Source organism: Streptomyces coelicoflavus, assembly GCF_003112555.1.
In the GTDB taxonomy this organism is placed as follows: domain Bacteria; phylum Actinomycetota; class Actinomycetes; order Streptomycetales; family Streptomycetaceae; genus Streptomyces; species Streptomyces coelicoflavus.
Genome location: NZ_BEWB01000020.1, coordinates 107,403 through 158,240, shown reverse-complemented (window position 1 = coordinate 158,240; position 50,838 = coordinate 107,403). Strand labels below are relative to the sequence as shown.

At 71.5% G+C, this 50,838-nt stretch carries 41 protein-coding genes, 5 pseudogenes and 2 riboswitches; of the genes and pseudogenes, 25 read left to right on the top strand and 21 right to left on the bottom strand.

What is annotated here, in order from left to right; translation table 11 throughout:
- Window positions 1-117 precede the first annotated feature (117 nt).
- From Sco07f_RS37040 to Sco07f_RS37015, 6 genes and pseudogenes are all read left to right on the top strand, one after another.
- A complete protein-coding gene (locus tag Sco07f_RS37040; RefSeq protein ID WP_108990496.1) occupies window positions 118-999 on the top strand; it encodes a universal stress protein in 882 nt (293 codons plus the stop codon).
- A 193-nt stretch (window positions 1,000-1,192) separates the two neighbouring features.
- Window positions 1,193-1,885 carry a response regulator gene (locus Sco07f_RS37035; RefSeq protein ID WP_108990495.1) on the top strand — a complete coding sequence of 231 codons (693 nt, stop codon included), beginning with the start codon at window positions 1,193-1,195 and terminating at the stop codon, window positions 1,883-1,885.
- Between the two features lie 142 nt (window positions 1,886-2,027).
- Window positions 2,028-3,782, top strand: a complete 1,755-nt coding sequence (locus Sco07f_RS37030; protein ID WP_108990494.1) for a sensor histidine kinase — start codon at window positions 2,028-2,030, stop codon at window positions 3,780-3,782.
- 476 nt (window positions 3,783-4,258) lie between these two features.
- Window positions 4,259-5,164 carry a universal stress protein gene (locus Sco07f_RS37025; protein ID WP_108990493.1) on the top strand — a complete coding sequence of 302 codons (906 nt, stop codon included), beginning with the start codon at window positions 4,259-4,261 and terminating at the stop codon, window positions 5,162-5,164.
- 27 nt (window positions 5,165-5,191) lie between these two features.
- Window positions 5,192-6,043: a universal stress protein gene (locus Sco07f_RS37020; protein WP_108990492.1), complete on the top strand. Its 852-nt coding sequence runs from the start codon at window positions 5,192-5,194 to the stop codon at window positions 6,041-6,043.
- Window positions 6,044-6,136: 93 nt separating this feature from the next.
- Window positions 6,137-8,827: pseudogene (locus tag Sco07f_RS37015) on the top strand (bifunctional acetate--CoA ligase family protein/GNAT family N-acetyltransferase).
- Between the two features lie 231 nt (window positions 8,828-9,058).
- Here Sco07f_RS37015 and Sco07f_RS37010 read toward each other — a convergent pair.
- Entirely contained in the window at window positions 9,059-9,661 is a 603-nt protein-coding gene (locus Sco07f_RS37010; protein ID WP_159107041.1) for a dienelactone hydrolase family protein, read from the bottom strand.
- Window positions 9,662-10,190: 529 nt separating this feature from the next.
- On the opposite strand from Sco07f_RS37010, the gene Sco07f_RS37005 reads away from it, so the two are divergent.
- Window positions 10,191-11,261: a zinc-dependent alcohol dehydrogenase family protein gene (locus Sco07f_RS37005; protein WP_108990490.1), complete on the top strand. Its 1,071-nt coding sequence runs from the start codon at window positions 10,191-10,193 to the stop codon at window positions 11,259-11,261.
- Between the two features lie 46 nt (window positions 11,262-11,307).
- Window positions 11,308-11,748, top strand: coding sequence for a pyridoxamine 5'-phosphate oxidase family protein (locus Sco07f_RS37000; protein WP_108990489.1), 441 nt, complete (start codon window positions 11,308-11,310; stop codon window positions 11,746-11,748).
- Window positions 11,749-11,854: 106 nt separating this feature from the next.
- Here Sco07f_RS37000 and Sco07f_RS36995 read toward each other — a convergent pair whose 3' ends face one another.
- From Sco07f_RS36995 to ppdK, 3 genes are all read right to left on the bottom strand, one after another.
- On the bottom strand, window positions 11,855-12,535 hold the full coding sequence (locus Sco07f_RS36995) for a CBS domain-containing protein (RefSeq protein WP_174855473.1): 681 nt from the start codon (window positions 12,533-12,535) through the stop codon (window positions 11,855-11,857).
- 35 nt (window positions 12,536-12,570) lie between these two features.
- The gene (locus Sco07f_RS36990; RefSeq protein WP_108990488.1) at window positions 12,571-13,029 is read right to left on the bottom strand and encodes a cyclic nucleotide-binding domain-containing protein; all 459 of its coding nucleotides are present in this window, start codon (window positions 13,027-13,029) and stop codon (window positions 12,571-12,573) included.
- Between the two features lie 284 nt (window positions 13,030-13,313).
- The gene (ppdK, locus tag Sco07f_RS36985; RefSeq protein ID WP_108990487.1) at window positions 13,314-16,019 is read right to left on the bottom strand and encodes a pyruvate, phosphate dikinase; all 2,706 of its coding nucleotides are present in this window, start codon (window positions 16,017-16,019) and stop codon (window positions 13,314-13,316) included.
- A gap of 347 nt (window positions 16,020-16,366) precedes the next feature.
- Between ppdK and Sco07f_RS36980 the strand changes: the two are divergent.
- From Sco07f_RS36980 to Sco07f_RS36970, 3 genes and pseudogenes are all read left to right on the top strand, one after another.
- A pseudogene (locus tag Sco07f_RS36980) lies at window positions 16,367-16,914 on the top strand (radical SAM protein); the annotation flags it as partial.
- A 204-nt stretch (window positions 16,915-17,118) separates the two neighbouring features.
- Window positions 17,119-17,817 carry a CBS domain-containing protein gene (locus tag Sco07f_RS36975; protein ID WP_108990486.1) on the top strand — a complete coding sequence of 233 codons (699 nt, stop codon included), beginning with the start codon at window positions 17,119-17,121 and terminating at the stop codon, window positions 17,815-17,817.
- Between the two features lie 128 nt (window positions 17,818-17,945).
- The gene (locus tag Sco07f_RS36970; RefSeq protein WP_439959709.1) at window positions 17,946-19,001 is read left to right on the top strand and encodes an Acg family FMN-binding oxidoreductase; all 1,056 of its coding nucleotides are present in this window, start codon (window positions 17,946-17,948) and stop codon (window positions 18,999-19,001) included.
- Window positions 19,002-19,285: 284 nt separating this feature from the next.
- Here Sco07f_RS36970 and Sco07f_RS39930 read toward each other — a convergent pair whose 3' ends face one another.
- Window positions 19,286-19,450 (bottom strand): hypothetical protein, encoded by a 165-nt coding sequence (locus tag Sco07f_RS39930; protein ID WP_159107040.1) that lies wholly within the window; start codon window positions 19,448-19,450, stop codon window positions 19,286-19,288.
- A gap of 70 nt (window positions 19,451-19,520) precedes the next feature.
- Here Sco07f_RS39930 and Sco07f_RS40955 point away from each other — a divergent pair, with 70 nt between their 5' ends.
- The 6 genes and pseudogenes from Sco07f_RS40955 to Sco07f_RS36945 form a co-directional block, all read left to right on the top strand.
- Window positions 19,521-19,694 carry an Arm DNA-binding domain-containing protein gene (locus Sco07f_RS40955; protein ID WP_501207505.1) on the top strand — a complete coding sequence of 58 codons (174 nt, stop codon included), beginning with the start codon at window positions 19,521-19,523 and terminating at the stop codon, window positions 19,692-19,694.
- A 33-nt stretch (window positions 19,695-19,727) separates the two neighbouring features.
- Window positions 19,728-20,747 (top strand): tyrosine-type recombinase/integrase, encoded by a 1,020-nt coding sequence (locus Sco07f_RS36965; RefSeq protein WP_244942235.1) that lies wholly within the window; start codon window positions 19,728-19,730, stop codon window positions 20,745-20,747.
- 584 nt (window positions 20,748-21,331) lie between these two features.
- Window positions 21,332-22,774, top strand: coding sequence for a carotenoid oxygenase family protein (locus Sco07f_RS36960; RefSeq protein WP_244942234.1), 1,443 nt, complete (start codon window positions 21,332-21,334; stop codon window positions 22,772-22,774).
- A 73-nt stretch (window positions 22,775-22,847) separates the two neighbouring features.
- Entirely contained in the window at window positions 22,848-23,306 is a 459-nt protein-coding gene (locus Sco07f_RS36955; protein ID WP_108990485.1) for a cupin domain-containing protein, read from the top strand.
- Window positions 23,307-23,637: 331 nt separating this feature from the next.
- Window positions 23,638-23,761, top strand: a riboswitch (cobalamin riboswitch).
- Between the two features lie 62 nt (window positions 23,762-23,823).
- Entirely contained in the window at window positions 23,824-24,231 is a 408-nt protein-coding gene (locus Sco07f_RS36950; RefSeq protein ID WP_203602367.1) for a (2Fe-2S) ferredoxin domain-containing protein, read from the top strand.
- Between the two features lie 11 nt (window positions 24,232-24,242).
- A pseudogene (locus tag Sco07f_RS36945) lies at window positions 24,243-24,470 on the top strand ((2Fe-2S)-binding protein); the annotation flags it as partial.
- A 119-nt stretch (window positions 24,471-24,589) separates the two neighbouring features.
- Here Sco07f_RS36945 and metE read toward each other — a convergent pair.
- The 3 genes and pseudogenes from metE to Sco07f_RS36925 all read right to left on the bottom strand — a co-directional run bounded on the left by metE (window position 24,590) and on the right by Sco07f_RS36925 (window position 28,842).
- Window positions 24,590-26,908, bottom strand: coding sequence for a 5-methyltetrahydropteroyltriglutamate--homocysteine S-methyltransferase (gene metE, locus Sco07f_RS36940; RefSeq protein WP_108990484.1), 2,319 nt, complete (start codon window positions 26,906-26,908; stop codon window positions 24,590-24,592).
- A 167-nt stretch (window positions 26,909-27,075) separates the two neighbouring features.
- Window positions 27,076-27,299: riboswitch (cobalamin riboswitch) on the bottom strand.
- 285 nt (window positions 27,300-27,584) lie between these two features.
- Window positions 27,585-27,791 (bottom strand): annotated as a pseudogene (locus Sco07f_RS40945) (bifunctional D-altronate/D-mannonate dehydratase); the annotation flags it as partial.
- A gap of 442 nt (window positions 27,792-28,233) precedes the next feature.
- On the bottom strand, window positions 28,234-28,842 hold the full coding sequence (locus Sco07f_RS36925) for a sigma-70 family RNA polymerase sigma factor (RefSeq protein ID WP_087788992.1): 609 nt from the start codon (window positions 28,840-28,842) through the stop codon (window positions 28,234-28,236).
- A gap of 162 nt (window positions 28,843-29,004) precedes the next feature.
- Between Sco07f_RS36925 and Sco07f_RS36920 the strand changes: the two genes are divergently transcribed.
- The 5 genes from Sco07f_RS36920 (at window position 29,005) to Sco07f_RS36900 (ending at window position 35,284) form a co-directional block, all read left to right on the top strand.
- Window positions 29,005-30,015 (top strand): MerR family transcriptional regulator, encoded by a 1,011-nt coding sequence (locus Sco07f_RS36920; RefSeq protein WP_087788991.1) that lies wholly within the window; start codon window positions 29,005-29,007, stop codon window positions 30,013-30,015.
- 219 nt (window positions 30,016-30,234) lie between these two features.
- Window positions 30,235-31,485, top strand: a complete 1,251-nt coding sequence (locus tag Sco07f_RS36915) for an NAD(P)/FAD-dependent oxidoreductase (RefSeq protein WP_087788990.1) — start codon at window positions 30,235-30,237, stop codon at window positions 31,483-31,485.
- Between the two features lie 243 nt (window positions 31,486-31,728).
- The gene (locus tag Sco07f_RS36910) at window positions 31,729-32,946 is read left to right on the top strand and encodes a lycopene cyclase family protein (protein ID WP_087788989.1); all 1,218 of its coding nucleotides are present in this window, start codon (window positions 31,729-31,731) and stop codon (window positions 32,944-32,946) included.
- Window positions 32,943-33,719, top strand: a complete 777-nt coding sequence (locus tag Sco07f_RS36905) for a class I SAM-dependent methyltransferase (protein ID WP_087788988.1) — start codon at window positions 32,943-32,945, stop codon at window positions 33,717-33,719. The genes Sco07f_RS36910 and Sco07f_RS36905 overlap by 4 nt, the downstream gene beginning before the upstream one ends.
- Entirely contained in the window at window positions 33,716-35,284 is a 1,569-nt protein-coding gene (locus Sco07f_RS36900; RefSeq protein WP_087788987.1) for an FAD-dependent oxidoreductase, read from the top strand. The genes Sco07f_RS36905 and Sco07f_RS36900 overlap by 4 nt, the downstream gene beginning before the upstream one ends.
- A 22-nt stretch (window positions 35,285-35,306) precedes the next feature.
- Here the strand turns inward: Sco07f_RS36900 and Sco07f_RS36895 are convergent, their stop codons facing one another.
- From Sco07f_RS36895 to Sco07f_RS36860, 8 genes and pseudogenes are all read right to left on the bottom strand, one after another.
- Window positions 35,307-36,317, bottom strand: coding sequence for a Rieske (2Fe-2S) protein (locus tag Sco07f_RS36895; protein WP_108990483.1), 1,011 nt, complete (start codon window positions 36,315-36,317; stop codon window positions 35,307-35,309).
- On the bottom strand, window positions 36,314-37,309 hold the full coding sequence (locus Sco07f_RS36890) for a phytoene/squalene synthase family protein (protein WP_087788985.1): 996 nt from the start codon (window positions 37,307-37,309) through the stop codon (window positions 36,314-36,316). Before Sco07f_RS36890 ends, Sco07f_RS36895 begins: the two co-directional genes overlap by 4 nt.
- Complete coding sequence (crtI, locus tag Sco07f_RS36885) at window positions 37,296-38,867, bottom strand: phytoene desaturase family protein (protein WP_167468328.1); 1,572 nt, start codon at window positions 38,865-38,867, stop codon at window positions 37,296-37,298. The genes Sco07f_RS36890 and crtI overlap by 14 nt, the downstream gene beginning before the upstream one ends.
- On the bottom strand, window positions 38,864-40,006 hold the full coding sequence (locus Sco07f_RS36880) for a polyprenyl synthetase family protein (protein WP_167468327.1): 1,143 nt from the start codon (window positions 40,004-40,006) through the stop codon (window positions 38,864-38,866). Before Sco07f_RS36880 ends, crtI begins: the two co-directional genes overlap by 4 nt.
- Window positions 40,007-40,142: 136 nt before the next feature.
- Window positions 40,143-41,639: a cryptochrome/photolyase family protein gene (locus Sco07f_RS36875; protein WP_108990482.1), complete on the bottom strand. Its 1,497-nt coding sequence runs from the start codon at window positions 41,637-41,639 to the stop codon at window positions 40,143-40,145.
- A 13-nt stretch (window positions 41,640-41,652) separates the two neighbouring features.
- Entirely contained in the window at window positions 41,653-43,026 is a 1,374-nt protein-coding gene (locus Sco07f_RS36870) for a cryptochrome/photolyase family protein (protein WP_108990481.1), read from the bottom strand.
- Window positions 43,027-43,249: 223 nt separating this feature from the next.
- Window positions 43,250-43,919, bottom strand: a pseudogene (locus tag Sco07f_RS36865) (NAD(P)H-binding protein); the annotation flags it as partial.
- A 244-nt stretch (window positions 43,920-44,163) separates the two neighbouring features.
- Complete coding sequence (locus Sco07f_RS36860) at window positions 44,164-44,886, bottom strand: GPR1/FUN34/YaaH family transporter (RefSeq protein WP_244942233.1); 723 nt, start codon at window positions 44,884-44,886, stop codon at window positions 44,164-44,166.
- Window positions 44,887-45,037: 151 nt separating this feature from the next.
- Here Sco07f_RS36860 and Sco07f_RS36855 point away from each other — a divergent pair, with 151 nt between their 5' ends.
- Window positions 45,038-45,364, top strand: coding sequence for a hypothetical protein (locus tag Sco07f_RS36855; protein ID WP_143666008.1), 327 nt, complete (start codon window positions 45,038-45,040; stop codon window positions 45,362-45,364).
- On the top strand, window positions 45,361-45,888 hold the full coding sequence (locus Sco07f_RS41285) for a DUF4126 family protein (RefSeq protein ID WP_108990480.1): 528 nt from the start codon (window positions 45,361-45,363) through the stop codon (window positions 45,886-45,888). Before Sco07f_RS36855 ends, Sco07f_RS41285 begins: the two co-directional genes overlap by 4 nt.
- 33 nt (window positions 45,889-45,921) lie before the next feature.
- Here Sco07f_RS41285 and Sco07f_RS36845 read toward each other — a convergent pair whose 3' ends face one another.
- Complete coding sequence (locus Sco07f_RS36845; protein WP_087788980.1) at window positions 45,922-46,185, bottom strand: HU family DNA-binding protein; 264 nt, start codon at window positions 46,183-46,185, stop codon at window positions 45,922-45,924.
- A gap of 227 nt (window positions 46,186-46,412) precedes the next feature.
- Between Sco07f_RS36845 and Sco07f_RS36840 the strand changes: the two genes are divergently transcribed.
- The gene (locus Sco07f_RS36840) at window positions 46,413-46,628 is read left to right on the top strand and encodes a hypothetical protein (RefSeq protein ID WP_087788979.1); all 216 of its coding nucleotides are present in this window, start codon (window positions 46,413-46,415) and stop codon (window positions 46,626-46,628) included.
- A gap of 143 nt (window positions 46,629-46,771) precedes the next feature.
- Here the strand turns inward: Sco07f_RS36840 and Sco07f_RS36835 are convergent, their stop codons facing one another.
- The 4 genes from Sco07f_RS36835 to Sco07f_RS36820 all read right to left on the bottom strand — a co-directional run bounded on the left by Sco07f_RS36835 (window position 46,772) and on the right by Sco07f_RS36820 (window position 50,688).
- Window positions 46,772-47,197: a thiol-disulfide oxidoreductase DCC family protein gene (locus Sco07f_RS36835; RefSeq protein WP_244942232.1), complete on the bottom strand. Its 426-nt coding sequence runs from the start codon at window positions 47,195-47,197 to the stop codon at window positions 46,772-46,774.
- 216 nt (window positions 47,198-47,413) lie between these two features.
- Complete coding sequence (locus Sco07f_RS36830; RefSeq protein WP_239108840.1) at window positions 47,414-48,652, bottom strand: PP2C family protein-serine/threonine phosphatase; 1,239 nt, start codon at window positions 48,650-48,652, stop codon at window positions 47,414-47,416.
- 302 nt (window positions 48,653-48,954) lie between these two features.
- A complete protein-coding gene (locus Sco07f_RS36825; protein WP_108990478.1) occupies window positions 48,955-50,085 on the bottom strand; it encodes an acetate/propionate family kinase in 1,131 nt (376 codons plus the stop codon).
- 177 nt (window positions 50,086-50,262) lie between these two features.
- Window positions 50,263-50,688, bottom strand: coding sequence for a DUF2267 domain-containing protein (locus Sco07f_RS36820; protein WP_108990477.1), 426 nt, complete (start codon window positions 50,686-50,688; stop codon window positions 50,263-50,265).
- Between the last annotated feature and the right edge of the window lie 150 nt (window positions 50,689-50,838).

Genomic DNA, 50,838 nt, shown 5'->3' with positions numbered 1-50,838 from the left:
GTCCGGGCCGAAGGTCCCTCCTTGCGGGCCCAGACAGTCCCTGCCACGTCGGCCGTGGCGGTGCGACCGTAGTAGTGGCAACCCACGCTGCACGAGGTGGCTGGAAGAGAGAAGGCGGTGGGGATGATGGCACTTCCCCTGGTTGTGGGCGTCGACGGGTCGGACGGCAGTGTCCTGGCCATCGACTGGGCGGTGGACGAGGCGCTGCGTCGACGGCTTCCGCTGCGCCTGGTCTACGCATCTTTGTGGGAGCGGTACGAGGGCGTCCTGCCGGCCATGACCCGGGAGCGCTCCTCGGGGCAGGTGATGGCGGACAACATCGTCGGAACTGCCGCCGAACGTGTCCGGCGATACGACCCCGGCCTGGAGGTCTCCACGGACACCGTGCCTGCGGAAGCGGTGTCCGCGCTCCTGGCCGAAGGGATGCACGCCACCGCCTTGGTCACCGGCTCACGAGGACGTGGGGAACTCAAGGGAGCACTGCTCGGCTCGGTCAGCCTGGCCGTCGCCGCCCGGTCCGACTGCCCCGTGATCGTCGTCCGAGGTGACAAGTCCGCGTTGTCGGGCGCCCACGAGCGCGTCCTCCTGGGCGCAGGCGACCCCGGCACAAGCCGGGAGGCGGTTCGCTTCGCATTCGAGGCGGCCGAGACAAGGGACTGCGAGCTGGACGTGGTGCGGGCCTGGCGGTGCCCGGAGTACGAGAGCACCGATGTCGGGGCACCAGCCGGTTCCGAGCATCCGCACGAGGAGCGGGCTTCTGCCCTGATCGACACCTTGATCGCCGAAGCGGTGACGGCACATCCGAGCGTGCGACTGCGCAGGGCGACGATCGAGGGGCCGGCCCGAAAGGTGCTGGTGACGCGGTCGGCCGCCGCCGATCTGGTCGTCGTGGGTGCTCGGCACAGGTCGGGCCATTTCGGCCTCCAGCTCGGACGCGTCACTCACACCCTGCTGCAACACGCGGCCTGCCCGGTGGCAGTGGTCCCGCAGGCGGCGTGACACCTGCCGGACCATCCGGTGCGCGGTGCCGCAGACCGGCGCCGCGCATCCTGTGTGACGCATCGGGGTCGACCTCACTCGGGGCATGGCGTCCACCCGTCGCGGGCAATGGAGGGCCGACCGGCCCTGGCCCCAGATCCCGGCTGAGGGAAGACTGGCCCTGTAGGCGGGATGCCTCCCTGAGGAGCGATCGATGATGGACAGCGAGCCGGCCGGCCGGACGACCGCGATCAAGGTTTTCCTCCTTGACGATCACGAGGTCGTCCGGCGGGGTGTTCACGACCTGCTGGACGACGAACCGGACATCACCGTGGTCGGTGAGGGGGCCACCGTCGAGCAGGCGCTGGTGCGCGTTCCCGCGCTGCGTCCGGACGTGGCGGTGCTGGACGTACGCCTGCCGGACGGCGACGGGGTGAGCGTCTGCCGGGAGCTGAGGTCCAGCATGCCGGACCTGGCCTGTCTGATGCTGACCTCGTTCGACGACGAGGAAGCACTCCTCGACTCCATCATGGCGGGCGCGGCCGGGTACGTCCTGAAACAGATCGAGGGCTCCGACCTGGTCTCCGCCGTGCGCACCGTGGCCCGCGGCCAGTCACTGCTGGATCCGAGCGCCACCGCGAGACTGATGGTGCGGCTGCGGGGTGGTGAGGAACAAAGGGAGGAGCCGGAAGCGCTGCCCGGTCTGACCGAGCGAGAACGGGACATCCTGGCCCTCATCGGAGAGGGCCTGACCAACCGGCAGATCGGCCAGCGTCTGTACCTGGCCGAGAAGACCGTCAAGAACCACATCTCCCGCCTGCTCGCCAAGCTCGGTGTGGAGCGGCGCATCCAGGCCGCCGTCATCGCCACCCAGGCGCAGGACCGCATGCGAGACGAAGGCCGCTGAGCGCCGTCGCGCCCCCCGCTCCGGTGATCTCCGGCCGGCCACGAAGCAGCAGCGAGCTCCCGTGTCACGGTCGCTCCGCAGCCGCTACCGTGGCACGTAGGCGGCCGGAAAGCCGCACTGTCCCTGGGCGTGGAGGCCGGCGGTGGAAGAGTCCGAGGAGCCGCGGGAGGCCAGTGTCCGCTTGCCGCAGCTGCGGCTGGACGAGCTGCTGGGCGAGTTGCAAGCCAGGCTGGACGCGGCCCGCGGCACTCGTGACAGGGTGCACAGCCTGCTGGAAGCGGTGCTGTCGGTCGGCAGGGAACTGGACCTGAGGCAGGCCCTGCGTGGCATCGTCGAGGCCGCGGCGACGCTGGTCGACGCCGAGTACGCCGCGCTGGGCGTGATCGGCCCGGACGGCAGACGGCTGTCCGCCTTCCACACGGTCGGAGTCAGCGAGAAGGAGATCGCCCGCATCGGGCACTACCCCGAGGGACACGGCATCCTGGGTGAGCTGATCAGGAACCCGGAGCCGTTGCGTCTGGCCAAGCTGTCCGAGCACCCCGCTTCCTACGGGTTCCCGGCGCACCACCCGCCGATGAACAGCTTCCTGGGTGTCCCCATCCGGGTTCGCGACCACGTCTTCGGCAATCTGTACCTGACGGAGAAGCGCGGTGGGCAGGAGTTCGACGAGGACGACGAGTCGGTGCTGTCCACCCTGGCCGTGGCGGCCGGCGTGGCGATCGACAACGCCCGGTTGTACGAGGAGACCCGGCTGCGTGAGCGCTGGCTTCAGGTCAACGCCGAGATCATGCACACGCTGATGTCCGGCGCCGAACAGGGCGGCGCGCTACGGCTGATCGCCGAACGGGCCCGGGAGATCACGGCCTGCGCCCTCGGCGTGGTGGCCCTGCCCGTGCCAGGTACCGACGAGCTGGCGGTGGAGCTGGCGATCGGACGCGAGGCCGGGGCCTGGCGCGGACGGGTGCTGCCCGTGCGCGGCAGCCTCATGGGAGAGGCGTTCACGCGGAGCGTGCCCGTGAGCAGTCAGGACGTGTCGCACGACGAACGGATCACAGCCGGTCCGCCGCGGTTCGCGGGCCTCGGGCCGGCGGTGGCCGTCCCCATCGGCGCAGACGAGCACGTACGCGGCGTGGTGCTGCTGGTTCGCGAGGCAGGCGGGCCCCTGTTCACCGAGAAGGAAACGCAACCGCTGCAGGTGTTCGCCGCTCAGGCGGCGGTGGCGATGGAACTGGCCGAACGCCGCCAGGACGCGGAGCAGATCGCCTTGCTGGAGGACCGCGACCGCATCGCCCGCGACCTGCACGACCTGGCCATCCAGCGGTTGTTCGCCACGGCCATGACCCTGCAGAGCGCAGGGCGGTTCATCCAGCACGACAAGGCCGCGGAACGCGTGCAGCGTGCGGTGGGCGACCTGGACGAAACGATCAAGATCATCCGTTCGACGATCTTCGGCTTGCGTACCAGGCAGGACGACCCGGCGTCGTCCACACTGCGGGCCCGCGCGGTGCGGGCGGTCGCCGAGATGGCACCGGTGCTGGGCTTCGCGCCCGGAGTCCGTATGGAGGGCCTGCTCGACACACACGTACCGAAGGACATCGCCGACCAACTCGTCGCCGTCATGACGGAGTCCTTGACCAACATCGCCCGCCACGCCCGCGCGAGCCACGCCGACGTCGCGCTGGAGACCGACGGCAAGTGGGTCCGGCTCACAGTCTCCGACAACGGCGTCGGCATCCCGCCCGGCGGCCGCCGCAGCGGACTGCGCAATATGGAAGAACGCGCGCAAAAGCTCGGCGGAGAACTGCGACTGGAGCGCCCACAGGACGGAGGCACCCGCCTCGTGTGGCGGGTGCCCGTGGATCAGGCGGAGGGGGAGGACGCCGGAGCGACGCCGTGACCGTCGAGGCCGGTCTGGGCCCCGTCGGCCTGTTCCGTGCGTCATGATGGTCGACGCCGCGTCGCGGTAAAGCGGACCCCCGGGGCCGTATCCGAAGCGCACCACTATCGGTGCCCGGCCACGGCGTGTCGTCGTCGGCCCGGTCTGCTCGGCATCGGCATCGGCGCCGCGCTGACGCCGACGAACCCGTCGTCGACTACCACCTCGTCTACGCGACGGTACTCGTCGCCCCCTGGCCGCTGCATCCGCCGGCGACGTACTCGGCCTCGGTCGCCTGTGGGCCCGCCTTCCCGTCGTCCGCGACCGGAAGTGGCTGCGCCGTACACGATCGGTGGGAGAGGGGCCCGGCGACGGGTTCGCCCCCCCCGGGCGGCCGAGGGGGACTCTTGGCCGCGACCGGGGACCTGCGGTCCCTGTTCCTGAGACCGGGCGCGGGACACGCTGAAAGCAGAAGACCGATACAGGAGGTGGGCAGCATGACCCGCACGATCACGGTGGGGATCGACGGTTCACCCGAGAGCCACGCCGCCGCGGAGTGGGCGGCCCGCGAGGCCGGGCTGCGCGACCTGCCGGTAAGGCTGCTTCACGTGTGGGAGCCGGTTCCGGCACCCGTGGCCGAGGACCCGGTTCTCGGCACCGAAACCCACCAGTACTGGACCGAGCAAGTCCCACGGAAGATAGGTGAAGGGCTCCGGCTGCGCCACCCCGGTGTCGAGGTGAGCTGCGACCAGCGGTCCGGCCCACCGGCGAACACACTGGTCGAAGCCGTCGAAGAGGCGGAACTGCTCGTCCTCGGTTCCCGCGCCCTGAGCGGCCTCGGCGGATACCTCGTCGGTTCCGTCGGACAGGCCGTGATCGCCCACACCGAGATTCCCGTGGTCCTCGTACGGGCCGGTGAGATGGCCGCCGACGAACACGTCATGGATCCCGCCGGGATCCCGTCCGCGGCCACCGCTTTCCGGCCGGTCGTGGTCGGCATCGACATCGGCGGCTACGACGGCGACGTGCTCGCCTTCGCCTTCGAGGAGGCACAGCGCCGCAGGACGGCGTTGCACGTGGTCAACGGCTGGCAACTGCCGCCCTACTACCCCTACGCGCTGGCCGCCGGCTCCGCGCCCGACGAGGGACTGGCCCGCAGGAAGGCGGCCGACCTCACCCGGGTGATCCTGCCCTGGCGGCAGAAGTACCCGGACGTCGAGGTCGCCGAGGTGTCTCGCTCCGGCAGTCCCGCCCGCCACCTGGTCGACGTCGCACACGATGCGTCCCTGGTGGTCGTCGGCAGGCGCATCCGCCGCAACCCGTTCGGCGCGCACATCGGCGCCGTCACCCACGCGGTGCTGCACCACGCCACCGCGCCCGTCGCCGTCGTCGCGCATCCCTGACGGTCCCCGTCGCGAGGAGGAGGCGTCATGTATCTGCCACTGGTGGTCGGCGTGGACGGCTCCGAACCCAGCCTGCGGGCCGTCGACTGGGCGGCCGACGAGGCTGCCCTGCACGGAGTGCCCCTCCTTGTGCTCTACGGAGCGCTGTGGGAGCGGTACGAAGGGGCGGCGCTCGCACGTGAGTTGGGCAAGCCGTCCGTTCAGGTGCAGGCCGAGGACATCCTCCGGGCCGCCGCCCGGCGCGTCCGGCGTCGGCATCCCGACCTACCCGTCACCACCGAAATGGTGCCCGACGAGGCTGAGCACGCCCTGGTCTGCGCCGGACGCAACGCGTCCATGATCGTCGTGGGCAGCCGCGGCCGCAGCGGCGTCGCGGACAGGCTGCTGGGGTCCGTCAGCCGGACCGTGGCCGCCGCGAGCGACTGCCCGATCGTCGTGCTGCGCGGCAACCACGACAACCGGGCTGTCGCCGGACGGCACGGAGGGATCATTGTCGGTCTCGGCGACGTACCGGCGACCGTCCTGAGGTTCGCCTTCACCGAGGCACGCCTGCGTCGCGTGCCGCTGACTGTCGTGCGGGCTTGGCGCTGCCCCGCCCACGAGACGGTTGATCACCCCCTGCTGACGGGGGAGCCCGCCCGGCTGTACGAGGAACGGGCAGCCAAGGAGCTGGAAGCAGCCCTGGAAGACGCACCGTCCGACATCGCTGTGCGTCGGCACACCGCCGAGGGCCCGGCGCGCAGCGTGCTGCCCGCTGCTTTCGCCGAGGCCGACCTGATGGTGATCGGCCGTCGCGCCCATGGACGGCTCGGCCGGGTCGCCCACTCCGTACTGCACCGCTCGGTCTGCCCGGTTGTCGTCGTGCCCGAGCAGAGGTGAGCCCGACGCCCGGCTACCAGGCCGTCGGCACCAGAGCGATGGAGCGACGGGGGACCGGTCGACGCAACCCGGCCCAGGAGAGAGGAGAGACCGATGACGGATGACCTGGGGCGTCCCGCGATCCACGCCCTGTTGTCGGACGGCATCACCGTCCGTATCCGCGCCGTGGAACCTGAGGACCACGATCAACTCCATCGGCTCTACGAGGAGATGTCACCCGAGAACCTGCGGATGCGCTTCTTCGCCGTGAGTCCGCACTCCGCCGCCGTCGCCGCAGACCATGCCTGTGCGCCGCCACGCCCAGGCCACCGGGCACTGGTGGCCGAGCTGCGCGGTCGGATCATCGGCCTCGCCGAGTACTACGAAGGGGAGGAGCGGGGATCGGCCGAGCTGGCCGTCGCCGTCGCGGACCGCTTGCATCACCACGGCGTGGGCACCCTGCTCGTCGAGCACCTGGCGTCCGCCGCCCGGGCCGACGGCCTCACGTGTTTCGTGGCCGACGCCCTCAGCGAGAACCGGGAAGTGCTCCGTCTGTTCACCGACCTCGGGCTGCGCGTCACCCGCCGCATGGACGGGCCCGAGACACGCTGCACCATCGCGCTCGACCAGGGCGACACCTATCTGAGGGCGGTGGAGAATCGCGGGCGCACCGCGGACGTGGCCAGCATGGAGCCCCTGTTCAGACCGCAGACGGTCGCCGTCGTCGGGGCCGGTCGACGGCCCGGCTCCGTGGGACGCGCCGTGCTTCGCCATCTGCGTACCGGCAACTTCACCGGCCGGTTGTTCGCCGTGAACCCGCATGCCCACGCACTTCTCGGCGTTCCGTCGTATCCCGCGGTCACGGCGCTGCCCGTCCCGCCCGACCTCGTCGTGATCGCCACCCCGGCCGCCGCCGTGCCGAGCGTGGCGGAGGACTCCGGGAAGGCGGGCGCACGTGCCCTGGTGGTCGTATCGGCGGGTCTTGACCCCGCTCAGGCACGGGCGCTGCTCACCGTGTGCCGCACCCACGGTATGCGCCTCGTCGGCCCGAACTGCCTCGGTGCCGCCAACACCGACCCGGCGCTGCGGATGGACGCGACCTTCGCCGCCGCACATCCGAGCCGCGGGACCGCGGGTATCGCCGTTCAGTCCGGTGGTGTCGGCATCGCCTTGCTCGACGGGCTGTCCCGCCTGGGTATCGGGGTGTCGACGTTCGCCTCGCTCGGCGACAAGTACGACGTCAGCGGCAACGATCTGCTCCAGTGGTGGGAGAACGACGGCGTCACCGATCTCGCCCTGCTGCACCTGGAGTCCTTCGGCAATCCGCGGGCCTTCTCCCGCACCGCCCGGCGGGTCACCCGCCGGATGCCGTTGCTGACCGTCGACGCCGGCCGCACCGACGTGGGCCGTCGTGCCGCCGCGTCCCACAGTGCCGCCGCGGCCACCGGCACCCTGACCAGACAGGCGCTGTTCACCCAGGCCGGCATCACCGCGACCCGCTCCATCGGCGAACTGCTGGAGACGGCAGCCCTGTTCCACGCCCAGCCTCTGCCAGCCGGGACCAGGGTCGCCGTCGTCACCAACGCGGGCGGAGCCGGCGTACTGGCCGCGGACGCGTGTGCCGAGGCGGGGCTCATCCTGCCCACCCCCACCCCCGAACTGGTCCAGGACCTGCTTGCCGTGCTGCCCGACGGGGCCGCCGTCGGCAACCCGGTGGACGTCACCGCCGCTGTCGCCGAGGACGAGCTGCGCGATTGCCTCGACCGGCTCATCGCCCACCGCGTTGTCGACGCCGTCGTGGTCGCTCTCGTCCCCACGGCCGTGGCCGCCGCGACCGGTGACGACCTGGTACGAGCCGTCACCCAGGGCCCCGGCAGACGGCGCATCCCCGTCGTCCTGGTCCGCCTGGAGCAGGACGTGCCCGTGCGCCTGCTGCCGGCCTCAGAAGGCGGAGCGATCCCCTCCTACGCCGAACCGCACGCGGTGGCACGCGCGCTGGCCCACGCTGCCCGCCGGACCGCCTGGCTGGCCCGCCCGCCCGGCACCAGGCGGGTCCCGGACGGCATCGACGCCCAACGTGCGCACGCCCTGGCCGACGACTGGCTCACCGCACACCCGGACGGCGGCTGGCTCGGACCGCGGACGTGCGCCGAACTCCTGAGCAGCTAGGGCATCTCCCAGTCCCCATGGGCCTGGGCGGAGACCGAGGATGACGCCGTATGTGCCGCAGAGCGTCTGGGCGGCCCGGACGGCCGGGTCGTCCTGAAGGCGTACTGGGCGGGACTGGTGCACAAGAGCGCGCAGCGTGCCGTTCGTCTCGATCTGCGGGGTGAATCCCAGGTAAGGGGCGCTTACCGGGACCTCCGGACACGCTTCGACGGACTGATGACCGGGGCCGTCGTGCAACCGCTGGCGGAACGCGGCACCGAACTGCTTGCCGGTGTCGTCCAGGACCAGGTCTTCGGACCGCTGGTCGTGTTCGGACTGGGCGGCACCGCCACGGAGATGTTCTCCGATCGGGCGGCCCGGCTCGCCCCGCTCACCGACCTGGACGTGCACGACCTGATCACCTCACCGCGCTGCGCTCCGCTGCTCTTCGGCTCGGTCGGCTCGGACCCCGTCGACCTCGACGGCCTGGAGCAACTTCTCCACCGCCTCTCCCGGATGGCCGAGGACCTGCCGCAGCTGGCCGAGGCCGACTTCAACCCGGTCCTCGCGACATCCGGTGGCCTCACGGTTCTGGACGCCCGTGCACGCCTGCTGCCGTGCCGCCCGCAGGACCCCTATCTGCGCCGCCTCCGCTGAGGAGACAGCACGTGAGCAGCAGACCGACCCTCGAAAGAAGGCGTGGGCCGCCGGTTTGGTGGAGGAGCTTGCCACAGGTCGGGAGGCGTGGCGGTAGCACGAACAACGGCGCGTGTGCGACGTTCCAGGTGCCAGAGCTCCTTCGGGACACCTGGAACGCCACGCCGGTGCTGACCGCCACACCGAGTGAGGTCCACCGTCAGGGAAGTGCCGGATGCTGTGCTGCGGCCTTCACTCCCGGCCGGTCGTGAACCAGTCGCGGATCAGATCCGCGAGGGTCTCTGCGGCACCGGGACCCGCCAGGACGCCCGTGGCGCCGGGCACCACCGTGACGTGGTGCCGACAGTTCATCCAGTCGGCAGCGAGCCGGCAGAGGCCCGCGCCCTGAGGGTCGAGGCCGCCGACCACGAACAGGGTCGGCGCCTGTACCCGGGCCAGTGCCGCAGGGCCGGCCAGCTCCGGTCGGCCGCCCAGGGAGACGACGGCTCGGATCTCGTCATCGGCCGCCGCCGCCCGCAACGCGGCAGGCGCACCCGCTTCGCTCCCGACGTAGCCCACGGGCAGTCCGGTCTCCCGGCGCAGCCACTGGGTCGTTGTTTCCAGGCGCCGGGCCAGCAGCACCACGTCGAAGAGCTTGTGCCGGTCACTGCGCTCCTCCTCGGTCAGCAGGCCGAGCAACAGAGTGCCGATTCCGGCGCGGTGGAGGCGTGGGGCGGTGTACTCGTACCACGAACCGGGGCGACCGCCTCCGGCACTGTGGGCGATGGACAGCACGACGCGGGTCGTGGCGGGCAGAGAGAGCCCTGCGGTCAGGTGCGTCCGACCGGCGGGCACCACCACTTGCTCCTCGCGCGGTCCGTCGGCGGGCCACGTCGGTATTGGCCCGTTCGGTGCATCCGGCCACGGGGTGCGGGGCCGGAGGAGGTCCAGCCGCTCGATGCCGCGAGGCGGGTGCCGATCGGCTTCCGTACGGCTCACGGAGCGCATGACGCACCTCCTGGCTTGCGGTGGGTCGGTGGTGGCGATTGCCACCGCCTGCACTGTCATTGCATCGCGCGCTCACCGGGCGGGGCAGAGGCAATCGGTCCCGACCAGCCGGGCCGACCGGCCCTGCGCGGAGGCCGACGGGGCCGGTGCACGTCCGGTTGCGGCCGGCCACTGGGAAGTGGTACGCGCGCCGGTCCCAGGCCGGGGCCGACAGGCGGGGCACGAGGGCCGACCGGCCCAAGCGCGTACGCGAACCCCAGGGAGAGTCTGGAGTTGTGGAGCAATCCCCGTCCTACCGACGGTCGAGGGCTCGCCCGGCGGAGGCTGGTCAGCGAGGCTCCGGATGCTCCCGAGCGCAGAGAGGGTGAGCATCGCGATGAAGGGTTACGTGTTCCACGGGCCGGGCCGGTCCGCGTGGGAGGACATACCCGACCCGGACCTCAAGGAGCCCACCGACGCCGTGGTCCGGGTCGACGCCGTCACCATCTGCGGGACGGACCTGCACATCCTGAAAGGGGACGTTCCTGAGGTGCGCCCCGGCACCGTCCTCGGCCACGAGGCGGTCGGCGAGATCGTCGAGGTCGGCACGGACGTGCGCACCGTACGTCCGGGAGACCGCGTCCTGGTGTCCTGCATCACCGCCTGCGGAAGGTGCCGCTACTGCCGTGAGGGCGTGTACGGTCAGTGCCTCGGCGGAGGGGGCTGGATCCTCGGCCACCTGATCGACGGCACACAGGCGGAGTACGTACGTGTTCCCTATGCGGACCTCTCCGTGCACCCCCTGCCTGGTGCGGTCACCGACCAGGACGCCGTACTGCTGGCCGACATCTTCCCGACGGCCTACGAGGTGGGAGTGCTCAACGGGAGCGTCCGCCCCGGGGACACGGTCGTCGTGGTGGGCGCCGGGCCCATCGGACTGGCCGCCGTGGCCACGGCACGGCTGTTCGCGCCCGAGCGCATCGTCGCCGTGGACCTGGCCGGCGCTCGGCTGGAGGCCGCCAGGAAACTCGGTGCCGACGCGGTGGCCGACGCCCGGGAGACCCCGGAGCAACTGGTCGCCGACCTGACCGGGGGACTCGGCGCCGACGTCGTCATCGAGGCCGTGGGCATACCGGAGACGTTCGAGATGTGCACCCGCATGGTGCGCCCGGGCGGGCACGTCGCCAACGTCGGCGTGCACGGCAGGCCGTCGACCCTGCACCTGGAAGACCTGTGGATCAAGAACGTCACGATCACCACCGGCCTGGTCGACACCCGCTCCACGCCAACTCTGCTGCGCATGGCGGCATCCGGACGGCTTCCCGCCGCCCAGTTGGTGACCCACACCTTCTCGCTGGAGCGCATGGAGGAGGCGTACGAGGTTTTCGCCGGTGCCGCGGACACCGGAGCACTGAAGGTGGTCCTCGGCGGTCCGCGTCGGGAAGTCGTCGCACCCAAAACGGTGTGACACGGCCCGTCCAGCACGAGACCCACAAGCGAGAGACGGCGGGCGGATGTACCGCAACGACGGGTTCCGGGAACTGAGCCGACAGGAGTGCCTGAGGCGGCTGTCGCAGGCCGACGTGGGCCGTGTCGTCTTCACACGCGACGCTCTGCCGGCCGTGCTACCGGTCAATTTCCTGCTGGAGCCGGACGGCGCCGTGCTGTTGCGTACCTCGGCGTCGTCCGAGATGGTCCGCGCCGTCGACGGGGCCGTCGTCGCTTTCGAGGGGGACGAGGTCGATGCGGCGGCGCACACGGGCTGGAGCGTCGTCGTCACCGGGCTCGCTTCCGTGGTGACCGACTCCACCGATCACGACCGGATGAAGAGGGTCGGCCCTCGTTCGTGGGTGGCCTGGCCGGACGAGGTCTTCGTCCGCATCGAGCCCGAACTGGTTACCGGACGCGAACTCCTGGGCGGACGATCCATGTGCGGAGTGCCCGTTTCACCTTGAGCGGCGTTGGCGAAGGCCGGCCGGTCGGCGTGCACCGCCTATCGAGTACGGGTGTGCGCGGCCGGACGCTGCATGCGTCCGGCCGCGCACACCGCAACTGGTCTTGTCAAGGCTGAGTAGCTGCGACGGTCTCACGGGGTCCGTCGCGCTCGACCCGGCACTCGACGTCGACGACACCCTCCACGGCGCGGACCAGTCGGATGGCGACGGGGACAAGGGAGGCGTCACAGAACGGACCGGCGAGCGTGACCACGCCGTCGGAGACGGCCACCCGGACAGGCTGGGAGGGAGCCGGGAAGAGGAACGGCACGATCTCCCGGTCTACCTCCTCGGCGATCTCCTCGTCCGAGCGCAGGAAGACGCGCAGCAGGTCGCCTCGGCTCACGACGCCCTCCAGCAGCCCCTCGGAATTGACCACCGGCAGGCGCTTGACCCTTCGCTGAGCCATGATGCGGGCCGCCTCCGCCAGCGTGGCGTCGGGGTGGACGGTGACGGCTGGCGCGGACATCACGTCGGCTGCCGTCAGTCCGCCCGCCTTGGCCAGGTCGGCCAGGCGGCGCATCTGGGTGAACCGGTCCGGGTCGCTGTCGCGGAACTCCTCCTTGGGCAGCAGGTCGGCCTCCGAGACGACGCCGATGACACGGCCCTCACCCGCCAGCACGGGCAGGGCACTGACCTTCCACTGCTGCATGAGCGTGACGATGTCCTTGAACGGTGCGTCGCGGCCCACGGCCACGACGGTGTGCGTCATGACATCACTCACGACGCGCGGGCTGCCGTACAGCATGGTGTTCCTCCTCTCGGGGGTGCGCGACGGCTGGGTCACAGGAGGCTTCCGCTCCCGTGGGGGCCGTACAGGTCGAGCAGCCGGATCCGGGCGGCGTGCAGCCGGTGGGCGACGACGTTGCCGACCCAGGTGGCGGCCGCGCGGCCGAACACCGGATCCTGGGCGCACAGGGCACGGACGGGCTCGGCGTCGAACTCCCAGGCCCGTACCGGGGTCATCGCCTCGGCACCCAGATGCCACAGGTAGGGCGGGAAGTGCCAGGACCAGCCGACCAGTTCCCCGTGGCCCAGCGACTCGATGACGGCGGCCCGGCGGCCTGGGACACGGAGGTCGAGGGTGACGGTGCCGGTGCGGACGATCCAGAACCTGTCGGCACGACCGCCCTCTTCGAACAGTCGCGCGCCTGCCACGTAGGACACCTCGCGCGCGACTCGCATCAGTCGTTCACGATGTTCGACCGGGAGGCCCCCGGTCAGTGTGGTGGTGGAGGTCATCGTTGCGCTCCCTACTTCTCGGGGCACGCGGCCAGGCAGCGTTCAGCGGTGCCTGCGTCCCGGACGTGAACCGGGTGGCGCGTCCTTCCCTGATTCCAGGCTCGTCCTGTCCGGAGCCGTAAGCCATGGGCTGTCCGGGCCCGATCACCGGCCGTTCGGCCCTCACGTGCACCGGGGAAGTCTCTTTCGACTGGGTCCGGAAGACGCTGGCGACGCACAGCCGCACAGGGCTGTCCATCGCCGGCGGGATGCCGTCCCGATAGGGCCGCGACGGCGTGGCCGGTTCATCTGCTGTCTCTCGCCCCGGCCCCGCCCAGCGCGGCCCGCCCGGCCTCCAGCCGTGCCACCGGGACCCGGAACGGTGAACAGGAGACGTAGTCGAGACCGGCGCTGTGGAAGAAGTGCACCGACTCCGGGTCTCCGCCGTGTTCTCCGCATACGCCTGTCTCCAGGGCGGGGCGAGCGGCCCGGCCCTCGGCGACGGCGATCTCCACCAGCCGTCCGACACCCTCGCGGTCGATCGTCTCGAAGGGGGAGGCGGCGAAGACGCCCTTGTCGAGGTAGGCGGAGAAGAAGGCCACCTCGACATCGTCGCGGGAGAAACCCCAAGTGGTCTGGGTGAGGTCGTTGGTGCCGAAGGAGAAGAACTCCGCGACCTCGGCGATCGGGCCGGCGGTGAGCGCCGCCCGCGGAAGTTCGATCATGGTGCCGACGGGGCAGGCCACCGGGACGCCTGACGTTGCGGACACCTCGGCCAGGATACGCTCCACCTCCTCGCGTACCAGCCGGAACTCGGTGACGTCGCCGACGAGCGGTACCATGATTTCCGCCCGGGGGTTGCCACCCGCCCGGACACGCTCCACGGCTGCCTCTGCGATCGCCCGGACCTGCATGGCAACCAGTCCGGGAACCACCAGGCCGAGACGGACGCCTCGTAGCCCGAGCATCGGATTCTCCTCGTGCATGCGGTTGACGGCGTCCAGCAACTCAGCGTCGTGCCTATTCACGCCCTCGCCACGGGCCTCGGCGGCGGCGAGGCGGGTGGCGAGGGCGAGGCGGTCGGGCAGGAACTCGTGCAGCGGCGGATCGAGGAGGCGGATGGTGACCGGCAGCCCGTCCATCGCCGTGAGGATGCCCGTGAAGTCCGATCGTTGCAGCGGCAGCAGGGCGTCGAGCGCCCGGTCGCGTTCCGCGTCGGTTTGCGCCAGGATCATCCGCTCGACCAGTCGGCGCCGCTCGCCCAGGAACATGTGCTCGGTGCGGCACAAGCCGATGCCCTGGGCGCCGAACCGACGGGCGCGCGCGGCGTCCTCGAGAGTGTCGGCGTTGGCCCTGACCTCCAGCCGCCGCACCGTGTCCGCGCGGTCCAGAGCGCGGGTGACGGCGTCGACCACCGCGCCCGAATCCTCGTCGGCGCCGTCGGCCGTACCGTTCTCCAGGCGGCGCATCACGGCGGAGTCGACGAGGGGCACCGCGCCGGCGTACACCGTGCCCGCGGAGCCGTCCACGGACAGGACGGTGCCCTCCCCGACGACGGTGCCGTCGCCGGTGGTGAGCCGTCGGCCCCGGGTGTCCACGACGAGGTCGTCGGCGCCGCAGACGCAGACCTTGCCCATGCCGCGTGCGACCACGGCCGCGTGCGAGGTCTTGCCGCCACGGCTGGTCAGCACCGCCCGGGCGGCGACCATGCCCGGCAGATCGTCCGGGTTGGTCTCCTGGCGCACCAGAACCACCGGCTCACCGGCGGCGTGGCGTCGTACCGCCTCCGCGGAGTCGAAGACGGCCGTACCGACCGCGGCACCCGGCGAGGCCGGCAGGCCGCGCGTGAGCGGGTCACCCGTCGCGGAGGCGTCGAAGCGGGGGAACATCAACCGGGCCAGTCCCTCCCCGCTCACTCGCGCGAGGGCATCGTCCGCGCTGATGAGGCCCTCGTCCGCCAGCGCGGCGGCGATGGTGAACGCCGCCTCGGCGGTGCGCTTGCCCACCCGGGTCTGCAGCATCCACAGCTTCCCGCGCTCGATGGTGAACTCGATGTCGCACAGGTCGCGGTAGTGCTGCTCAAGGGCTCGCATGTGCGCCCGGAGCTGCCCGTAGGAGTGCGGGTCCAGGTGCTCCAGCTCGGCCAGGGGGACGGTGTTGCGGATACCGGCGACGACGTCCTCGCCCTGCGCGTCGGGCAGGTAGTCGCCGTACAGTCCGCGCCGTCCGGTGGCCGGGTCGCGGGTGAAGGCGACGCCGCTGCCGGAGTCGGCCCCGAGATTGCCGAAGGCCATGCGCTGTACGTTGACAGCGGTACCGAGATCGTCCGGGATGTGCTCGCGGTGCCGGTACAGTCGCGCCCGTTCGCTGTTCCAGGAGTCGAAGACGGCCAGGACCGCCCGCCGCAGCTGGTAAGCCGGGGACTGCGGGAAGTCCTCGCCGGTCTCGCGGCGGATCAGCTCCTTGTACGCCTCCACGAGCCCGGACAGGTCAGCGGCGTCGAGGTGCATGTCGTCCGGGACGCCCCGCAGCTCCTTCAACCGCTCCAGCGACGCCTCGAAGAGCGAGGCATCGACACCCATCACCGTACTGCCGAACATCTGTACGAGTCGACGGTAGGAGTCCCAGGCGAACCGCTCGCTGCCGGACGCCTTCGCCAGGCCCGCCACGGAGTCGTCGTTCAGCCCGACGTCGAGGATCGTCTCCATCATGCCGGGCATGGAGAACCGGGCACCTGACCGCACGGACACGAGCAGCGGGTCGTCCCGCTGTCCCAGCCGCCGCCCGGCAGCCTTCTCCATCTCGGCCAGGTGCGCGGAGACCTCGCGGGCGAGACCGGCGGGCTCCGCGCCGGTCTCCAGATACGCCCGGCACGCCTCGGTGGTGAGAGTGAAGCCCGGAGGGACCGGCAGACCGAGCCGGACCATCTCGGCCAGGTTGGCGCCCTTGCCGCCGAGCAGACCGGCCAGCTCACGCCCGCCGTCGGTGAAGTCGTACACGTATCGGACCATGACGCCCGCTCCTCGGCTCGGAGGACTGTGTGCCGGTTCGAGCACGGTGTGCCGTTTCCAGCGTCCTCCACCGACCGCTCCGGTGCGAGGCCGGCCGGTCCCGGAGAGGGGGCCGGTCGGCCCTTCCGTCGACCGACCGATCCCGGCGGTGACGGCTCCCCAGCAGGGTGCACCGGGGCGGTGAGGGAGCCGTACGTCCCGACGCCTCGGGCCGGCCGGAACGTGGAGGTGCGCCGGCCGGCACTCCGAGGACGCGGCCGAGGACGCGGCCGGGACGGTGAGGGGCCCAGCGAGTGAGGGACACGTGATGAACGCGCGACGGCGGCAGCAGCAAGCCCGGGCACGGCGAGTACCGCGCTTTCGTCATGACGGCCGGGGGAGGCGTGACTGTCAGTGCGAGAGTCCCTGCTCCAGCCGGCCTTCACGGCGGCCGTCCCGGCGCCGCTGCAAGGAATGCGGGCTGCACACGGCCCTCGACACGTCCGGATTCCTCGGCGCCCGAGCCGACGACGCCCTCATCGGGGACACCGACCTCGTGCTGCTGGACATCAAGTCCTTCGACGCCGACGTCTACCACGCACTGACCGGCGGCGACCTCGCCCCCACCCTGGAGTTCGCCAGGCGCCTGGACCGGCTCAGCACGCGCATGTGGATCCGGTACGTGCTGGTGCCGGGGTGGACCGACGACCTGAAGGCAGTGGACGGCCTGGCCCGGTTCGTCGCAGGGCTGCACGGCGTCGAACCCGCCGACGTTCTGCCGTTTCACAAGCTCGGAGCACCGAAGTACCGGCAACTCGGCATCCCGTTCCCCCTGCGGGACACGCCGGTACCCGACCCCGCGCTGAAGTCAGGCGAACGTAAGGTGTTCCGGCAACGGGGCGCTTCCGCGTACTGACCACCCTCCGGTCCGTCGAGCGACGGAACAGACGCGACTTGTCGGCGGTGGCAGGCGCGGGTCACAACAGCCCGACCGATCGTGCCGCCCTCGGCGGAGCGGGAAGGACGGCCCCGTGGAACGGACCGTTCGGCCCATGCCGGCCCAGGCGACAGGGCTGACTCTGGACATGTGAGAACGCCGCCATATGCGCGGGAGGAAGCGATGTACGGCTCCGTATACACCGTGAGTGACGTCATGACCCGTTCCGTCGTGGCGCTGGCCGCCGGGGCGGGGTTCAAGGACATCGTGCGGACCCTGCGGACGCAGCGGATCAGTGCGCTCCCCGTCATCGACGAGGGGAACCGGGTGGTCGGCGTCGTCTCCGAAGCCGACCTGCTGCGCAAGGAGGAGTTCCGCGACAGCGACCAGGACGTGCACCCGAGGACCGGGCCCGTCCCGGCCCACGACAAGGCACGAGGGGGTACCGCGACGGACCTGATGACGTCCCCCGCCATCACGGTGGGTCCCCACGAACCCCTGGCCGGGGCTGCCCGCGTCATGGCGCGGCGTGAAGTCAAACGCCTCCCCGTCGTCGACACCGACGGCGTGTTGCGGGGGATCGTGAGTCGTGGCGATCTGCTCAGGGTCTTCCTCCGGCCCGACCTGGAGATTGCTGAGGAGGTCCGGCACGAGGTCGTCGGCGGCCGCCTTCCGGACGGTATCGGTCCGGTCCGGGTCGAGGTCCATGAGGGCGTGGTCACACTGGCCGGACGGGTCCGCGACACGTCGGTCGTCCCGCTGGTCGAACGGCTGGTGCGCTCGGTCGAGGGCGTGGTCGAGGTCCGCTGCGAGCTGGCCGGGCCCCGCCACCGGCCGGCGCTCGAGCCCGACCTGGCGGCCGAACAGCCGAGCGGGCCGTGACAGCGCTTCCGCGACGCGGCCCACAGGCAGCGACGGTGGCGGCGCCAGTCGCACCCGCGGAGGCAACGGCGGCCGGGTGCTTAGCCAGGTCTCGCCCGGTGACTAACGGACTGAGGAGATGGATACCGGTGAACGTTCGACCACCATCCGACGAACACGTGATCAGTCTGGTCGGTGACGCTGTCGCCGCGCCCTCGATGCACAACGCGCAACCGTGGCGTTTCCGCTACGTGCGTCAGACGCGGACGTTCGAGCTGTACGCCGACTTCGACCGCGCCATGCCGTACTCCGACCCACGCGCCCGTGGCCTGCACATCGGCTGCGGCGCCGCCCTGCTGAACCTGCGGGTAGCAGTGGCCCACGACGGCCGGCACGCGCAAACGCGGCTGGTGCCCCGCCCCGAAGATCCGGCGCTCCTCGCGACCGTGCGGCTGACCGGCCCGGGAGACGACGACAGCGACCTCGCCGCGCTGCACCCGGCCATCATCGAGCGGCACAGCAGCCGTTTCCCGTTCGAGGAGAAGCGCATCCCCGACGACCTGCGCCGCGAGCTGGTCGAGGCCGCCCGTCGCGAAGGCGCCATCCTGACCTTCCCCGCCCCCTGGCATCTACAGCATGTGCTGGATCTCGTGCGGGAGGCCGAGGCACGCGGTCTCACGGACCGCGCGTCCGAACGGGAACTGGCGGAGTGGACCCGCACCGACGCTCCGTCTGTGAACTGTACGGACGACGGCGTCCCGGACTACGCTTTCGGCCCCGTCAGAAGCGGGGGCCGGGCGCCCCTGCGGGACTTCGCGGGCACACGCCGCGTGGCGGGACGGGGCACCGCGGTCTTCGAAGCGGCACCCCAGCTGGCCTTCGTCAGCACGACGCACGACCGCCCGGAGGACTGGCTGCGGGCCGGCCAGGCCATGGAAGGTGTCCTGCTGCTGGCCACAGCCGAAGGTCTGGTCGCTTCCCTCGCCACACAACCCCTCGAACGCCCCGACCTACGATGGCTCCTGCGCGATCCGATATCCGGTGCCGGCCACCCGCAGATGCTGCTGCGACTGGGATACGGCCCCAAAGGGCCTCGGACTCCCCGGCGGCCGGTGTCCGATGTGTTCGACGTGCAACCCCGGGGCCAAGGGGAGGCGGGATCGGAGACCGACGACGACTTTGTCTGGCGAGGGCCGATGCGGTGAATCCGAGGGCCGTCCGCTTTTTGCGGTCCCTCGTTGCACGGTGCGTGGTCTCGATAACTCCTCCGCAGGCCGCTCTTGCATCCGGCGCAGCTTCACAGTCGGTGGTGCTCTTCGGGACGCTGTAGCCGTCGTCCGACTCGTCATGCGGACTTCGTGGCGGAGCTGCCGCACGCGGACGAGGCCAACGCCGTTCGTCTCGCGCCGTCAGCCGCCATCCCGCCTCCCCTCCCCTTGAACGGGCCGGGGAGACGAAAGGCATGTTCAGCTGAGCGAAGACACGTTGCCTACGGCGGCGTGGTCGAAATGGTCGACTGACAGGAGGGTGTGGTGACCGGACACTCTCCGGCGGCCAGGCCGCCGACCATCGTCTGGGCGGTATCGGGCGCAACATAGACGTTGATCGCCGGTTGGCCAAACCGGCGATGATGGCGACCCTTGAGGGAGTTCATGTTCCCTGGGCTCGGCGTTGGATCCGTGTGGGTCAAGAGGAGTCGAGACCCTCTAGGAGAGTGAGTAGTCCTGTCCGACCCCATCAAGAAGCTCGTTCCGGATAGCAAGGGGAGGGTCCGGTACCGGTTTGTGGTCGATGCAGGCCCTGATCCGGTTACCGGGAAGCGTAAGCAGCTGACGCGTACCTTCGGGACGTTGAGGGAGGCGAAGGCGGAGTACGCGAGCATCGTGCATCGTCGTTAGGGGGCAGCGCGGGCACCGCTCAGTCAGGTCACGGTGGACGAGTGGCTCGATCAGTGGCTGTCCATGAAGGCAGAAGACCTGGAAGAGAGTACTGCCTACAGCTACACCATGACCCTGGCCCGGGTCCGCGGAAGGCTCGGGCACATCAGGCTCCAGGACCTCACCGAGGACCATGTGACGGCATGGATGCGATGGGCGCTCCAGGAGGGGCGTGGGCGGGGAGGGAGGCCGGGCACCGGCCTGGGGGCGACCTCGGTCGAGATGACGCTGGCTCGGCTGAAGGAGGCGCTTGACCGGGCAGTGACACGGGGCCTGGTCCGGGTGAACGTTGCTCGTGAGGTGACCGTTCCCCGTAAGGCGCGCATGGCAGAGCGCAGGGCCAGCGCCGCAGTGCCGCCGTGGAGCGTCACGGAAGTACGCGCCTTCGTTCGTGCGATCGCAGGTGACCGCCTGCAGGCGCCCTTCCTCCTGGCTCTGATGGGTCTTCGGCCGGCGGAGATCTGTGGCATGCGCAGGGCGGACGTCGACCTGGACGAAGCCACGGTCTCCATCACCAACACCCGGACGGTCATGGGGAACGACATCGTGGTGGAGAAGGACGCCAAGTCGCTCGCTGGTGAGCGGCAGCTTCCTCTGCCGGCTCCGGTTGTGGCTGCTTTGACCGCGTTCCGGGATGTTCAGGCAGACGAGAAGACAGCGGCCGGGCACGGGTACGAAATCAGCGGCTACGTTCTTGTGGACGCTGGGGGCAGGGCGCTCAACGGACGTCAGCTGCGTGAGCGGGCCTACAAGGTCATGGACCGCAGCGGGCTGCGCCGGGTCCGTCTCTACGACGCCCGTGCGAGCTGCCTGACGTACCTGGCGAACCATGGGGTCCCGGACCATCTCCTCGCCCGGTGGGCCGGTCACGCCGACGCGCGGACCACGAAGCGCTGGTACGTGAAGCCGGATGTGGAGGATCTGCGGCCGGCGGCGGACACGTGGGGAGGTCTGGCGAGTGGGTCCGCCCCCGTTCACGAAGAGAATGTGAGATGTGGGAGCGTGAACGGGTGAGTGAGAAGAACGTCGACAGCATGCAATACCGCTTTGACGGGCCGGAACAGGCCCCGGTTCTCGTCATGGGGCCGTCCCTCGGTACCACATGGCACAGGTTGTAGAGACCGTCCAGGGGCGTCTACGGCAGTCCGGCGCGGGCAGGGAATTGCAGGTTGGAGCGTCTTGGTCCGGGACAGTCCGACCAGTTGGTGATTGCGGTGTGACACGAGGGCGATATGGCGAGGCCCCACCGGGTCCGTCCTGACGGGATCTCTGCACGGACCGTGAGAGCGAAGCCGCCACCGGAGCACTCCGGTGCGGCTTCTGTGTGAGAGAGCACGCGATGGTGCGCACGATGCGGTCGGCGGCCCGTGCACTCCGTAGGGACGTGACTTTCCCGGGTGCCTGATTTGCAATCGCACGCGCTCGTCCCCCCCCCCGTGTGAGAGTGCGTGCCAGCCGACGCGAGCTGCACGTCAACGGCGACAGCAGGACAAAAGAAGATGAGGTCGGACTCGCCGTTCCGTCGGTGGCGCGTTTCACTGGAGGGAGTGCAGTCCTGCGCCGACTCGGGACACCGGCGCGATCCTCTGGGAGGCACTGTGAATGCACATGCAACGACCCGCTTCGACGCCACTCGCGTCCCGCACTTGCTGGGCTCGTTCGCGCCGGTCAGCGAAGAGGTCGACGTGGCCGATCTTGAGGTCACAGGCGAACTGCCTACCGAGCTGGACGGCATGTACGTCCGCAACGGGCCCAATCCCCGCTTCACACCGATCGGCTCCTACCTCTACCCGCTCGACGGGGACGGAATGCTGCACGCTGTGCGAATTTCCGATGGTCGCGCCGATTACCTCAACCGCTTCGTCCGTACGCCGGCACTCGTAGTCGAAGAGAAGGCCGGGCACGCACTGTGGGGTGGCCTGGAGTCAATGATCATGCCGAGTGCCGACGAGGTGGGGCCGGGGCTCGCCGAGACCTTCAAGGACCTGCCGGACATCAATGTGGTCCGTCATGCCGGCCGGATGCTGGCGCTGGCCGAGGCGGCGTGCCCCTATCGCGTCGACTGCTCACTTGAAACACTCGGCCGGGAGGATTTCGACGGTGCTCTGCCGGCAGGGATCACCGCACACCCCAAGATCGACCCGCTCACGGGTGAGATGGTCGTCTTCTGCTATGCCCTGGAGCCGCCTTACCTGACCTGGTCCGTCATCGGTCCCGACGGAAAGGTGACTCGTGGGCCGACGCCCGTGACCGGGGTGGACGAGCCGCTGATGATTCACGACATGGCCCTCACCGCGCGCTACGTGGTTCTTGTCCTGGCCCCGGCATACTTCGATGTCGACGCCGCGATGGCCGGCGGGTCGTTTCTCGCCTGGAGGCCGGAACGTGGCACCCGGGTGGCGCTCGTCCCGCGAGACGGCGGAGCACCGGTGTGGGCCCACGAAGACGCCTTCTGGATGTGGCATTCGGTCAATGCCTACGACGACGGCTCCGGACCGCAGGCCCCCGTCGTACTCGACTACGTCGAGTGGAACCGGCTCACCGTCGGCCCGAGTACCCGAAACGAGTCGGACCCGGTGACCGCACGCCTGGTACGCGCCCGGATAGACCCCGCGGGCGGCCGAATGGCCCGCACGGTCCTGGACGATGCCCGGGTCGAATTCCCGCGCATCGACGACCGTCGCATCGGCCGTCGCCACCGTCACACCGCTCTCGCCACCGGAACCGGGCGCACTGATCTGCTGTCCGGCGAGTACGACGCCATCCGCTGGTACGACGTCGACACAGGCGCGGCCCAGCTCTGGGACGCGGAAAGCCTTGCCGTCGGGGAGCCCGTCTTCGCTCCGGAACCAGGCCGGAACGCGACCGCGGACGATCACGGCTACTGGATGACCTTCGCCACTGACCGCACCGACGGCACGAGCTGGTTCCTCGCCTTCCCCGCCGAGGACCCCGCCACAGGCCCGGTCGCCCGCGTCCGCATCCCGGTCCGTGTCCCACTCGGCCTGCACGGCGCCTGGCTCCCCTCGGAGGAGCCCTGACTGGCGGTGGGCACACCGGTCAGCGCGCTGTGAGGACGGTAGCAGCCCTCTGAGAGACGAGGACGGTGATGAGATGAGTGATCCCACGGTCATAGCGGCGCGGCAAGGGCAGCAGTTTCGGGGCCCGACCGGTCCGCCCATGACGGTGAAGATCGCTGGAGGTGTGACCGGAGGCGCCTATTCGGTGATCGAGTACTCTCATCGGGCTGGTGCGCCCGGGCCGTCGCCGCATGTGCACCGAGAGCATGAAGAAGCGTTCCGTGTGCTCGAAGGCGAACTGAGCCTGGACGTGGAGGGGCGGACCATCACGCTGGGTCCGGGGGAGTACGCCGTCGTCCCGCGGGGAGCAGTGCACCGGCCGTACAACGAAGGGTCGGTCGAGGTGCGCTTCTTGTTCATCACCTCACCTGCGCTGGACGGCTTCTTCGCCGAAATGGCAGACCTGAACGACAGGACGGGCGGGAACCCGCCGGCCTACGCACTCAGGGAACTCGGCGAACGCTGGGACTGCCTGTTCACGAACCTGCCCTGAGGGACGTCGGCAGCCACGAACAAAGCAGAAACCAGGTGTGTCCCCGTCCAGTTGCCGTGACGGCTCTGGCCAGAAAACGCCTCAGGGGAACACTGCCCCATCAGCCGGACTCGTTGCCTCACGACACGTGCACACCGTTGCCGCGGTGGCCCGTGCCCGGGAGGCCCCTGATGACGTCAGACATGGTGGTGTCCGGCCGGGACGGCGGGCGGGACCGTCCGACCCATCCGCCCGCCACGGCCCCGCACTCCCAGGAAACGGACTGACGGCGGCACTGGGGGCACGGCACTCCGGGATGGGAGGATGGCGGGCGACAGGGCGACGGCGGAACGAGGAAGCCGGTGTGAATCCGGCGCGGTCCCGCCACTGTGATCGGCGAGCGCGTCCCGACAGGCCACTGCCCGGCAGCGGGTGGGAAGGCCGGTACGAGCATCGACCCGAGAGCCAGGAGACTCACGCGGTCGCCTCCTCGACGGACCACCGGGGCGGATCTCCCCGGAGAGAGGGACGGCACCGCATGCCCGCAACGCCGACCGGACGAACGACAGACGACACGAGGGCCGCAACGGCCACCGCCACGGTGCCTTGCCGCATCGTCGTGTGCCGCGACTGCTGCTGTGGCAGCCCCAAGGTGACCGGCGTGGACCACACGGCCCAGACCGAACGCCTGCGCGCCGTGGCACCGGTACGCGTCTCCGACTGCCTCGACGTCTGCGACCACGCCAACGTCATCGTCGTACAACCCTCCGCGAAAGGCCGCGCCGCCGGTGCCCGGCCGGTTTGGCTGGGGCTGGTCAACGACCCGGACGCGACCGAGGACATCGCCGCGTGGGCACGCGCGGGCGGGCCCGGCGTGGCACCGTTGCCGGACATCCTCGACCTGTACGCCATCACGCCGCCGCGCCGACGGCGTACGGCCTCGTGACCGTACGTGCCGGGGCGGCCCACGCCCTGTACGCACTCCGTCCCGCCGAACGCGGACCGCTCGCCGACCTCACTACCGCGCTGCCGAACACCGGACGCCTGGCGGGCATCGGTGTACTCACCCGCTCCGACTTCGCGTTCCGCCGTCGGAGTTGCTGCCTCTACTACCGTGCGCCGAACGGCTCGAAGTGCGGTGACTGCGGGCCGGCCGGAGGGGTGCCGCGCCGAGGCCCGCGGTGAGGTACCGCTGTCTCCGCCCGGCCGACGGGCGGACGGAGGCTGGGGCGCACCTTGGTCATGGCGGTGCTGTGGGACGGGGCCGGGACGCTTGTGGTGTCCCGGCCCACCGCGTTCCTCGGTCAGGAGGCGGACAGCTCACCGCGGACAGCGCGGGCGGCGGCGACCAGGTTCTCCAGGGAGGCGCGGGTCTCGGGCCAGGCGCGGGTCTTCAAACCGCAGTCGGGGTTCACCCAGAGCCGTTCGGCGGGGATCGCCTTCAGGCCGGTGCGCAGCAGTTCTGCAGCCTCCTCAGCGCTCGGCACGCGTGGGGAGTGGATGTCGTAGACGCCCGGACCGGCCTCGCGCGGGTAGCCGTGGGCGGCGAGTTCCCTGGCCACCTGCATGTGGGAGCGGGCGGCCTCCAGGCTGATGACGTCGGCGTCGAGGTCGTCGATGGCCTGCACGATGTCGCCGAACTCGGCGTAGCACATGTGGGTGTGGATCTGGGTGTCCGGCCGCACGCCGGCGGTGGTGAGCCGGAACGCCTCGGTGGCCCACGTCAGATACGCCGCACGGTCCGCGGTGCGCAGCGGCAGGGTCTCGCGCAGGGCGGGCTCGTCGACCTGGATGACCGAGGTGCCGGCCGCCTCCAGGTCGTTCACCTCGTCGCGCAGGGCGAGGGCGACCTGCCGGGCGGTGTCGCCGAGTGGCTGGTCGTCGCGGACGAAGGACCAGGCGAGCATGGTGACCGGACCGGTGAGCATGCCCTTGACCGGGCGGTCGCTCAGTGACTGGGCGTAGGACGTCCAGCGGACCGTCATCGGCTCGGAGCGGGAGATGTCGCCGGCCAGGATCGGCGGGCGGACGTAGCGGGTGCCGTAGGACTGGACCCAGCCGTTCTGCGTGGCCAGGTATCCGGTGAGCTGTTCGGCGAAGTACTGGACCATGTCGTTGCGTTCGGGCTCGCCGTGCACGAGGACGTCGATGCCGGTCTTCTCCTGGAAGGAGACGACCTCCTGGATCTCGGTCTTGATGCGCTCCTCGTAACCGGCCGTGTCGCTGCGGCCCGCCCGCAGGTCGGCCCGGGCGGTGCGCAGTTCGGTGGTCTGCGGGAACGAGCCGATGGTCGTCGTGGGCAGCAGCGGCAGGCGCAGGTGGGCGCGCTGGGCTGCGGACCGTTCGGCATACGGCTGTGAGCGGCGGGCGTTGGCGTCCGTCACGGCCTCGGCCCGGGCCCGGACGGCAGGATCGCGGGTGATCGGTGACGCTGCTCGGGAGGCCAGGTCGGCGCGGTTGGCGGCGAGTTCGGCCGTGATGGCGTCCGTGCCCTGGGCGAGTCCCTTGGCGAGGGTGACGATCTCGGTGGTCTTCTGCTTGGCGAAGGCCAGCCAGCGCAGGACCTGCGGATCGATGTCCCGCTCGGCCGCCGTGTCCAGGGGCACGTGCAGCAGGGAGCAGGAGGCGGCGACGTCGACCCGGTCGGCGAGCCCGAGCAGGGTGCCGAGGGTGGACAGCGACTTCTGGAGGTCGCTGATCCAGATGTTTCGGCCGTTGACCACGCCGGCGACCAGGCGCTTGCCGGGCAGCCCGCCGACGGCGGCGAGGGCGTCCAGGTTGGCGGCGGCGGCCTCGGTGAAGTCCAGGGCGAGGCCCTCGACCGGGGCCTTGGCCAGCACCGGCAGTGCGTCGCCCAGCCGGGCGAAGTAGGAGGCGACGAGCAGCTTCGGCCGGTCGGTGAGGGCCCCCAGTTCGCGGTAGGCGCGCTCGGAGGCGTTCAGGTCGGCCGGGGTGCGGTCCTGGACGAGGGCGGGCTCGTCGACCTGCACCCACTCGGCACCGGCCGCCCGCAGGTCGGCGAGGACCTCGGCGTACACGGGCAGCAGACGGTCCAGCAGGGTCAGCGGCTCGAAGTCGGCCGGCACGCCGGGGGCCGGCTTGGCGAGCAGGAGGTAGGTGACGGGGCCGACCAGCACGGGCCGGCCGGTGAGGCCCTGGGCGAGGACTTCCTTCAGTTCAACGACCTGCTTGTTGGAGTCCGCCGTGAAGACGGTGTCGGGGCCCAGTTCGGGGACGAGGTAGTGGTAGTTGGTGTCGAACCACTTGGTCATCTCCAGCGGCGCGACCTCCTGGGTGCCGCGGGCCATGGCGAAGTAGCCGTCGAGCGCGTCGGCGTCGACGGCGGCACGGTGCCGGTCGGGGACGGCGCCGACCATGACGGTGGTGTCGAGGACATGGTCGTAGTACGAGAAGTCGCCGGTGGGCACCTCGTGGACGCCCGCGTCGGCGAGCTGCCGCCAGTTGCTTCGGCGCAGCTCGGCTGTGGTCTCCCGGAGGGCGTCGGCGGTGACGCGGCCCTTCCAGTAGCCCTCGACGGCCTTCTTCAGTTCCCGGTTCTGACCCTGGCGGGGGTAGCCGTACACGGTGGCCCGTGCTGCCGCGGCTGCGGACTTCGCTGTCACGGAGATCTCCTTCGCGAGATGAATCCCTGAGATCCCGGAGACGGGACGAGAACGCGAAGGAGTGACACACCGGGCGGGACCGTCGCTGCGCAGCAAGGCAGGAACATCCGCCTGGTATGTACGCCGACCCGCCCTCGAGGCCACCGGGATGTCCGCGTACGGATCGGTCCGCACGCGGGCAGGTGGCAGGTCTTCGGACTCACGGGCACGCCCTCCGTGACGGAGGATCCCTACTGGCCGTCGCTTCCCAGGTCCGGTACGTCGGACCCAGTGCGTATGACGGCGGTCGTTCCCGCTCACCGCTGCGGGGCAGTCCCGGATTTCCACCGGGTTCCCTCTTGCGACGCATCCCGCCTGGCGGACGGGGCGAACCAGCTGCACCGGACACCCTACGGGGTGTCGGCGTGAATGGAAGGGCGCCGTCCATCATCCGGAAGGGGCCCGGGCATCACGGCAAGTGGCAGCGGTGAGGGGCGGTGAGCTCCGCACTCGCCTCATCGCCGCTTCCCGTCGTGCCACACGGACCCGCAAGGGCTCACCGTCGCCTGCTTCGCTTCCTATCCGCCTGGACGACCTGGTCTTCGGGGCACGGGCCGGACAGTTCGCAGTCCAGTCCCCGGCATGGCCGGGGCCGCATCGCGGGGTCGTCGATTTCCGTGGTGTGGCGGTAGGCGGGTCACCGGTCGTGCGGGGTTCCGTCCTGGAGGCGGTCCACGGGGGTATGCGGCTCGGTAGGGGTGGGCGGCCGCGAGGTCCAGGTCGAGGTCGACGCCGATGCCGATGCCGGAGGTTCTCCGGGGTGGAGGTGGCCGTCGGTGAGGGTGAAGGCGTGAGAGAACGCTTCGCGGGTGAGGGGCGTGTATCCGGAGTACTCCTGGATGCCGATCTGCGTAGATGACTCCGCGGGATGTGCGTCGGCGTGTCCTGGTCACTATGGGGGACGACCCCGAGCGGATGAAGAGCGAGGCGTCCTTTGCGGCCCTTTGCGGAGTCAGCCCCATCGAGTAATCCTCCGGCCGGCAAAGAACGCTCTGGCTCAACCACGGCGGCGACCGCCAGGCCAATACCGCCCTGCACCGCATCGCCCTCACCCGGCTACGCCACGCCTCCCCCGCACCCAGGCGTACTAGGAACGCCGCACCCAGGAGGGCAAGACTCGCCGTGAGATCGTCCGGTGCCTCGAGCGATACGCAGCCCGCGAGCTCTTCAACCTGGTCGGACCGTTTCCCGCACCCCCGCGTTATGGGGGCGTCTGTGAGGACGGGGTGGGTTTCGCCGGTGGGCGGTGCCGTGGATGCGCCCGGGGCGTCGCTGCTCCGTCCCGGTCAGATGTCCGTGCCGTGCACGTCGGCCCGGTCGAGGGCCGTGCGCAACCGATGCAGGCCGCGACGGGCGTGGCTCTTCACCGTGCCCAGGGGGACACCGGTGCGCTCGGCGATCTGGGCCTGCGTCAGATCCTCGTAGAAGGCCAGGCACAGCACCTCCCGCTGAGCGTGCGGCAACCGGGACAGGGCCTCCACGAGCAGCACCCGGTCGAGAAGCTCGTCCGGTGCCCGCTGGACGAACCGGGCCGGTGTCGCGTCCTGAGCAGCCGATTCGACCAGGGCCAGACGCCGTGTCCTGGCCGCCAGCGCGTCGACGATCTTGCGGCGCGTGATCCCGACCAGCCACGCGCCGAGCGCGCCCCGCTCGGGACGGAAGCCGTGCCGACCGCGCCAGGCTCCGACAAAGACCTGCTGGGTCACGTCCTCGGCCTCGTGCGTGTCACCGAGGGACCGGGTGGCCATCGTGTGCACGAGTGATCCCCAGCGGCGGTAGATGACCGCGAACGCTTCCTCGTCGGCGCAGGCGAGGCAACGAGCCAGTTCCTCCTCGTGCCGCGTTTCCTCCACGGGCGGGACGAGCGTCGCGGTCCGTCGTGTGTCCGTGTTCATGGCCGTGCCTCCTGCCGTGCGTCGTACGGGGACGGAACGAGCCGTCCGCCGAACGGCGGGTCCGCGGTCCGCCCTGCGCGGCTGCCGTGCGCTCCGCTCCAGTTTTTCCAGGCTGAAACGACGCAGGCAACATGCGTCGTTTGTGCGTCGTACGGTGGAGGCGTGAGCACACAGAGGGAAAGCGGCGAGGACCGGCTCGGCGACGGCGACGGCGACCGGCAGGAAGGCGGGCTGACCACCGGAGAGGTGGCGCGGCGACTGGGGGTGGCGCCCACGACGGTCCGCACGTGGGATCGCCGGTACGGGCTCGGGCCGGACGCCCACACGGACGGCCGGCACCGGCGCTGGACGGCTGCGGACGTGGCGAGGTTGGAACGGATGTGCGCGCTGACGGCGACCGGGCTGCCACCGGCCGAGGCGGCACGGCTGGCGCGCAGCGAGGAGCCGCCGGCGGTTCCGTCTCGAAGCGCCGCCGGGCCACCACCGGCGTCGTCGCCCGTGCGCCGGAGCCGGGCGGGGAGCGGCCTGCGACTGGGCGATGTACGTCAGGAGTGCAGGGGAATCGCCAGGGCCGCCCTGCGCCTGGACGCCGCCGTCCTGGACGAACTGCTGCTCGCCGCCATCACCGAACACGGACTGGTCGCCGCCTGGACCGAGGTGATCGTGCCGACGCTCCAGGCCGTCGGCCGCAAGTGGGAGAGGTCGGGCGAGAAGTACGTCGAGGTCGAGCACTTCCTGTCCTGGCACGTCTCCGGGGCGCTTCGCCGCGTCGCGCCCCGCACGGTCGCGGACCGTCCCGGCGCCACCACGGTGCTCGCCTGCGTGCCGGGGGAGAACCACACCCTGCCGTTGGAGGTCCTGTCCGCGGCACTGACGGAGCGAGGTGTTCCGGTGCGGATGTTCGGCGGTGCCCTGCCGGTCGAGTCGCTCGTCGCGGCGGTGCGCAGGACCGGGCCGGCCGCCGTGGGACTGTGGGCACAGTCGCGCACCACCGCCAGCCGGCCGCTGGCCCAGCACGTGGCCGCGATGGAGTGGGGAGTGCGCGGTGCCCGTCGCAGGCCGGTCGTGCTGACCCTGGGCCCCGGCTGGGCGGGACAGACGGTCGCGGGTCTGGCGCGTCCGTCGGGGCTCGCCGAAGCGGTCGCCGCTCTGGAGCCGTTGGTGTCGGCGTAGTTCTCGTGGGGTGTTGTCGTCCGGGGGCTCTCGGTCGTGGCGCCTGGGTGTCGGCCGGGGGACGTGGTCCGCTGGACAGGTGGCCACGCCCGGCCGACGGGTGCGGGCGCCGCGTTCCGGCACCGGTCTGTGCCGGGCGGTTGCGGGTACTGGCCGAGACGGAGGCCGGGCGGACGGCTTCTCCGGGGGCCACGTGTACGGCGTCGACCGAGGAGACGTATGAGCGACGAACATCGCCGGGCACCGGACGCAGTCGTCGTCGGTGCAGGTCTGGCCGGCCTGGCGTGCGCCCTGGATCTGTGCCGGGCCGGATGGCGGGTGGCCCTGCTGGAGGCGTCCGACGGTGTGGGCGGCCGGATGCGCACGGACCGGCGGGACGGGTTCCTCCTCGACCGGGGTTTCCAGGTGTTCAACACCTCGTATCCGCAGGTGAAGCGGCGCCTCGACCTGAGGAGCCTGCGCCTGCGGCCGTTCACCGCCGGTGTGATCGCGCATACGTCGACCGGACTGGTCCGCCTCACCGATCCGACCAGGGAACCCGGCGCGGCAGGGGCTCTCCTGCCGGGCCGGATCCTGTCGGCCCGTAATCTGGGCGCGCTGGCGGCACTCACCGCACGGGACGCCGTTCTGCCCGTGTCCACCACCAGAAGGCGCCCGGATCGCCCCACCTCGGCGGCCCTGTCCAGAGCGGGGCTGTCGGACGCCGTGATCTCCGACATCCTGCGGCCGTTCCTGTCCGGCGTCTTCCTGGAGGACCGGCTGGAGACCTCGGCCCGGTTCTTCCACCTGGTCTGGCGCAGCATGGTCCGCGGATCGCTGTGCCTGCCGGCGGAGGGCATCGGCGCCGTGCCCGCCCGGCTCGCCGACGGCCTGCCCGACGGCGTCCTGCGCCTCGGTACGCCCGTAGCCGAGATCACGGACGCCGGGGTCCTGCTCGGGGACGGGACCGAGGTGCCGGCCCGGGTCGTGGTGGTGGCGACGGAACCGGCGACCGCGGCCCGCCTGCTGCCGGGCCTGACCGTCCCGGCCACCCGCACCGTGACCACCTACTACCACGCCACCGACAGGGCACCGATGGCCGAGCCGACCCTGATGGTGGACAGCAGCGGAGCGGTTCTCAACACCTGCGTCCTCAGCGAGGTCGCGCCCACCTACGCTCCGCCCGGCACCGCACTGGTCTCCACCTCCGTACTGGGCACGGACCCGCCCGACAGGGGGCGGACGGTGCTCCGGCGTCTGGCCGATCTGTACGGCACCGACACGAGCGACTGGCATCAGGTCGCGGCCCGCACGATCGAGGGCGCGTTGCCCGCGATGCTCCCGCCCTGGCCGCTCAGCCGCAGCACTCGGCTAGGCCCGGGCAGGTACGTGTGCGGGGACCACCGGGCGACCGGTTCGGTGCAGGGCGCCCTGGCCTCCGGGGCGCGCGCCGCGCGAGAGGCGTCCGCCGACCAGGGGCCGGAGAGATGAGGTGCGAGCGAGCCGTGAGGTGCGCATCCGCACACTGCCCCGCTGCGGAAGCAGTGACGATCGGTTCGATTCGTTGTCCGTGTCCGGGGGAGTGAGCGTGGAGCTGAGTCAGGCCCGAGTTCCGGTAGCCGGTGCCACCGGCGTGCCGGGTGGTGCGATCACCGCCGAAGCAGCCGCCCGAGGCGCGAGGGTTGCCCTGCGCCCGGGCCCGGCCGGAACGCCCCTTCCCGAACGGCGGGCAGGGTGACACCGCACTCCACCGAGGTCACCGACGTCATCGTCGTCGGCGGCGGCGCGTCCGGACTCGGCCTCGCGCACCGGCTGACGGAGACCGGGGCCGCCACCGTGACCGTGATCGAGCCGCCGGACGGCCCGCTGCGCCCCGCGGAGCGGACCTGGTGCTACTGGGGCGAGGGTGCCGACGGCCTCGACGAGGTCGTCGGTGCCTCGTGGTCCCGGCTTCGCCTGCACGGCGCCGACGGCCGGCCGGTCACCGTCGACCCGGCCCCGTTCAGCTACCGCATGGTGCGCTCCACCGACTTCGAACGGCTGGTCCACGCTCGCCTGGCCCGTTCGGACGGGGGGCGTCTCCTGCGTGCGACGGTGGGGTCGGTGACGGGCGTGCCCGGGGGCGCGGAGGTCCGCTGCACCCTGCCGGGGGGCTGGTCCCTGACGTTGCGTGCCCGGCGCGTGTTCGACTCGCGGCCGTTGCGCGCCCTGCCGCCCGCCCGGACGCAGCTGCTCCAGCACTTCCGCGGCTGGTTCGTCCGCACGCGCAGTGCGCGATTCGATCCCGCCGTCGCCGATCTGATGGACTTCCGCGTGCCCCAGCCGGTCCACGGGCTGGCCTTCGGCTACGTTCTGCCGCTGGCGCCGGACCGGGCGCTCGTGGAGTACACCGAGTTCTCCCGCGACGCGCTGACCACCGAGGCGTACGAGTCGGCGCTCGGTCACTACTGCCGCGACGTCCTCGGGCTCGGCGCGCTCACCGTGGAGCGGGCCGAGCAGGGGGTCATCCCCATGACCGACGCCCGCTTTCCGCGGCGCTCCGGGGCTGCCGTGTTCCGTATCGGTGCGGCGGGCGGCGCCACCCGTCCCGCCACGGGCTACACCTTCGCCGCGATGCAACGGCAGAGCAGGGCCGTAGCCACCGCGCTGCGCGACGGGCACGGCACCGTCCTGCCCGCTCCCCACGGACGGCGGGCGCTGGCCATGGACGCGATACTGCTGCGCGCCCTGGACACCGGACGGATCGACGGGCCCGGCTTCTTCACCGGGTTGTTCCGCCGCGTCCCCGCCGAGCGCCTGCTGCGCTTCCTCGACGGCGCCACCTCACTCCGCGAGGAGTGGGGCATCGGGCTGCGCACCCCGGTCCGGCCGATGCTCCGCACGGCGGCCGAACTGCCCTTCCTGCCCCGCCGCTCCCGGCCCGCCGCAAGAAACGGAGACGACCACCGATGAGCCTCCTGCGCGACCACGACCTGGCCCGCGCCTTCGACCACGCCTCCCACAGCTACGACCGTCTCACCTCCCTCAACCCGGGCCACCGCACCGGCCTGCTGCGCTCGGCCCGCCGCCTGCGCCTGCCCGACGACGGAGCGGGACTGCACCTCCTCGACCTCGGATGCGGCACCGGCGCCTCCACCCGGGCCCTGCTCAGGGCTGCGCCCCGGGCCCGGATCACCGCCGTGGACGCCTCCGCGGGCATGCTCCGCCGCGCACTGGCGAAGCCGTGGCCCGCACGCGTGCGTTTCCTGCACCTGACCGCCGAGGAGGTCGCGACGGCCGGCGAAGGCCCCTTCGACGCGGTCTTCGCCGCCTACCTTTTCCGCAACGTCACCGACCCGGACGCGGTCCTCGGCAGCGTCCGGACCCTGCTGCGACCGGGCGGGCGGCTCACCGTCCACGAGTACAGTCTCAGCGGCGCGCGCAGGCACCGGGCCCTGTGGGCGGCGGTGTGCCGGGGCGTCGTCGTCCCGGTGGGCACGCTGACCGGTGACCGCGCCCTCTACCGACACCTGCGGCACAGTGTCGCCGTCTTCGACACCGCGCCCTCCTTCGCCGACCGGCTGGCACGAGCGGGCTTCACCGGAGTGCGCGTCGCCCCGGTCGCCGGATGGCAGACGGGCATCGTGCACACCTTCGTCGCCCGAGGCGGCCCGACCCCGGCGAGTACCGCCCCGGCAACATCGACCCCGGCCTCCTCACTCCCGGGAAGGGAGCACACTCAGTGACCACCCGCCGCACCGATCCCGCCCGAAGGGGCCGCGACCGCAAGGCAGAGGTTCTGCTCCCCCCACCCGGCAGGAGCCGGTTCCAGCCCGGGGAAGGGCCGACCGTCGCGGTGATCGGCGGCGGAATCGCCGGTCTCGCCGCGGCCACCCTGCTCGCCGAACGCGGCGCCCGCGTGACCCTGTACGAGAAGGAGGCATCGCTCGGCGGACGACTCACCGGATGGCACACCCGGCTGGCGGACGGCTCCCCGGTCACCATGACCCGCGGTTTCCACGCCTTCTTCCGCCAGTACTACAACCTCCGCGGCCTGCTCCGCCGCACCGACCCCGCCCTCGCGCGGCTCACCCCACTGCCCGACTACCCCCTGCGGCACAGCGGCGGCCTGACCGACAGCTTCGCCCGCGTCCCGAGGACCCCGCCCCTCAGCGCGCTCGGATTCGTCGCCCTCAGCCCCACCTTCGGCTGGCGGGACCTCGCCGCCATGGACGCCCGAGCCGCACTACCGCTCCTCGACGTGCGGGTGCCCGAGGTCTACGAACGCTTCGACGAGGTCAGCGCCACCGGCTTCCTGGAAGGCGTCCGCTTCCCGGAAGCCGCGCACCATCTGGCCTTCGAGGTGTTCTCGCGCAGCTTCTTCGCCGATCCACGCGAGCTGTCCGCCGCCGAACTGCTGCTGATGTTCCACATCTACTTCCTCGGTTCGGCCGAGGGCCTGCTCTTCGACGTGCCGAGCGAACCCTTCCCCCAGGCGCTCTGGGACCCGCTCGCCGGCTACCTGCAGCGCCTCGGGGCGGACATCCGCACCGGTACGCCCGTGCACGGCGTGCTGCCCGCCGGCGACGCGGGAGCGGACGTGCTGACCGACACCGGCACGGGACGCCACCAGGCGGTGGTGCTCGCCCTCGACCCCGGAGGACTGCGCCGGGTCGTCGGCGCGTCACCCGGCCTGGGCACCTCCGGCTGGCGCGAGGACATCGCCGCCCTGCGCACCGCACCGCCGTTCCTCGTCTCCCGGCTCTGGCTCGACCGGCCGGTCCGCGCCGACCGCCCGGGGTTCCTCGGCACCAGCGGCTACGGCGGGCTGGACAACATCAGTGTCCTGGAACGCTACGAGGGCGAGGCCGCCCGCTGGGCCGAGCGGACCGGCGGTTCGGTGGTGGAGCTGCACGCGTACGCCGTGGACACGGGTGCCGAACCGAAGGAGACGCAGGACATGCTCGTCGACCGGCTGCACGAGGTGTACCCGGAGACCCGCCGGGCGCGCGTCGTCGACGCCCGGCACGAGTGGCGCTCCGACTGCCCGCTCTTCCCGGTCGGTTCCCACCACCGGCGCCCCACCGTACGCACCCCCCACCCCTGGCTGACCCTGGCCGGCGACGCCATCCGCTGCGACCTGCCCGTCGCCCTCATGGAACGGGCCGCCACCACCGGTTTCCTGGCGGCGAACGCGCTGCTCGCCGACCGGGGCGTACGCGGCCAGGTGCTGTGGACCGTCCCCCGCGCGGGACGTTCCTCCGTCCTCCGGGCGCTCGGAGCCGTCGCCGGACGCCGCTCGTCCCCCTGACCGGTGCCCGTCGGGCGTACGGTCAGCCGGGGAACCGCCCGGTGCTGCGCAGCGCCCACCGGCGTTCGGCGTAGGCCAGGTCGTCTCGCCACAGGCGCCCGGCCGTACGGCGCATCAACGGGCGCAGCACGGGGGCGGCGGCCCGCGCGAGGGCGAAGCCGGGCCGGTCCGAAGCGGCGATCGTCGCCTCGACCACGGCGGTGCGCGGATGTGCGTGGCCCGCTCCTGTGAGCGGGGTCGCGTGCGTCTCCACCACGGACGTGGCCCCCTCCCCGTCGGTGATGCGCATGACGACCGTGCGCGGCTCCGGCGCGGTGAACTCGGCCCGTACCGGGACCACCAGGCGCCCGGCCACCCGGAAGGAGACGTCGACGACGAAGGCGTCGTCCTCCTCGCCCTGCGGCTCCCGTGACACCGTCAGGTCGACGAACGAGTACGGGTGGAACCACGAGCCGTGCCACGGGTCGAGCCGGTTGGCCACCACGTCCTGCGGTTCGCACCGCCCCACCGCCGTGAACACCGCGTCCACCCCGCTGCCCGTCGCGGGCCGCACGGGCACCGCAGGCCGGTCGGTCGGCTCCTCGCCGCCCACCTGGTCCAGCCGTACCCAGACCAGCACCCCGTCGTCGTGAACCGGGAACGGATCCCAGCCGGGGGACGGAGAACCGTCCAGGGCGAGGCCGTGCCAGTGGCAGACGAGCGTGCCGCAGGCGACCCGGCTGTCGCGCAGGGGAGCGCCCAGGTGCGGGCAGACCCCCGGCCCCGCGCGCAGGTCGCCGGTGTCCGAGCGCCACAGCACGATCTCCACGCCGCCGACCGTCCTGCCGTACGGGCGGCCGTCCGCGCGCACGTTCCGGGAGGCGCCGAGCACGAACCAGTTTCCGGACGGACGGGCGGACGCCCGCTTGAGCGCGTCGGCGATCAGTGCCGGCCGAGCCTGGCGCCAGGTCGGTGCCTGCGCCGCCCAGCCCGGGCCGGAACGCCGGAGCCGCAAGGGCGGTGTCCAGCGCCTCCCGCCTGTTCGCTCACTCACCGCGCCGGCTCCTTCCGTTCGACCGCCGGACCACCCGCCGTGGCGACTCGACGCGGGACGTGGGCTTGCCACCGGGCACCGGCCACACGCAGCACACCGGCCGCCGCGGTGGCCGCACGACGCCGGCGGGACACGACCGCACGACGATGCAGCACGGTGTACTCCTGCTCCGCGATCGCGTCGAGAATGCCGCCGTAGAGGGTGAAAGCGGCGCCGATGCAGGGACGCACCCGTGGATCGAGCATGGCGATGCCCGGCTCCGCCGTCCGGTACACCTCCCGCGTCATGGCCTCCGCCGCGACGAGGGCCGCGCGGATCCGCGGATCGGTGCGTCCGGTGTGGCGGCTCCACTCCAGCAGCGGCCTGTCCACACCGTGCGCGGCCAGCAGATCGCCGGGCAGGTAGACGCGGCCCCGGTCGAGGTCCTCGCCCACGTCCCGCAGGAAGTTGGTCAGCTGGAACGCCACACCGAGCGCCGCCGCGTGCGGTGCCGCCTCCTCCCGGGCCGTGACCGTACCGAGGACCGGCAGCATCTGCAGACCGATCACCGCGGCCGAACCGTGCACGTACCTCTGCAGGTCGGCGTAGGTCGGGTAGTCCGTGACGGTCAGGTCGGCACGCATCGAGGACATGAAATCGGAAAAGAGGACGGGCTCGATTGCGTACCGGGTGGCGGTGTCGGCCACGGCCCGGACCACCGGTTCGTCGCCGCCGCCGGAGCGCAGCCCGCTCGTGAGGTCGCTCTCCAGACGGCGGAGCAGCCGGTCGCGCTCCTCGGGTGCGAGGGTCCGGTCGAGGTCGTCGACGATGTCGTCCGCCCAGCGGGCGAAGCCGTACAGGGCGTGCACGGCGGAACGGCGTTCGAGCGGCAGCAGGCGGGTGGCCAGGAAGTAGGTCTTGCCGTGGCGGGCGTTGAGTCGTCGGCACCGGGTGTAGGCGGCGCGCAGCGCGGGATCGGTGATCCCGGCCGCGTCCAGCTCACGCCGCGTCATCGGCACCTGCCGAGGCCGGGACGGAGGGTTCGCCGGCTGCGGCCGGGGGCGTACGCGCGCCTACGGGACGAGGGACGCTGCCGCCGGTTACGCGGGCGGCAGCGAGCTTGCCGCTGATGAGCACGGTCGGTACGCCGACGCCCGGAGTGGTACCGCATCCCGCCAGTACCACGTTCTCCACCTCCCGTACGAGGTTGCGTGGGCGGAACGGCCCGGTCTGGGCGAAGGTGTGGGCCACCGAGAAGGGGCTGCCGGCCGCATGGCCCTGCGCCGTCCAGTCGAGCGGGGTCACCAGGAGTTCCTCCTCGATGCTGTCCGTGAAGCCGTCCAGGCCCCGGCGTTCCAGTTCGCCGGCCAGGCGGTCGCGGTAGCGGGGGCCGAGGTCCCGCCAGGTGGCGGCCGAGGGGCCGACCGTCGTGTTCGGGCAGGGGGCGAGGACGTAGTGGAGGTGGCGTCCCGGCGGTGCCAGGTCGGGATCGTGCGTCGTGGGGCGGGTGATCAGCAGGGACGGGTCGCTCATCAGCTCGCCCGTGCGGGTCAGCTCGTCGAAGGTGCGCTCCCAGGCGGCGCCGAAGGAGATGGTGTGGTGGGCGAGGTGCGGCCAGGTGCGGTCGGTGCCCGCGTGCAGGATCACGGCGGACGGTGAGTGGCGCAGCCGGGCCGGCCTCCGGGGCGCCCGTTCCAGCAGTCGGTAGGCGGCGGGCAACTCGCACGTGAGCACCACCGCGTCGCAGGGGATGCGCTCGCCGGAGGTCAGGTGGACGGCCCGCACGCGGCCCGACGAGCGTTCCAGCGTGCTCACCTCGGCCTCCCAGCGCAGGTCGGCACCGGCGTCCGTCGCCGCGTCGGCCATGGCGCGGGGGAGTGCGTGCATGCCGCCCTTGGGGAACCAGACGCCGGCCACGGTGTCCATGTACGCGATCACCGCGTAGGCCGCGAGTGCGCGGGCCGGGGCGACCCCGGCGTACAGCGCCTGGAAGGAGAAGACGCGGCGCAGGCGGTCGTCGGACAGGAAGCGGCCGATGCGGTCGTCCAGCCGTCCGAAACCGCCCAGCGCCGCCAGCCGGGCCAGATCCGGGTGCAGCAGCTGGGCGGGCGAGTCGAAGTTCGTGTCGATGAAACGGCGCATCTGCGCCCGGTACAACCGTCCCAGCCACCGCCGCAGGTCGCGGTAGCCGGCCGCCTCGGCCGGTCCGGCGAAGCGGCGCACCTCCGCCTCCATCGCCTCGCCGTCGGTGTGCACGTCGAGCGAGGAACCGTCCGCGAAGCATGCCCGGTAGGCGGGGTGCAGAGCCGTCAGCTCGACGCGGCGGTGGAGGCTGTCCCCGACGGCGGCGAACGCCTCGTCCGCCAGGTGCGGCATGGTCAGCACCGTGGGGCCGGTGTCCAGCTCGTAGCCGCCCCGTCGTACCCGGCCGGCCCGGCCGCCGGGGCCGGCGTCCCGTTCGACCAGGGTGACCCGGCGGCCCGCACCCAGCAGGTGCAGGGCACAGGCCAGGCCGGACAGCCCGGCGCCCACCACGACGACGTGGTCGGTCGGACCCGGCACCCTCTTCACGCGACCTCCTCGGCACGACGCGGGCGCACGCCGGTGGCGTGTTGGACCAGTGTCGAGAACTCGTCCTGTACGGACGGGAGCGCGCCGGTGCGCCCGAAGTGGCGGAGGCTCATGTCCGTCAGCTCCTCGATCCTCGCCTCCACGAGATCCCGGGCGCCGGTGCGTTTCAGGGCCGCCCGCACGCGTTGTACGGCGTGCTCCGACCGCGGGACCGCGTCCGGCGCCAGTGTCGCGGCGGCCTGGTGGTCGTCGGCGGCGTCGGCGAGTTGCAGGGCTACGGCGAGCAGGTAGGTGAGCTTGCGGGAGCGCAGGTCGTCGTCGGCCGGTTTGCCGGTCAGCGCCGGGTCGCCGAAGGCACCCAGGACGTCGTCGCGGAGCTGGAAGGCCAGCCCGGCGCACCGGCCGGCCGCCCGCAGCGCGTCCAGCACGTCATCGTCGGCTCCCGCCAGCGACGCGCCCAGCGCGAGCGGCCGGGCGACCGTGTACAGGGCACTCTTCAGCGTGGCGATGGCCAGCGCCTCGTCCACTCCGGACGAACGCGCGGCCTGGGCGCGCAGGTCCAGGTACTGTCCGGCGACCATCTCGGTGCGCATCGCCCGCCATTCCCCGTGCAGGAGAGAGCCGTGCGGCGTGCCGAGCGCCGTCTCCGTCAGCAGGTCGTCCGCCCAGGCCAGCGCCAGGTCACCGGCGAGCACGGCGGCCGACGTGCCGAACGCCTCCGCGGAGCCGTGCATGCCCGAGGCCCAGTGTGCACGGGCGAGTTCGACGTGCAGGGCGGGGGCACCCCTGCGCTGCACGGACCCGTCCATGACGTCGTCGTGCACGAGGGCGCACGCCTGGAGCAGTTCGAGGGCGGCTCCCGTACGCAGAACGGCGCTGGTGTCGCCCGACCCGCCCGCGGCGCGCCAGCCGCAGTGGGTGAACGCCGTACGCAGCCGTTTGCCGCCCCGCCCGACCAGGGCGATCAGGCGGTCGGCCAGCTCCCGGGCGAAGACGGGATCGATGGCACGGGAATGCCGTAGTCGTTCGTCGAGTACCCGCTCGAGGACGGTGCCGACGGCGTTCGCGGCGTCGGGCACGGTGAGAGGGGCGTCGACGCGTCCGGCCGGTGGGGCCACCGTCGGCGGCAGTCCGGGCATGCACAACCCCTTCTCACGTTTGGTTATCCGCACGACACTGTTTCCGCCGGGTGCCCTGTCACGGATGCAGTGATTCCTGTCCGGTTCCACACCGCTTGCCGACCGGCGTCACCTCAGTGGCCCAACGACACGGTGCTCATGGCGGTGTGTCACCTCGTGCGCGTTCCTGCTCGCGTACCTCCGTGAGGTCGCTGAGCCGGTCGAGTTGCCGTACCGGCTGGGCGATGCGCTGGTTGCCGGCGAGCCGGTCCCGGTGCCGGTCGAGGAAGACCCAGTAGCCGGCGGTGTACGGGCACGCGCGCTCGCCGGTGCGGTCGCCCGGCCGGTAGACGCAGGGACCGCACAGGTCGCTCATGCGGTTGATGTAGGCGCCGCCCGACGTGTAGGGCTTGGTCGTCATCCGGCCGCCGTCGGCGTACTGGGACATACCGACGACGTTGGGGAGCATCACCCAGTCGTAGCCGTCCACGAAGCAGCGGTGGAACCAGTCCGTGACGGCGGCGGGGTCCCAGCCGCGCTGGAGTGCGTGACTGCCCAGAATCATCAGCCGGGGGATGTGGTGCGTCCATCCGGTGTCGCGCACCTGGGCGAGGACGGTGTGCAGGCAGTTCGCCCGGACGGCGTCCGCGTCCAGGTCGTTCCACCAGTCGGGCAGCGGGGCAGTGTGCCGGAGCTCGTTGGAGCGCCGGTAGTCCTCGCCGAAATACCAGTACAGCTGCCAGACGTACTCGCGCCAGCCGGCGACCTGGCGCACGAAGCCCTCCACGCTGTTCAGTGGCGCCCGGCCCTCGCGCCACGCCCGCTCGGCCGTCTCGACGCATTCGGCGGGGTCCAGCAGGCCGAGGTTCAGGGAGGAGGAGAGCAGGCTGTGGCTCATGACGGGATCGGCGGCGAGCATGGCGTCCTCGTACGGGCCGAAGGTGGTGAGCCGGTGCTCGACGAAGCGCCGCAGCGCCCGTCGAGCCTCCGCCCGGGTCGCGGGGAACAGGCGGGGCCCGTCCCGCCCGACGAAGGAGACTCCCCCGTCACGCTCCCAGCGGTCGAGGTCGTGGCGGACCTCGTCGTCGATGTCGTCCTCGCGGGGCCGGTACGGGCGGTCGACCCGCAGCGACGGCGTGTCGCGAGGTGGCGGTTCCCGGTTGTCGTGGTCCAGGTTCCACTGGCCTCCCGCGGGTTGCCCGCCGTCCATGAGCAGGTCGTGGCCGCGCCGGACCCAGTGATAGAAGTCCTCCTGCCGCAGGCGCTTGCCGCCGTGACCGTCCGCCCACGCGGTGAAGTCGGCCATCGGCACCAGGAAGCCGCGAGCGGGGCCCACCGCCACCCGGGGAAGGGCGCGCACCAGGCGGAGCGCGGCGTGGGAAGTGGGGTGGTGGACGCCGACCCGGCGCCCGCGTGCCGCCCGGTCGAGGCCGTCGCGGTAGGTGTCGGCCCGCACGTAGGTGACGCGGTCGCCCAGTTCGGCCGCGCGGTGGCGCATCGCGGACAGCACGAGATGTGCCTTTGCGCGGTGGAAGCGGCGTCGTCGGAACACGGAGCGTGCCTCGATCATGAGCAGGGGAGTGTCGTGCCCGGGGCCTTCGTCGCCCGGGGTGAGGAAGTGGGGGCCGAGTTGGTCGCCGAAAAGCCAGTGCACGACGGGTGCCTCCTCAGTCGCGGCCGCGGGCGTGCTTGAAGCGCGCGAGCCCGTCGGCGAGGTCGATGACCGGTTCCGGATAGTCGAGCGCGTCGCGTTCCTCCGCCGGGAGCCGCCAGGGCTCGTGCACCTTCCCGCCGTCCACGCCGGCGAGTTCGGGAACCCAGCGGCGCACGTAGGCACCGTCCGGGTCGAACCGCCTGGCCTGGACGAGAGGGTTCAGGACGCGGTGGGGGCGCGTGTCGGTGCCCGTGCCCGCGACCCACTGCCAGTTGAGCTGGTTGTTGACGATGTCGCCGTCCACGAGGAGGTCCAGGAAGTGCCGGGCGCCGATCCGCCAGTCCACGTACAGCGTCTTGGTCAGGAAGCTCGCCACCAGCAGCCGCGCGCGGTTGTGCATCCAGCCCTCGTGGCGCAGCTGGCGCATCGCCGCGTCGACGACCGGATATCCCGTGCGCCCCTCCCGCCACGCCGCGATGTCCTCGGCCGCCTCGTCCTCGCCCCGCCACCGGTCGTGGCGGGTGCGGTAGTCCTTTCCCGACGCCGAAGGCCGTGCCGCCATCACCTGGTGGTGGAAGTCCCGCCAGCACACCTGGCGCACGAACGCCTCCGCGCCCGGCCCCCCGCGCTCGCGGGACCTGTGCACGAGCTCCGCCGGGGACAGCACGCCGAAGTGGAGATACGGGGACAGCCTGGACGTGGCATCGCCGGCGAGGTCGTCGTGCCGGTCCTCGTAACGGGACAGTCCGGACCGCGACCACCGCGAGAACCGGTCACGCCCGGCCGTTTCCCCTCCGGCCGGGAGGCCGGGCGAGGTGCCGGAGACGCCGGCACGCTCGGGCAGCGGTTCGCCGCGCACCCCGTCGGGGACGCGGACGGTGCGCGGCGCCCGGAGAGGCTGGCGCAGCGACACCTGGGACCAGCGGCGGAAGTAGGGGGTGAACACGGCGAAGTGGTCGGAGCCGGAGGGGGGCACCGCTCCCGGCGCGAGGGCGGTGATCACCGCCTCGTGCACGCGCAGCGCCACGTCGCTGTCGTCGAGCTCCTTGCGCAGCCGCTCCTCACGGTGCCGGGCGTACGCCGTGACGCCGGCGGCCATGTGCACCTCGCCCGCCCCGCACTCGGCGGCGACCGTGCGGACCTCCCGGGCGACCGGCCCCGCGCGGACCACGAGCCGGCCACCGCGGCTGCGCAATGAGGCGTCGAGGTCGTTCAGGCAGTCCGCGAGGAAAGCCCGCCGGTTGGGTGCGTCGAAGTGTGCCGTGCGGATGCCGGGATCGAGCACGAACAACGGCACGACCTCGTCCGCCGCCTTCAGCGCGGCGTGCATCGGTGGATGGTCGTGCAGACGCAGGTCCGAGGTGAACAGGACGACCGCGACGGTCATGGCCTCACTCCTGACGCAGTGGTACGGGAACGGTGCCTGGTGCTCCGTGCTCCGTGCTCCGTGCTTCGGCGGGGACGGCGACGTCGGATGCGTCGGGAGCGCTGATCACCTGCGTGGGCGGCCAGGCCCTTGGCAGCGGCCTGGGTGATGTTGCCGGCCATGCCGCCGAAGACGACGGCGTGGAAGGGGGAGACGGACCACAAGGAGGCGTGGCCCAGGAGCCCTGATCGTCCGGGTAGAGGCTGCCGCCGGCCCAGTCGGGATGCGTCGAGAGGAGTTCGCTGGGGGTGCCGGGGACGGAGGCGGACGACCAGCGCGTGACCACCTGGGCTGCTCGTGCCCTTCGCAGGGCCAGGTCCAGAGGCTTCGTCGAACGGCAGGGACTCGTCCGGCATGGTGGCGGACCCGACCAGGTGGCGCAACGCGTCGCGGGCCCAGATGGGGTGGGTGCAGGTGTGCACCCGACTGAGTGTCACCATGACGGCCAGTCGCTCGGTCAAATAGCGCGGCATCTGGAACGACGCCAACGCGGAGTCGATGACGACCGCGGCCCGCAGTACGGTGCCGGGCACCTCGGAGTCGAGAAAGATCCGGCCGACCTTCGCGACGTCGACACCACGAATGGCCTCGGTGACCGAACGCGGGTTGCTGACGTCTCCCTGAACGCTCTCCGCTTCCGCCGCCCAGGGCTGGTCGCTGAGCTTGGCGGGGGAGCGGACCAGACACCGCACCCGGTGACCGGACTCCAGCAGCTTCGGCACCAGGCGCGTACCGACGTACCCGGACGCGCCGGTCACCAGACAGTGCAGGCCCTCCGCGTCCCGCCGTCCGTTCGCCGCCACCGTCCTGCCCCTTCCGGCTCGCTCCACCGCACACTGTCCTACCGAGATCATGACGCCCACAGCATCAGCACGCCCGTCGCGACGAGGCGGCCCGCGTGGAGGTACTCGACCGTGACGTAGAGAGCACTGCCTGCGGCTACACGACGACGTCGACCCGCCTCCGCGAAAGGCTCGGATCCGTCCGGCTGCCGGACCTCACCGAGGATCACGTCGAGACGTGAGTGTGACGGGCGCTCCATGGACGGTTGTGTGGCACCGCATGCGGCATCTTCGCGGGGTGGTCGGGCGTGGTGGCTCACAGCTGCTTGCGGACTCCCGGTTCGTTCGGCACGCGGGAGTGCTGCTCGGTGAGGTCTCCCTCGACGGCCTGCCGGGCGTCGCCGCGGCGCAGAATGGGCAGGATGGTGCTCTGTCGGACGTCTTCCAGGAGGAAGGCCGTGCCGGCGTAGAAGGCCAATGCGACCAGAACGAATGCGACGGCCCCGTTGGCGAGTTGAAAGTCCTGCGGGGCGCCGAGCTGATATGCCGCCGCCAGCGCCGCTCGCAGTGACGACACACTGAGCACCGCGCCGAGAAGCGCCTTGCCGAGTAAGCCGACCGCGGCCAGGGGCAGGAGCATCAGGGCGAAGGCCGCGAGATAGAGGCCGACGGCGGTGCTCCGCTGCTGCGCGGGGTCGAGGATGTGCAGGGCACCCAGCCCCGCCCAGGACGTGGCGAACAACCCCAGGGCGGTGGCCGCACCGGTGTCGCGGGCCAGATACGCCAGGATCGCGGCGAGGAGCTCCAGGGGAAAGACGAACACGGACAGAAGGACGCCGGCGGAGGCGACCTGCCCGTCGCCCACGATGCCCAGGGCGATTCCGGCCAGGACGACCATACCGATGCCGAAGGAGAAGAATCCGAGGGGCAGCGGGTTCCCGTACGGCCGGACGACGACGGTGACGTCGCGCAGACCGGACTTGGGGTCGTCCTCTGAACGTCCCGGGTCATGGCCTTGATCGGGTGGGAGTCGGTTCACTCGCGCTGCGTACCCGAACGTACGGGGAGGAAACGGACTTACCGCTTGACGGTAGATCCCGCGACGCGCATCGGCGGACCGGCTCCCCCGGGGCGAACCGTGAGCGGGCCGTGCACGATTCGGGTGCCCCGGTCGGGGAACCCGGCGCAGCATGATCCAGAGCATGGTGCACGGTGGCGCGGCGGGTGTCGCCTCTACGACCGTACGCAACGCCGTGACCTACGCCGACATGGTCCGACGGGGACGGTCCGCCCGCGAGGTCCCTGCCCAGGTCGTGGCGCGGCCCGCCACGGAGGCGGTGCATCCGGTGCCCGGTTCGGGGACCGTCAGGGACAACCGGCTCACCGGCCCGGGCGCCCTGTCGGCCATCGCCGTCGGCTGCGGGGCCGGAGCCACCGTCTCCATGCCGCGGGGCACGGGCGCCCGGATGCCCGTGTGGCTGAGCGGCATCGTCACCGCGGTGGAGCACCGCTCATGAACCCGGCGGCGGAGACCCTGATCAGAGTGGGGCTGATCGGCGCGGCTACTGGTCTGCGCAGTCAGTGGGGAGTCGCGGCGCTGTCCTGGAGTACCCCGCCGGCCGCGGGACGGCCACTGCCCTCGGCGCTCCTGACAGGCCCGTGGGCCCGTGCTCTCACCTGCTTCACCACGGCAGCGGAGTTCGTCGCCGACAAAGCGCCGTCCACCCCCAGCCGGCTGAGCGCTCAGGGCATGGGGCCTCGGGTTGTGCTTGGCGCGCTCGCCGGCGCAGCACTCGCACAGCGTCGTGGGGCACTCCCGCCGCTCACGGCCGCGGCCACAGGTGTCTCGACGGCCGTAACCGGCGCGTTCGCCGGCGCGCGTTGGCGCGGAACAGCCCGCTCACCGGGCCGGTCTGTCGCAGTCGCGGCCGCCGCCGAGGATCTCCTGGCCGCGGGGCTGGCCTGGGCGGCATGCACCTCCTCTGTGCGACGCCCGCTCCCGGCGGGCGACGATGAGCACGGCACGAAACCCTCGATGTAGCCTCGGTTCGGCAGCCGGGCGGCGGCGGTTCGTTCATCCTGTCTTGTTCTGCAGGAACTCGGTAAGCGCTGTGCCCGGGCGGAACGTGGCTGTCCCACCGTCCATGCGGAAGCTGCCGAAACTGCCCAGAGAGACGTTCTCGCGCCTGTTCAGCGCCTCGGCGATCGAGCCGGGGTGCTCCACAGTGCCGAAGAGGAGGTCGAACACTCGCTCCACGTCGGTGGACGTGAGTGGTGCGTCGTTGCCTCCGTTCGCCGCGGTGTTGATGGTTTCCTCGGCGAGTTGCTTCTTGTCCATGTGTCCTGCCCGAGCGTTGATCGTGAAGAGGTCGTGTGACGCCACGATGGCCGCAGTCGGCGGTTGGTGCATCTCCTGACCGGCGCACGGATGGAGTCGGTGGTGCATCGGCCTCACTGGGTGTCGCCCCTTGACACGTCCTTTGACCGTTTGGCGGCGCGTGGCTCGCCGGGCGGCCGCAGTGGGGATCGAATGAGGGAAACCCCACGTCGGAAGGTGAGTCGGTCATGCTGGTCAAGAAGCTCCACGAGTCCGGAATCCGAGCCGAGCACGCTTACGCGGCCGGCTTCGTGTCCATCGGGTTGTCAGTGGTCACCTGGTGCACTTCCCTGCGAGTGGAGAAGAAGGGAGAAGAACGCGCCGACCGTTGGGGCATCTTCGTCGGGGAATGGGCTCCGACCTTCTTCGCGATCGGTCTGGCCTTGTCGACGTACGAGAAGTAATCCCCCCGGCCCCGCCCCTGTTCACGAGGCGCTGCTGCGCCTGCGCGAGATAGTGGGGCGAACGCTGCGGAACACGCCGGCCTGCGGACGGTGCGCCGTCCGGGTCCGTGACGGTCCGGCCGGCCGAGGCGCCGGTGCCGCGTTCACGTGTGACGTGCGCCCGCCTCGGAACGGAAGCACGCGTCGGTCGAACCCGGGAGCCGCGAGCGGTTGTCCGCCACGAGCCGGTAGACGCCGTGCGCGACCCGGCGTACCGGCTCCACCATGAGCAGGGCCCCGAGCAGACTCCATCCGCCGCCCGCGCTCAGGAGAAGCTTCGACACAGCGTCTGCGCCGCCGTAGACCGTCCCAACCGGTGTCACCCACAGTGCCTCGCGCTGAGCACGCTGCCGCGTCACGCCGATGCCTCGCAGGTCGGCTCGCTGCCAGGCGACGCTTTCACAACGGGGACTCACGTTCCGTTCGATCCATCGCACTGCCGTGGTGCAGAAGCCGCAGTCGCCGTCGAAGAGCAGAGTGGGCACCGGCCGCACGCCTTCGTGGCGTCCCGCTGCGTTCCTGTCGGGCATCCGGCCGGTCCTCCCGCGATTGGGCCGGGCAGCGCCGCGTTCGCGCGTGGCGCACACGCCACGTACTGGTGAGCAGGGGTGCGGCGTCGTCAGTGCCTGGCATCCGTGGTGGCGGGCGACGAGTTCCCAGCCGGCGCGGTCGCAAACTGTCTGCCAGCGGTCCGGTCGTCCCTCGCCCCTCCGGCACCCGGGCCGCTGAGGAGTGCGTCATCCGCGTCAGGACCGTCCGGGCGGCGGAACCGGCGGAGGCGCCGCGCTGAGCTGAGTGTTGCGGCTGGGACCGTGCCACTCCACGCACACGACCGTGGCGTCGTCGTTGAGTCGCCCGTCGTGGTGGTGCAGGACAGCGCGCATGAGGCGGCGCAGAGTCTCCGGGACAGGGAAGCCGTCGGCGTGGTGACGGATGATGAAGTCGGTGAACCGAGTGAGGCCGAACTCTTGGCCCTGTTTGTCGCGGGCCTCGGTGATGCCGTCGGTGTACAGCAGGATCCGGTCACCGGGCTCGAGCTGTTCCCGGCACAGCGTCGCGGTGGTTTCCAACCCGGCGCCGAGCGGATGCGCGGGTGGGCAGTGCAGAACGGTCGTCCAGCGTCCGGCCCGGATGAGGACCGGCGGGTGATGGCCTCGGTTGATCCAGGTCAGCAGCCCGGTCGCGGTGTTGAGCTCGGCCAGCGTGGAGGTGACGAACGTTTCGTGTGCGAAGTGCTCGAGGAGGATCTCCTCCACCCGCTCTCCGAGGGCGACCAGATCCGTTCCTTGCCGGCGTTGGTTGCGGCAGGCGGCCACCACGAGGTTGGCGGCCAGCCCGGCGTGACTGTTGTGGCCCATGGCGTCGAAGATGCCCAGATGCACTCGGCCGTCGGCGATCGCGTAGTCGAAGGCATCTCCACCGATCTCATAGGCCGGCTCCATGGCCGCGGAAATCACCACGTCCTTGTTGGCGAACGAACGCGGAGGCATCAGATTCCATTGCAGTTCCGCCGCCACGTTCATCGCCTGCGTGCGTGCGAGCCGTGCGGCCGCGTCACTGCTGGGTCGTTTGCTGACCACCAGCAGGCCCACCAGGGAGGCGACCGCCTGAAGCTGTTCGAGATCGGCGTCGTCGGTCAGACTTCCGCACAGCAGGCCCAGCCGCTCGGTACCGTCCAGTACCGGTATCCACCAGCGATCCTGCTCGCTGTTCGCGAACAGTTGGGGCCGGATGCTGGTGTAGGCCCGCCCCGGCAGTGTGCCTTCGACGGCGTAGACCTCGCCGCCACCCGCTGCGCTGAGCCCCTTCCCGGTGACTTCCCGCAGGATCTCCTGGCGTAGATCGGCCAGGTAGATCCGCACATCGTGCATGCCTGCCTGTTCGGTGTACCGGGCAACCAGGGAAGGAAGCTCGTCGAAGGCGGCCAGGTGGCTGTCGCGGAGCAGCTCGGTGAGCATTCTCGACGTGCGCTCGGACGTGTTCATAGTGGCCACCTCTTCCAGCAGCAGGAGAGCCTTCGTCGGCCATTTCCAGCATCGCAGGCTGCGGCACCAGTGTCGGCACGACGGTGTGGCTCGGAACCGGCCTGTCGCCGGGCCTGCTGTCAACGGCGAGCAACGCGATTCCTCCCGCGAGAGGGGCAGCGGCGTCGTCGAGAACGGTGCCGGTCGCGACCGTCGTCAGGACGGGGGCGACGAGGAAGACGCCCGCCGCCTCGCCGACGACACCGAGTACGGCCTGCCCGGCGGCCTGTACAACCGGTATCGACCCCCGGAACGGCTCCCTGTCACGCCTGGTGCTGCCGCAGCAGGGTCCGCGTCTCGCGGTCGACCTGCCGCCCCTCACCCGTGGGCACGACGACCACCGGGACGGCGGCTCCCGGTGCGCTGACCACGGTCGGGCGGTCCACGGTCGCACCGTCGGGCACCTGCAGCCCGCTCGTCAGACCGAGCGTGGTGAGCCGCGCGCACACCTCCTCGCGAACCTCGGGCTGGTCCTCGCCGATCTCCCCGGTGAAGACCAGGGCGTCCAGCCGGTCGAGGGAAGCGGCCATCGCGGCGATGCCACGGCGACAGTGGTGGGTGAAGACGTCCAACGCGAGTCCGGCGCGCTCGTCGCCCCCGGCACGAGCGCGTACGAGGTCGCGGGTGTCGTCCGACGTGCCGGAGAGCGCGAGCAGACCGCCCTCCTGGTTCAGCGCGGTGTCGACCTCCTCGGCGGACAGGTGGTGCCTGGTCTGCAGCCACGTCAGCGCGCCGGGATCGATGCTGCCGCTCCGGTGGGCCATGACCAGCCCCTCCAGCGGAGTGAACCCCATGGTGGTGTCGACGCTGCGGCCGTCGCGCACCGCGCAGGCGGAACAGCCACCGCCGAGGTGGGCGATCACGACCTGCAATCGTTCGGGGCGTCGGCCCAGGAGCTCGGCAGCCCGGCCGAGTGCCCACGAGTAGGACAGACCGTGGAACCCGTAGCGGCGCAGCCCGTACCGCTCGCGCCATGCGCCGGGCACCGCGTACTCCCGGGCGGCGGCGGGCAGGCCGGCGTGGAAGGCGGTGTCCAGGCAAGCGGCGTGCGGGATGTCCGGGAGCAGGTCCCGGGCGGCGTCCAGCACGGTGAGCGCGGGCGGAACGTGGAGCGGCGCCATGTCGGCCGCCCCGTCCAGGGCGTCGCGTACGTGATCGTCCACCAGCAGATGCTCCCGCAGCGCCGGGCCGCCGTGGACGACGCGGTGGCCGACGGCCACGGGTGCCGGAGCCTCACGCAGCAGTTGCCGCAGCAGACCGACGGCATGGTCGCCGGGTGCGGAGGAACTGTCGCGTTCGGCGAGGACGCCGAGGTCGTCGTCGAACACGGTCAGATGCAGGCTCGACGATCCGGCGTCGACCACCAGGACGGCCCCGAAAGGTCCCTCAAACACGGCATCCTCCTACTGATCAGGATGGGGCGTCATGCCCGCGGTGACGTCGAGGAAGGCAGCACCGTGACGCCTGCGGCGGGAGCCACGCCGTACGGCGGTGGACGCGGCGGACAGCACGCAGCTGTGGCCGCCCAAGTCGAGGAGCCGGGCTCACGGTCGGTCACAGGGCGCCGGTGTTCAGCCTCCGTCGTCCACGGCGCGGCCTGCGGGCAGAAGTTCTCGGATGTCCGCGGGCAGCACACCGGCCATTTTCTCCGTCAACTCCGGAGTGAGGGCGGCGTCGAGTACCTCCAGGACGCCTGCGGCCTCTTGTATGGCCGTCTCCTCGTCCGTTGCCGCGCGGCCTGCGATGCGGCCGGCGAACACGGTGAGGTCGAACCGGTCACCCGAGGTGGACCCGTGGCCGTCGGCGGCAGAGTCCGTCTTCTGGCGTACGGAGGCGGCGAGGGTCGGCGGGAGCTGGGCGGCCATGTGGTTGGCGAGTGCGGACGGCAGTCGTTCGGCCAGTGTCTCCAGTACGGCCCGTGTCGCCCGTTCGGCCGCACCTCGGTCCGGCAACTGAGCAAGAGCCTGCACTTTTCCTATCATCTCGTCGTGCTGCATGAGGTTGCTTCCTTCCCTCACGGTGCATCGGTACCGGGGAAGCCGGCGGGGGCAACGAGCGGGTACCCGACGTGATGTCGCTACACGACCGTCCGCCGGAAACCGACGGTCCGCGTGGCGGTCCCGAGGGTCGTCCGCGAGCGCCAGGAC

Excerpts from the sequence above, each read along its gene's own strand:
- Sco07f_RS36870 (WP_108990481.1), bottom strand. The coding sequence starts at position 43,026 with ATGACCGTCGCGGTCGTCCTGTTCACCTCGGACCTGCGTCTGCACGAC.
- Sco07f_RS36855 (WP_143666008.1), top strand. The coding sequence starts at position 45,038 with ATGATCCAGAGCATGGTGCACGGTGGCGCGGCGGGTGTCGCCTCTACG.
- Sco07f_RS36990 (WP_108990488.1), bottom strand. The coding sequence starts at position 13,029 with ATGACCTCCACCACCACACTGACCGGGGGCCTCCCGGTCGAACATCGT.
- Sco07f_RS36955 (WP_108990485.1), top strand. The coding sequence starts at position 22,848 with ATGAGTGATCCCACGGTCATAGCGGCGCGGCAAGGGCAGCAGTTTCGG.
- Sco07f_RS37000 (WP_108990489.1), top strand. The coding sequence starts at position 11,308 with ATGTACCGCAACGACGGGTTCCGGGAACTGAGCCGACAGGAGTGCCTG.
- Sco07f_RS39930 (WP_159107040.1), bottom strand. The coding sequence starts at position 19,450 with ATGAACTCCCTCAAGGGTCGCCATCATCGCCGGTTTGGCCAACCGGCG.
- Sco07f_RS37025 (WP_108990493.1), top strand. The coding sequence starts at position 4,259 with ATGACCCGCACGATCACGGTGGGGATCGACGGTTCACCCGAGAGCCAC.
- Sco07f_RS36840 (WP_087788979.1), top strand. The coding sequence starts at position 46,413 with ATGCTGGTCAAGAAGCTCCACGAGTCCGGAATCCGAGCCGAGCACGCT.
- Sco07f_RS37035 (WP_108990495.1), top strand. The coding sequence starts at position 1,193 with ATGATGGACAGCGAGCCGGCCGGCCGGACGACCGCGATCAAGGTTTTC.
- Sco07f_RS36905 (WP_087788988.1), top strand. The coding sequence starts at position 32,943 with ATGAGCCTCCTGCGCGACCACGACCTGGCCCGCGCCTTCGACCACGCC.
- Sco07f_RS36975 (WP_108990486.1), top strand. The coding sequence starts at position 17,119 with ATGTACGGCTCCGTATACACCGTGAGTGACGTCATGACCCGTTCCGTC.
- Sco07f_RS41285 (WP_108990480.1), top strand. The coding sequence starts at position 45,361 with ATGAACCCGGCGGCGGAGACCCTGATCAGAGTGGGGCTGATCGGCGCG.
- Sco07f_RS36880 (WP_167468327.1), bottom strand. The coding sequence starts at position 40,006 with ATGCCCGGACTGCCGCCGACGGTGGCCCCACCGGCCGGACGCGTCGAC.
- ppdK (WP_108990487.1), bottom strand. The coding sequence starts at position 16,019 with ATGGTCCGATACGTGTACGACTTCACCGACGGCGGGCGTGAGCTGGCC.
- Sco07f_RS37005 (WP_108990490.1), top strand. The coding sequence starts at position 10,191 with ATGAAGGGTTACGTGTTCCACGGGCCGGGCCGGTCCGCGTGGGAGGAC.
- Sco07f_RS36820 (WP_108990477.1), bottom strand. The coding sequence starts at position 50,688 with ATGCAGCACGACGAGATGATAGGAAAAGTGCAGGCTCTTGCTCAGTTG.
- Sco07f_RS37020 (WP_108990492.1), top strand. The coding sequence starts at position 5,192 with ATGTATCTGCCACTGGTGGTCGGCGTGGACGGCTCCGAACCCAGCCTG.
- Sco07f_RS36995 (WP_174855473.1), bottom strand. The coding sequence starts at position 12,535 with ATGCTGTACGGCAGCCCGCGCGTCGTGAGTGATGTCATGACGCACACC.
- Sco07f_RS36835 (WP_244942232.1), bottom strand. The coding sequence starts at position 47,197 with ATGCCCGACAGGAACGCAGCGGGACGCCACGAAGGCGTGCGGCCGGTG.
- Sco07f_RS36925 (WP_087788992.1), bottom strand. The coding sequence starts at position 28,842 with ATGAACACGGACACACGACGGACCGCGACGCTCGTCCCGCCCGTGGAG.
- Sco07f_RS36890 (WP_087788985.1), bottom strand. The coding sequence starts at position 37,309 with ATGACGCGGCGTGAGCTGGACGCGGCCGGGATCACCGATCCCGCGCTG.
- Sco07f_RS36915 (WP_087788990.1), top strand. The coding sequence starts at position 30,235 with ATGAGCGACGAACATCGCCGGGCACCGGACGCAGTCGTCGTCGGTGCA.
- Sco07f_RS36845 (WP_087788980.1), bottom strand. The coding sequence starts at position 46,185 with ATGGACAAGAAGCAACTCGCCGAGGAAACCATCAACACCGCGGCGAAC.
- Sco07f_RS36830 (WP_239108840.1), bottom strand. The coding sequence starts at position 48,652 with ATGAACACGTCCGAGCGCACGTCGAGAATGCTCACCGAGCTGCTCCGC.
- Sco07f_RS36950 (WP_203602367.1), top strand. The coding sequence starts at position 23,824 with ATGCCCGCAACGCCGACCGGACGAACGACAGACGACACGAGGGCCGCA.